The sequence below is a fragment of the Marivita cryptomonadis genome, from assembly GCF_002115725.1.
In the GTDB taxonomy this organism is placed as follows: Bacteria; Pseudomonadota; Alphaproteobacteria; order Rhodobacterales; family Rhodobacteraceae; genus Marivita; species Marivita cryptomonadis.
In genome coordinates, this window is the sequence record NZ_JFKD01000006.1 from 1 (window position 1) to 57,671 (window position 57,671).

Consider the following 57,671-nt stretch of genomic DNA (forward strand, 5'->3'; position numbering starts at 1 on the left):
CCAAGGGGCTGAAATATGTCTGACGGCATTCCCTGCCTATGGATGCGCGGTGGTACGTCCAAGGGGGCGTATTTCAACGCAAGCGACATTCCTCAGGACAAGGCCGCGCGTGATGCGCTGCTGTTGCGGATCATGGGCAGCCCAGATCTTCGCCAGATCGACGGGATCGGTGGTGCCGATCCGCTGTGTTCGAAAGTGGCGATCCTCAAAGCATCAGAGCGCGCGGAGGCAGATGTCGATTATCTTTTCCTTCAGGTGTTCGTTGATGAACCCGTTGTTTCGGATGCGCAGGCCTGCGGCAATATCCTTGCCGGTGTTGGGCCTGCAGCGATCGAGATGGGTCTGGTTCCGGCACAGATCGGTGAAACATCCGTGAGGATCTTCATGCAGAATACCGGTGAAGTGGCCGTCGCCACCGTGCAAACTCCGGAAGCCCGCGTGAGCTATGAGGGCGACACACGGATTGATGGCGTCCCGGGAACCCACGCGCCGGTGCAGTTTGTTTTCGAGAACCTTGCCGGGTCGATGTGTTCTGCGCTTTTGCCGACGGGGCATGTCGTTGACCTGATCGACGGGGTCGCCTGCACGTTGATCGACAACGGGATGCCGATTGTCGTGATGGATGCGGCCGCATTCGGGAAAACGGGGCAGGAATCGCGTGACGCTCTGGATGCGGACAGCCCGTTGAAGCAACGGCTCGAGTCGATCCGCCTCAAGGCTGGTCCGATGATGGGGCTTGGTGACGTGGCCGAGAAATCCGTGCCCAAGATGACCTTGGTCAGCGCCCCGCGCGATGGTGGTGTAATTTCGACCCGCAGCTTTATTCCACATCGCTGCCATTCCACCATCGGGGTGTTTGCAGCCGTGTCCGTCGCAACAGCCTGTTGTATCGCCGGAACCCCTGCAGAAGCTATGGCTGAGTTGCCCGAAGATCATGTCTTTGCGGTCGAGCATCCAAGCGGTGCTGCCAAGGTCATCCTGACCCGTGATGCGGCAGGTCATGTGACCAGTGCCGGCACGGTGCGCACGGCGCGCAAGCTGTTTCAAGGGCACGTCTTCTGACGTCTTTTGTCGATGCGTTCCGACACCAAGTGGACTCAGTGCGGTTGCGGGTGGGTCAGGTCGGATGACGGGGGCTGTTTGCGCGGGTCCGGGATCAGCAGATATGTTGCAAAGGCACAGCAGAGGCACAACAGCATCACGGCAAAGGACCACCACCCGCCAAAGGTCTGTGTCAGCCATGCAAAGGCAAAGGGTGCGGAAGCGTTGATTCCCATCTGCACAAACGAAATCCATCCCAGTCGCGTGCCGTAGCCTTTGGCCCCGAAGAGTGCGAGGGGCAGAGTGCCTCGGGCGATGGTCTTGATCCCGTCGCCCATCCCGTACAGAGCTGCGGCCAGCATCAGCCCAGGCAGGGTGAAGCCCACTGCCAGCAAGACCAGAAACCCCGAAAACATCAGGCCGAGGCTCAGCGCATAGGTCACACGTGGGTACATATTGCGACTGACCAGCATTTCGAAAAACCGGCCCACGGTCTTGAACGGGCCGATCACTGCACCCGCCAATGCGGCCAGCGCGGCGGAGTGTCCAAGGTCCTGCACATTGGTCACCCAAAGCGCCATCACCGCCCCCATGATGTAGCCTGAACAGACAAACGAAATCACCATCCACAGCATGCCCTGACGCCGCAGCGCTCCGGTCAGCTCGGGCCAGTTGGGACGCGGGCTTTTCGGCGGACTGCCGGGGATGGTTTCGGCTCCGCGCAGGGCGAAGAAATGGATTGGGGTGCAGGTGAGAAGCAGGATAATCCCCAGCACGAGCCATGTGGTTTGCCAGCCCAGCGCATTGTAAAGCGCCAGCGTCAGTGGCCAGAAAATGGTCGAGGCGACACCGCCGAACAACGTGATGATCGAGATCGATTTCTGCGGTGGGATTGCCAGATCCAGCCGCGCCACAGAGGCAAAGGCCACGTTGTAGAGCACGAACATGCCCGCGGCTTCGGCTACAAGGATGGTCAGGAACAGCCCTTGGGTGCCGTCAACAAGACTGAGCGCCATGACCGCAAAAGCAGCAACGACAGATCCCAGCGTCATCACCCAGCGGCCGCCATGACGGTCCACCAGTTTGCCTGCAAGAGGCGACACCAATCCGCCGAAAAAGAGCCCGAGCGACAGGATGCCGAACACGCCTGACAGGGTCAGTCCCAGATCGTCGGCCATATGTGGCAGAAGGATCGCGTAGGCATACATCAGCGTGCCGTAACCGATGATCTGGCTGACGCCGAGGCTCATGGCTGGAAGGTGGTCACGGGTGATCATCAATCCCCTGTCCCCGTCAGGTCGTGGTCACGCTCAGAAAGGCAAGCCGCCATTTTCAGCTTTCGGAAAAGGTGTGTTTCGACTGCTTGTCTGCCATGATGTTGCGCCGCGCAAGACCTTGGCGCGCAGTGCGGGGGCAGGTCTGTTGGTAGCGGCGTCAGGCCACGCGGCGTCCACGGCTCCAGACGCCCCGGATGAGCGGGGTCGATCCGACGGCGCGAACCCGGATCACATCGCCGCGCAGTCCCGGTTGCAGGCGACCGCGATCGGTCAGACCTGCGGATGCAGCCGGGGCGTTGGTGACGCAAGCAATGGCGGCGGGCAGGTTGTCCCAGATATCGGCCAGCAGAAAAGCTGACAGCAGAAGCGCCGACGGCACGTAGTCTGAGGAGATGATGTTGAGCATCTCGGCCTCGGCCAGTTCTCGTGCCGCAACATTGCCGGAATGCGATCCGCCGCGCACAAGGTTCGGCGCACCCATCATCACCGCGATGCCATGCGCGCGGCACGCCGCGGCCGCCTCGCGGGTGGTGGGGAATTCGGCAAATCCCACGCCATTGGCCGCAGATGTGTCTACCTGATCGGCGGTGGTGTCGTCATGGCTGGCCAGAACCGCGCCATACCGGCGGGCTTCGGCCACCGCGCCGGTTTCGTGGATGGCACCAAATTTCTCTTGCAACATCCTGAGGTTGGCGACGTGTTCGGCGAATTCGATATCGTTCAGGCCGCGCTTCTTGGTGACATAATTCTTAAGCGCGCTCAGATCGCGGAACTGCCGTTGCCCGGGGGTGTGGTCCATTAGGCTGACGATTCCAACGCGGTCTTCCGGACCGAATGCGGCCATCTCCTCGAGCAGGGTCTCCGAGCATATCTCGGCGCGCAGATGCAGGAAGTGGCTGATCTTGAACAACCCCAGCTTTCGCGCCTCAAGCAGTTCGTCGGCAAGTTTGCGGGCATATTCACCATATCCTGTTTTTGCGCTGTGGATCGACCCCACGCGCAGCGCGTCGAATACGGTTGTGATCCCGGTCGAGGCCAGTTCAGCGTCATGGGCCAGCAAGGCGGGCAGATGCGGCCAATCCACTTTGGGACGCGGTTCGATATGCCGCTCAAGATTGTCGGTGTGCAGTTCCACCAATCCCGGCATCACGTAGTCGCCTTGGCAATTGACTGCGCCGTTAGGCACGGTATCGCCTTCTTCGATGACGTCGATTTCGCCATCAATGATGATGATCCGGCCGGTGATGACACGATCTGTCAAAACAAGGCGGGCATTGGCAAGTTGCAGCACCTCTGACATGGAACCGTCATGTGGCTCTGCCAAACGGGACGAAAGAAAAGGAGAGTTCATGTCATACACTCGCTTTGCGGTCTATTATCTTCCGCCCGAAGGCGTGCTGGCCGATTTCGGGGCGGCGTGGTTGGGATGGGATTGCGTTACTGCCCGCACTCTTGTTCCCCCCCATGTGCCCGGTCTTCATGACGTGACAATGACACCGCGCAAATATGGGTTTCACGGAACGTTGAAACCGCCTTTTCGGCTTGCCGAAAGGACGGACTTGGCTGGTTTGCAAGAGGCAATGGTCCAGATGGCTGCGATCTGTGCGCCAGCGCAAAGCGACGGGCTGGCCCTGACCGCACTGGGCCGATTCCTCGCGTTGACCCCGGTAGGTGACTCCTCTGGCATCGCACGTGTTGCGGCCACTTATGTTGAGGCGCTGGACGCATTTCGCGCGCCGCCCGGTGAGGCCGAGTTGGCGCGACGTCGCAAGGCGCGCCTGTCGGAGCGGCAGGAAGCCTTGCTGCAGCGCTGGGGCTATCCCTATGTGATGGAGGAATTCCGCTTTCACCTGACCCTGACCGGGCGTCTTCCGGTCGACAAGATCACCCATTGGACCGACACCGCCCGCGCACATCTTCCGCCCTTGCCTGCGCCCTTTGTGATGGACACGGTGGCACTGGTCGGAGAGCGCGAGGATGGGCGGTTCGAACTGATCCAACGCTACACCCTTGCTGGTTGAAGCGCGGTAAGCGCCTTATTGATTGTATCCTCGAGCGCGCCGTCATTGGTGATGGTCACCGCGTCCAACCCGGCGGGCAGCGCCTTGTCAGCTTGTGCCAGACGGGCGGCGATTTCGGCCTCGGTTTCCCGCCCGCGCCCGGCAAGCCGTTTGGCCAGCGTGGCAGGTGAGGCGGTGATATTGAGAACGATCATCTTTGGGAAGGCCTCTGCCGCCTGAAGAAGCGCGCCGCGCGAAAAGTTGGCAAGGCAGTCTTTGCCGTCTTCCACATCCGTCAGGACATCCGCTGGGATGCCATAAGACAGGCCATGCGCCGTCCAATACACACAAAACACCCCTTGCTGTGCAGCGGCGTCAAAAGCGTCTTGCGTCACCGCGCTATAATCCTCACCGCCCAAACCCGGTGCACGGGTGATGGTGCGGCGGACAAGGCGCATCTCGGGGTTTGCGTCGATCATGCCCGCCATCACGCTGTCCTTGCCAACGCCAGAGGGGCCGACCACGGCGATGAGGCGACCGGGATTCATGCGGCTGACTCGTTGTATTGTCCTATCGCTTCGCTGCTTGAGGACATCCCCGGGGTAAAGCGGCTCACGTCGATTTCGCGGTCGCAGACGCGGGTGCGGGCGGCTTCGTCGTGGAATATGCCGATGATCGCGGCCCCGCGTGCTTTGGCCTCTTCGATCAGCGACAGGACAACCTCGCGGTTTGCGGCATCAAGACTGGCGGTTGGTTCATCGAGCAGCATTGCCGGGTAAGGATGGGCAAAGCCGCGCGCGATGTTCACCCGCTGTTGTTCGCCGCCCGAAAACGTGGTGGGCGACAGCGACCAAAGCCTTTCCGGGATGTTGAGTTGCGCCAACAGCTCTTTGGCCCGTGTCCGGGCCTCATCGCTGCCCACACCAACAGCACGGAGCGGCTCGGCCACCACGTCGAGCGTTGGCACGCGCGGCACAACGCGTAGGAACTGGCTGACATAGCCCAGAACCTCGCGCCGAATCTGGATGATCTCGCGCGGTTCGGATTGCACGAGGTCCACACCGCCGACCCGGATTGCCCCGGATTGTGCGCGGTAATTGCCGTAGATCATGCGCATCAGCGTGGATTTGCCAGCACCAGAGGCCCCGGTGAGCGCCACACATTCGCCGGAGGACACCGTCAGGCTGACATCGTTCAGCACTTCGATCACTGCGCTGCCCTGATTGTGCAGGGTGAAGGTTTTGGACACGTTGGAAAGGTCGATCATGGTCTCACACCTGCAAAACAGAACTGACAAGAAGTTGCGTATAGGCGTGCTGCGGGTCGTCGAGCACCTGATCGGTCAGGCCGTTTTCCACCACGTGCCCGTCCTTCATCACCATCAGCCGGTCAGCCAGAAGGCGCACCACGGCAAGGTCATGGGTGACGATGATCGCTGACAAACCCATGTCGCGCACTAGCCCGCGCAAGAGGTCAAGCAAGCGGGCCTGCACCGACACGTCAAGTCCACCCGTTGGTTCGTCCATGAAAACCAGCCGTGGTCCGGTGACAAGGTTGCGGGCGATCTGCAGTCGCTGCTGCATCCCACCTGAGAATGTCGTGGGGCGGTCATCGACGCGACCTGCGTCGATCTCGACCCGGTCGAGCCAATCCACCGCCTTGCTGCGAATTTCGCCATAGTGTCGCGCGCCCACGGCCATTAGCCGTTCGCCCACATTGCCACCTGCGCTGACGCCCATGCGCAGACCGTCGCGGGCGTGCTGGTGGACGAAGGCCCAATCGGTGCGGCTTAGCATGCGGCGTTCGGGTTCGCTCATCGTGACGGTATCGCGGGGACCGTGTCCGCGTGTGTCGAACACAACTGACCCTGCATCGGGGCGCAGATGCCCTGCCATGCAATTGAGTAGCGTGGATTTGCCGGACCCGGATTCCCCCACGATGCCCATGACTTCGCCGGGATAAAGGTCGAAGGACACGTCGGCGCAGCCGATATGCGCGCCATAGCGTTTGGTGATGTCGTGGACAGAGAGAAGGGGCGTCATGCTGCATCCTTTCCGCGATGACCGTCTGACTGCCGTCCTTCGCAATAATCGGTGTCGGAGCAGACGAACATCCGCCCGCCGGCATCATCCACGATCACTTCATCCAGATAGCTGTCGTTGGCCCCGCACAGACCACAGGGGTGATCGGCCTTGGTGGCCTCGAATGGGTGATCCTCGAAATCGAGGCTGACCACCTTGGTGTAGGGCGGCAGGGCATAGATGCGCTGTTCGCGGCCCGCGCCGAAAAGCTGGATCGCGGGGCAATCGCCCAGTTTGGGATTGTCGAATTTTGGGATGGGCGACGGGTCCATCACATAGCGCGCCTCGACCTTGACCGGGTAGGCATAGGAGGTGGCGATGTGGCCGTGGCGACTGATGTCCTCATACAGCTTCACATGCATGAGGCCGTATTCCTCGAGACTGTGCATCTTGCGGGTCTCGCTTTCGCGCGGTTCAAGAAAGCGCAGCGGTTCCGGGATCGGCACCTGATAGACAAGGATCTGGCCCTCGGTCAGAGGCACTTCGGGGATGCGATGGCGGGTCTGGATCACCGTGGCCTCGGGTGTGGCGGTGGTGGTCGCAACACCTGCGGTGCGTTCAAAGAAGGTGCGGATCGACACCGCGTTGGTGGTGTCGTCGGCCCCTTGGTCGATGACCTTGAAGCGGTCATCCGGTGTCAGCACGGCTGCCGAGACCTGTACGCCCCCGGTGCCCCAACCGTACGGCATCGGCATTTCGCGGCTAGCGAATGGTACCTGATAACCGGGGATCGCCAGACCTTTGAGGATCGCGCGGCGGATCATGCGTTTTGTCTGTTCGTCCAGATAGGCGAAATTGTATTCGGATGAGGGTGTCACAAGACTGTCTCACTGCTGTGGTTAATGCGACGCAACGAGTCGCTGTCCGAAAACCCGGGGGTCTTATGGTCGCGTTGATGATTACTGTGCTGTGGTGGGTGGGCATTGCCCTTGTCGTTTGGTTGGCCTTGGAGTCGGTGCTGTTCCGTCTTCTTCCTCGACTGGAAAGGCTGTTTCCCAGTGATCTGATTGGTCCGGATGGCTGGTTCAGCGACCCCGCCAACAAAAGCGGGATATTCGATCTGCCAATGAAGCGTCGGCGCGGCTGAGAATGACAGTGTGGGGGTCATAGAACCCCCAGGTCGGTCAAAGCGGCTTCCAACGCGTTGGGTGATGTAAAGTGGATACCGTCCATCCCAACCGCGCGGGCGCCTTCGACATTGTGCAGACCGTCGTCGATGAAGATGCAGGCCTCTGGTGAAACTTCGGCGCGGTCGCAGAGCAGGTGGAAGATGCGGGCATCGGGTTTGATGATGCCTTCTTGACCTGACACCACGAGCGTCTCGAACACCTCGCCCAGACGGGGATGCACCTTGAGTCCCTCGGGCCAGGTTTCCGCCGACCAGTTGGTGATCGCATGCACCGGGGTGCCCTGCGCCTTGAGCCGATCGAGGATGGCCCATGTGCCGTGGATCGGGTCGACCACGGTTTTTGTGTAGAGTGACACGTAATCGGCAAAATGCGCGCGGTCGTCTGGATCTGAGACCTCAAGCGCGAGATCGGCAAAGCGTTCGCCAGCGTCACCACGCGCATTGAGGGCGCGAAAATGAGTGCGCTCGACAAAGGCGTGCGCGGCCTCGGCTGATCCAAACCGGTCAGCCCATGCAAGATGCGGCTGCCAATCCACCAGTACACCACCGATGTCAAAGACGACGTGTTTGGTGGTCATTCTGCCGCCTCTTGATGCTGTCCTTGCGAGGCCTCGACCTCGCGGCGCAGTTTGCGCACCAGCTCCAGTTCGGACTGGAAATCGACGTAATGCGGCAGCTTGATATGTTCGAGGAAGCCCGTCGCCTGAATGTTGTCGGCGTGGTAGAGCACAAATTCTGCGTCCTGCGCCGGTGCGCCGACATTGTCTTCGCCCAATTCTTCCCACCGCAACGCTCGGTCGACCAGCGCCATTGAGATCGCCTTGCGTTCGGTTTGGCCGAAGACCAGACCATAGCCACGTGTGAATTGCGGTGGTTCGGTTTTCGAGCCTTTGAACTGGTTGACGGTTTCACACTCGGTCAGGGTGATTTCGCCGATTTCGATGGCGAAGCCGAGTTCGGGGATCTCCATTTCGACGGGCACTGTGCCGATGCGCAATTCCCCGACGAAGGCGTGGTTGCGGGCGTAGCCGCGCTGGGTGGAATAGGCCATCGACAGGGTAAAGCCTTCGTCCGCGCGGGTCAGCGCTTGCAGGCGCAGTGCACGGTCAGCAGGCATTTCCAGCGGTTCGCGCGTGAGATCGGGCGGCGTCGTGTCGTCGTGCGGGGCCTCTTCGATCAGGCCTTCGCGGTTCAAGAACCCGGTCACATGTGGAACCGGGGCGGGATCGGCCTCGCGCGTAGGGGCTTGGGGCACCTCGCCATCGGCGGCAAGTTTAAAATCGAGCAGGCGGTGCGTGTAATCGAAAGTGGGCCCAAGCACCTGCCCGCCGGGGAGATCCTTGAACGTCGCCGAGATGCGCCTGTCACAGGCCATGTTTGCCGTATCCACCGGGCCGGACGCGCCAAAGCGGGGCAGGGTGGTGCGATAGGCGCGGATGAGAAAGATCGCCTCGATCAGATCGCCGCGCGCCTGTTTGATCGCCAGTGCTGCCAGATCGGGATCGTAGAGCGAGCCTTCTGCCATCACGCGGTTGACGGCGAGGGCAAGCTGTTCGCGGATTTGCGCGACCGAGAGTTCTGTCACGGACGTGTCGCCGCGCCGTTCCTCGGCCAGCCACGCATGGGCGTTCTGGATCGCGCGTTCGCCACCTTTAACGGCTACATACATCAGGAATTTCCTTCTTGCGCTACCGCTTCGCTGCTTGATCGCGAGACCTTCGTGCTGCGCGGCAGCGCTGCGATGCGGTCGTCGCTTGTGAAGACAAAATCGAGCCCTAGCGGGAACAGCGCCGCGTTGTCCTGAAAAGCCTGTGTTTCGGGCAGGGACAGGCTGGCGGTGTTCCGGATGCCCGGGCCGGTCAGGGTTGCGCCGTCTGCCGCAAGGTCCGCACATTCCACGATCAGTGTCGCAGACCGATCCGGGTATTCGGATGTGCCGATGGGATAGGATGACAGCGGACCAAGTGCGTCCCACGTGCCAAGCGCGAACATGCAATGCGACGGACCAGTGATGGGCGCGCCGGTGTGGAAGGCCACCCATGTGCGGACTGCCTCGCAATCAGCGTCGCCCGCCATATAGAGCGGGGTTTCCGTATCGCAGAGTGTGAGCAGCGCGACACCTGCAGCGACAGAGAGCGGGGCGGGTGGGGTTGCACCTGAGAGCGTCTGGATCGTGCCGGGGCGGGCCATCGCCTCCATCACGGCGCGAAAAGCGTGGGCGGCGTCGGTAGCAGGATGGGCGAACCCGCCTTCGAGTGTCTGTGCCTGCATCAATCTTCCCCCCGCACCATTGTGAAAAAATCGACCTTGGTGGCCGCCGCCTTTTCGGCGCGTGTCGTACGTCGTGTGGTGGCCTCTTGTTCCAACGGCTCAAGAACCTTGGCGCGAAGGACAGTGACCGCGTCCGTCTGCATCAACGCATCGACCAGTGCTGCGGCTTCGGCATCCGGTTTGCGGCGGCCTTGCACATAGGCGTGTCCCACCTCGCCACTTGGCAAGGTCAGCGCACAGCGCGTGATCGTCATTTCGCCAAGGTTGAACGGCGCACCAGTGCCGCCTGCGCGACCGCGCACCATGACGCTGCCGATTTCGGGGGCGCGCAGCCATGTAAAGGCAGGGCGGGGCAGGGCGGCGTCCAGCAGGGCCACTACGCGGCCTTCGGGCGCTTTTGCCATCAGGCTCATCCATGCCTTGCGGTCCGGTGTCTGGTCGATCGTGTCTTTCATCTCGACAACTTTTCAAGTTTCTATACAACTAGACATATCATACCAGATTCCCCGATCCGAGACAGTGGAGTTTTGTGAATTTTGCGTAACACCCGGTCGTCGACCCCTGTCTGGAAAGCCATCGCTGCGGCGCTCAGGGCGGATATTTCCGAAGGGCGCTATCTGCCTGGTGACAAGCTCCCGACCGAGGTGCAGCTTTCGGCGCGGTTTGGGGTGAACCGGCACACGGTGCGCCATGCGCTGTCGCATTTGGTCGACGAAGGACTGGTACGAACGCGGCGCGGGGCGGGTGCGTTTGTAGCCTCAACCCCCACCGATTATCCAATTGGCGAACGAGTACGGTTTCACGAAAACCTGCTTGCCGCCGGGCGGAGGCCGGAAAAGCGTGTTCTTGACGTGGAATGCCGTGCGGCCACTGCGGGCGAGGCAAGGGCGCTAGAGATCGACGAAGGCGCCGCGGTCTGTGCTTATCGCGGGCTGTCGCTGGCAGATGGCGCGCCAATTGCGCTGTTCGAAAGCGTGTTCCCGGTGGACCGGACGCCCGGAATCGACCGACACCTGACCGAGACCAGCAGCGTGACCGAAGCATTGGCGCTTGCTGGTGTGGCCGACTATACCCGTGCGTCAACCCGTCTGACGGCAGTTCTTTCAGATGTCACACAAGCATTGCATCTACACCTGCGGGAGGGGGATCCGCTGTTGCGATCAACCAGCGTTAACGTAGAGGCCGAGGGACACCCGGTCGAATATGGACGCACGTGGTTCGCAGGCGACCGGGTTACATTGACGTTGGAAGCCTAGCCCCCAAACCGTTCCAGAAATTCCGCGGCGCTTAGCGACCGGAAATCATCCAGAGCCATACGCAGCGCATCATGGGGCCAATCCCACCATGCGAGGTCGATCAGCCGTTCTGCAATCGCAGTGGGTTGCCGTTCGCGCATCACCCGCGCAGGGGTGCCGGCGACGATGGTGTAGGGCGCGACATCTTTGGTCACGACAGAGCCACTGGCCACGACGGCGCCGTGGCCCAGAGTCACCTCGGGCTTGATCATCGTGCCGTGGCCGATCCATGTGTCATGGCCGATTACCGCACGACGGGTCTTGCGGTGATTCAGGAAATCCTCGTCCGGGCGGGCATCATCCCAATAATCCTGCGACCGGTATAGGAAGTGGTGACACGCCGCCGTATCAAGCGGATGGTCTGTCGCGCCGATCCGTACGAAGCTGGCGATATTGGCGAACTTTCCCACATCGGCATTGGCGATATCGCCATAGCGGTCGCAATAGCTGTAATCGCCAATATTGCTGTTGGTGACTCGGCTGCCCAATCCGATCTCGGTATAAGCGCCAAACGTGCTGTCGGTCAGGGTGCACCCCTCGTGAACGAAGTGTGCGTCATGCTTGAGGCGGGCCATATCAATCCTTGCGGCCGATCAGCTTGCCGCGCAGCCAGCCCGAGAAGCTGTCCATTGCCATCACCATCGCCACGATCAGGATGATGTAATAGGCGACTTCTTCCCAGTCCTTCTGGGTCTGGATGGCCTGCGTCAGCATCAGGCCGATGCCGCCGCCGGTGATCGCGCCGATTATGGTGGCCGAGCGGGTGTTGGATTCGAGGAAATAGAGGATCTGCGCCAGAAGGATCGGCACGATCTGCGGGATCACGCCAAAGCGATAGCGTTGCAACGGCTTGGCCCCGGTCGATGCGACGCCTTCGATCTGTTTCTGATCGACGTTCTCTAGCGCCTCTGAAAAGATTTTGCCGAAGGTGCCCGTATCGGTGATCAGGATCGCCAACGTCCCGGTCAGAGGGCCGGGGCCAAAGGCGCGGGCCAGAACAATGGTCCAGATCAAGGCATCGACGCCGCGCACAAAATCGAACAGACGACGTGTTGCGGCGCGCACGATCATGACCGGCGCAAACCGTTTGGCCGCCATGAAGGCAAGCGGCAGGGCAATGATCGCGGCCCCCATCGTGCCAAGGAATGCCATCAGGATGGTTTCGCCAATCGCCCAAGCCACGTCTTTGTGCCGCCACATGGCATTGTTCCACCAGTCCGACAGGGCACCTGTGATATTCGGACGGGTCGGGTCGATGCGGTCGCCCAACAGGATCTCGAACAACCCGTGGCCGTGATAGGGGCTGTCGAAGGTGAACCAGAACAGCTCCCAACCCGGGAAATAGTTGAAGACCTCGGTTTTCGATCCGGTGATGGTCACGCGGCCTTCGGGGGTTGTGATTGCCACACGTCGGTTCGAGGCATTGATCCAGTCGGGCGCGTCTTCGGGCAGGTTGGTTGTGATGGTGCGGCCTTCGGCTTGCGCTTCGATCAGGCCGAAGCCTGGGACTTCGATCTCGGTTCGCTGCTCGGGCAGCAGGCGAACGATGGTGTCGCCGCCAAGATCAATCGTGATGATGTCGTCCCCGCTGACCCAATCGGGGCGCTGGCCCTCGGGGTAGGCGCCTTTGCGTTCGCCTTCGACCGCGTAGGACATCTCTCCGCTGCGGTTGTCGCGGGTGACGTGGGTTTTGTACGACCAACTGTCAGACGCGAGCGTGACCGCGTTGTCCCAATTTGCGCGTTTCGTCAGGCCTGCGATGTCGAAGGCAAAGAAGATGTAGACGAAATAGGCAAGAACGATCGCAGGCAAAGCTACAGCAAAGATGCGTTTGCGGGCAAAAAGCGCGTCAGCTTCCGTTTTGACAAGGCTCAGGTCAGCGGCGGTCATGCGTTTTGTCCTTCGGTCAGACGGTTGCGGTAGCGGCTTGAAATTTGGTCGAAGAACACGATGGTTCCGAAGAGCAGGATAAAGATCGCGGCGGCCTCATCAAAACGGCCTGGTCCCCAAGCCATCGCGTTGCGCAGCTCGTAGCCAAGACCGCCAGCGCCGACAAAGCCAAGGATAGCCGAGGCGCGGATGTTGATTTCAAAGCGCAGAAGCGCATAGCTCAGATAGTTGGGCGCGACCTGCGGCAGCACACCCAGCCACATCCGCTGCGACCAGTTAGCCCCGGTTGATGCAAGCCCTTCGACGGGTTTGAGGTCGGCGTTTTCCGCCACCTCTGAAAACATCTTGCCCAAGGCACCCGCCGTGTGAATGGCAATGGCGATCATTGCGGGCACCGGGCCGCCAGCCAGAACAAAGATCAGCACCAGCGCGATCACGATTTCAGGCACGGCGCGCATGATGTCCATGCTGCGGCGGAACACCGGGATCAGGCGGGGCCAGCGGGCCAGACCGCGCGTCGACAAGAGCGACAGGATCAGACCGGCGGCGGCGCCGATCAGCGTTGAGACCGCCGCGATGTTGATGGTTTCCACCAGTGCGGGGAAGAATTCGACAATGAGTGCAGGCAGGTCGGCGCGTTTTTCCCAAGCTTCGGCCAGTACTTCTGCGGGGTAATCACCGATCTGGTGCAGCCCGTCCCAGAAGCCGCCAGCGTTGCGGTCGTCGGCCACGTTGAAGCCGGACACCATAAGCACAACAAAGATGAGCAATGTCAGCCCACCGTAAAGGCGGCGGCGCTGGACCTGGGCCATGTAGCTGTTCTGAATGCTGTCTACCGTCTGGCGTTGCTGCGCCGCGGCAAGTGTCGCGTCTGTCATCTGCTGCCCTCAAATGAAAATCGGCAGCCCGCGTGCTGGCTGCCGATGGAGTGGGGTTGGTCTTAGCCGCCGATTTTGGCTTGGCGTGCTGCGATCACCGACTCGTAGGTGCTGTGCTCGACCGACTGGAAGCCAAGCGTTTCGCCAGCGGCCACACCGTAGGCGCAGTCCTGATCGCGCTCGTGCAGCCCGTCGACCAAAGCAGTCATCTTTGCTTTGACTTCATCCGGCAGCGCTTTGCGCAGAACAACCGGGCCTTCCGGGATCACTTTGGATTTCCAGATTTCGACCAGTTCGTTCATGTCGACGAGACCAGCATCGACTGCCTTGCGCAATGCGCCCGAGTTGTAGCCGTCTTCCCAGTTGCCCTGACCGTCGGCCCATGTCACGCCAGCGTCGATGTCGCCGTTATAGACTGCAACGATGGTCTGCTCGTGGCCGCCGGTGAACTTGACCTCACCGAAATAGTCGCCGGATTCCATTGTCGATCCGGTGGCCTGCGGGATTTCAATGGAGGGGATCAGGTAACCCGATGTGGAGTTCGGATCGCCAAAGCCGAAGACTTTGCCCTGCATGTCTTCGAGCGAGGTCACACCGGCGTCCTTGCGGGCAAAACCGATGGAGTGGTAACCGATGGAACCGTCCATGTTGACCTTGACCAGAACCGGCTCGACCGCTTCGGGGTCCTGCAGAAAGGTTGCGGCATAGGCCGATGCGCCAAGCCATGCCATGTCGATGGTGCCACCCAGCAGGCCCTGGATCACGCCGTTGTAGTCGGCAGGGGCGAACAGCTTGACTTCGACGCCGAGCTCTTCAGCGGCATAGTCCTGCAGGCAGCTATAGCTGTTCATGCGGTCCTGAGCGTTTTCGCCACCAAGGATGCCGATGCGGAATTCGGTGATGTCCTGTGCGAAAGCAGCGGTGCTCAGAGCGGTTGTGGTCGCAAGCGCAAGTGCGATGGTCTTTTTCATCTGTCTCTCCATTGGGTGTGATGAAATGCAAAAGCCCGCCGCAGCGGGGTTTCAACTGGGTCAGGCCAACACAAGGTTTTCGTTGGACTGGTCCAGTGTTTCGATGGCGGTGGATGTGGCGGCTTCCGAGAAATCCGCCCCCGCGCCGTAGATGTCGCGGGCGACACCGGTCGTCAGTTGGTCAGGGCGTCCGTCAAAGACGATGCGCCCGTCGCGCATCCCGATCACCCGGTCGCAGTAGCGGCGCGCGGTGTCGAGGGTGTGCAGGTTGGCGATGACCATGCGCCCGTCTTCTTCGTGAATGCGGCGCAGCGCATCCATCACGATCTGGGCGTTCATAGGGTCAAGGCTGGCAATCGGTTCATCGGCAAGGATGATGCTGGGGTCTTGCATCAAAGCACGCGCGATCGCGACGCGCTGCTGCTGACCACCCGACAGCGCCTCGGCGCGTTTGGGAGCTTGCTCCGCAATGCCAAGTCGGTCGAGGATTTCAATGGCTTTATGAATGTCCTCTTGGGGGTAGAGGTTGAACATCGTCGCAAAGGTCGACCGGCGGTTCAGTGTGCCGTGCAGAACGTTCGAGACCACATCCATACGCGGAACAAGATTGAACTGCTGAAAGATCATCGCACAGCGTGATTGCCATTCACGCCGGGCCGCGCCCTTGAGCGAAGAAATCTCTCGGCCTTCAAACAGGATTTCGCCGTCGGAGGCATCGCTCAGACGGTTGAGCATCCGCAGCAGCGTAGATTTCCCGGCACCCGAGCGGCCGATGATGCCGATCATCATGGGCCGATCTACGGTGAAAGTGGCAGCATCCACGGCAGTCTTGTCGCCAAACCGCTTGGTCAGTGACTTGAGTTCGAGCATCGTATCCCCCTGTGTTGACGCGGCTGATAGGGGGGCGGTGCAAAGCTAATGCGACAGTTTTGAATCGGGTTTGCGAATTTCGCGAAACAGTTTTGTGACGCAAGGTGCAGCGGTCCACGCGATTGGATGCGACGGGGCGATCACATGTGTCGGAAAACTTATCCACAGGCCGTCATGAAACTGTTACACAGAACTGGGCGGTGCTATGAATGCCTCATGCGGTCCCTTCTTGCTCTTAGCCTATGTGCCCTAACCTTTGGCCCCCACGCCGAAGCTGGCACGATTTCAGACCTGTTCTGTGACGACAGCGCCCGACTTGAAAAGCAGCTTATGACGCGTCAAGGCGCTCAAAAGTTGGGCCGCGGGATGCGTGGGCCGGATGCGTTGATCGAAGTGTGGATTGACCAAAGCGGGGATTGGACGTTGGTCCAAAGCTACGCCAATGGCACGTCCTGCATCGTCGCAATGGGAGAGCACTGGCAAGAAATTGCCCGCACCCAAGATCCCGCCTGATCTTCTCTGGACCCACCGATTGTCTTTGCCTATGCCGCCGCCAACAGAGCGTCCGGTGCAAGTGACGCTGTTTTTCAACAGTGTTAGCACTACCTTTATAGACATATGTGCTGATCGTTCGCTGGAACTGATCGGCTTGGAAGGTTGGAAAGATGAAACGCGTCGGGCTCGATGCCGCGGATATTCGCATTCTCAGTGCTGTCCAGAAACATGGACAACTGAGCAAAAGCCGACTGGCCGAGATCGTGAACATCTCGGCCACGCCGTGCTGGGTCCGGCTGGATCGGTTAAAAGCGGCGGGGTTCATTCGTGCCTATTACGCCGACATCGCGCTGGACCGTGTCTGCGATTTCACACAGGTGGTGGTGACGGTTTCGCTCACCCATCACCGCAAGGCTGATTTTGACCGGTTCGAAGCCTTCATGAACGAACATGACGAAGTCATCGAGTGCATCGCGACGGGAGGCGGCATGGACTACGTGATGACCGTGATCTGTCCGACGCTCACGGCGTTTCAGGAGTTGATGCAAGCGATGCTGGACGCCGAATTGGGGGTGGATCGATACATGACCTACATCGTCACCCGGAAAGTCAAATCGACTCGGCCCAATATTCCGAAACTGGTCGCCGCATCGGGTCGATAAGCCCTTCGGACCAAACGGTCTGAGCCGGGCCGAAAAATCGGGCTGTTCGGTCTTTCGGCCAGATATTTTTTGGTCCGCTCCCCGATTATTTCTGCGTCTAGATAACCGCCAGCTTCCACCAGTTCCGGCGCAGGGCGTCGGTCTTTTTCAAGGGCGAACACCATGGATACAGAAGACTTCGGCTTTGGCACGCAAATCCGCAAATCCCCCTATTTCGACGCAACCGTGCGTTGGGGGGCCAAGGGGTTTTCGGTGTATAACCACATGTACATCCCGCGTGATTTCGGTGACCCCGAGCAGAACTTCTGGAACCTTGTGAACGACGCGATCCTGTGTGACGTGGCGGTCGAACGTCAGGTCGAAATCACCGGTCCGGATGCCGCGAAATTCGTTCAGATGCTGACACCGCGTGACCTGTCCAAAATGGCGGTCGGGCAGTGCAAATACATCCTCATCACTAATGCCGAGGGTGGCATCCTGAACGATCCGATCCTGCTGCGTCTGGCGGAAAACCACTTCTGGATTTCCCTCGCGGACAGCGACATCCTGCTTTGGGCGCAGGGCGTGGCGGTGCATTCCGGCATGGATGTGTCGATCTGTGAACCCGATGTGTCCCCGCTGCAGTTGCAGGGGCCAAAATCCGGCGAGATCATGCAAGCCCTGTTTGGCGACAGCATCATGGATCTCAAGTACTATTGGCTGCGTGAAGTCGATCTGGACGGTATCCCACTGATCGTGTCGCGGACCGGCTGGTCCAGCGAACTGGGTTACGAGCTTTATCTGCGCGATGGTTTGCAAGGCGATGTGCTCTGGGAACGGATCATGGCGACTGGCATGGCCTTCGGTCTGAAGCCCGGTCACACCTCGTCGATCCGGCGCATCGAAGGTGGGATGTTGTCGTACCATGCGGATGCCGACATCAAAACCAACCCGTTCGAATTGGGATTTGACCGTCTGGTAAATCTTGACATGGATGCGGACTTCATCGGCAAAGCCGCGCTGCGTCGCATCAAAGACGAAGGTGTGAGCCGTCAACAGGTGGGTCTCATCATCGACTGCGATCCGATGAAAGGGCCGAACACCACGTTCTGGGCGATCAATAAGGACGGCACCAATATCGGCAAGGTCACATCGGCGGTCTATTCCCCGCGGCTTGAGCGTAACATCGCGCTGGCGATGGTCACCGCGGACTGCGCCGTGATCGGGTCCGAGGTCGAGGTCATCACCCCGTCCGGACCAACCCGCGCGATGGTGGTCGAGCGTCCGTTCTACGACCCAAAGAAGTCCCTTGCCGCCGCTTGATCGCGCGTCTCTCAAGAAAGACCTGAACCATGTCCGACCTTTCGATCGAGCTGCACTGGCAGCGCGCTGAGCCTGTTTTGCTTGCAGGCAAGTACTCCAACGCACATCGTGTGCAGTTCAACGACGCGTTCGATGTTCAGGTGGACGCCGCCCCGGATTGGGGCGGTGATCCATCCAACACCAACCCAGAACAGGCTCTGGCTTCGGCGTTGTCGAGTTGCCACATGATGACCTTTCTCGCTTTGGCTGCCAAGGCAGGTTGGCCGGTGGCGGGCTATCAGGACCGGGCCGTCGCTCATCTGGGCAAGAACGCCAAGGGCCAGATGTCGGTCACCCGCATCGACCTGCACCCGGTGGTGCGGTTCGATGCGGGTTTCGCACCCGAAGCAGCCGAACTGGACAAGATGCAGCATCGCGCGCACCGCTATTGCTTTATCGCCAACACGCTGGCCGACAGCGTCGAGATCAACATCCTCTAACTGACCGGAGCACGCCTCGTGACCCAAAGCGACATCCTTCTGCGCGACCTTGATGACACTGGTATTCTGCGCCTCACTCTGAACGACGTGGGGCGGCGCAATGCCTTGTCCGAAGCGATGCTTGCAGCTTTGGGCGTGGCCTTTGCCGAAGCGGGTGCTGATCCGGCGGTGCGGGTGATTGTTCTTGCCGCCAATGGTCCGGCGTTCTGCGCCGGACACGACCTCAAGGAAATGACGGCAGGTCGTGCGGCCGAAGATGGCGGCCGGGCGTATTTTTCCCACGTCATGGCACAATGCTCGGGTGTGATGCAGGGTATCGTCAACTGTCCCAAGCCGGTGATCGCCGAAGTGACGGGCATCGCTACGGCGGCGGGGTGCCAGTTGGTGGCCAGTTGTGATCTGGCGATTGCCGCCGACACTGCCAAGTTCAGTACGCCGGGGGTACACATTGGGCTCTTCTGCTCGACGCCGATGGTGGCGCTGTCGCGCAACGTGGCGAACAAGCATGCGATGGAAATGTTGCTGACGGGCGACATGACGCCCGCCGCACGGGCCGCCGAAATCGGCTTGGTCAACCGCGCGGTTGTGGCAGACAGTTTGCGCGATGCGGTGATGGAGATGGCGGGCAAGATCGCGTCGAAATCCAGCATGACACTGGCGACGGGCAAGCGCGCGTATTACGCGCAGCGCGAGATGCCTTTGACCGACGCCTACGCCTATGCCAGCCAGGTGATGGTGGACAACATGCTGGCGCGTGACGCAGAAGAGGGCATCGGCGCGTTTATCGAAAAGCGCGCGCCCCAGTGGCAGGACGCCTGACCCCATGACGCAGAACCCCTACAATACCGGTCTGGATCGCAACCCTGCGAACCATCAGCCGCTGACGCCGCTTACCTTTCTCGAACGCGCAGCATCGGTTTTTCCCGATCACATTGCGATGGTGCATGGTGCGTTGCGACGCAGCTATGCCGACTTCTACAGCCGGTCCCGGCAGTTGGCGTCGGCCTTGGTTGCACGCGGGATCGGGCGAGGGGATACAGTGTCGGCGATGCTGGCGAACACGCCAGCCATGCTTGAATGTCACTACGGCGTGCCGATGTGCGGCGGCGTGCTGCATTCGATCAACACCCGTCTGGACGCCGCGATCATCGCCTTCCAGCTGGATCACGCGATGGCTAAGATCGTCATCGTGGACCGGGAATTCATGCCGCTTATGCAAGAGGCTTTGGCGCTGGCGTCGGTTACTCCTTTGTTGATCCAGTATGACGATCCGGAATTCACCGACCCGACCCCTGTGGTCCAGGCCATCGACTATGACGCCTTCGTTGCAAGCGGCGATCCCGCGTTTGCGTGGCTGATGCCCCAAGATGAATGGGACGCGATTTCCATTAACTACACGTCTGGCACGACGGGCGACCCCAAAGGTGTGGTGTCCCACCACCGGGGGGCTTACCTGCTGGCGCAGGGCAATGCGCTGACGGCGTCGATGCCGAAGCACGCGGTCTACCTGTGGACGCTGCCGATGTTCCATTGCAACGGTTGGTGTTTCCCGTGGACGCTTTCGGCAATCATCGGCACACATGTCTGCCTGCGGCAAGTGCGGGCAGAGCCGATCTGGGCGGCGTTGGCGGATGAAGGTGTGACCCATCTTTGCGGTGCGCCGATTGTCATGTCGCTGATGATTTCCGCACCCGCAGAGGTGAAACGGGAATTTGACCAAATGGTACAATTCTTCACTGCTGCTGCGCCGCCCCCGGAAAAGCTACTGGCGGAGATGAAAGAGGCGGGGTTTGAGGTCACGCATCTTTACGGTTTGACCGAGACCTATGGCCCTGCCGTGGTGAACGACTGGCACGCCGAATGGTCCGATCTGCCACGCGCGGAACAAGCGCGGCTGAAGTCCAGGCAGGGGGTGCGGTATCTGCCGCTTGAAGGACTTGAGGTGCTGGACCCGGAAACGATGCAGCCGGTGCCTCGCGACGGTGTCACGATGGGCGAGGTCATGTTCCGGGGCAACGTAGTGATGAAGGGATATTTCCGCAATCCCAAGGCCACCGAAGAGGCGTTTGCCGGGGGCTGGTTTCATTCCGGCGATCTGGGTGTGCGTCACCCCGACGGGTATATCCAACTCAAGGATCGGTCCAAGGATGTGATCATCTCGGGCGGTGAAAACATCTCGTCCATCGAGGTGGAAGAGGTGCTTTATCGGCACGATGCCGTAGCTGTGGTCGCGGTTGTCGCCATGCCACATGAGCGGTGGGGCGAGACACCCTGCGCTTTTGTCGAACTGGCGCAGGGTCGCCACGCGGATGCCGAGATGTTGCGCGGCTGGTGCCGCGAACATCTGGCGCATTACAAGGTGCCGGGGCGGTTCGTGTTCTCTGAGATCCCGCGCACTTCGACGGGCAAGATCCAGAAGTTCGCATTGCGGGAAAAAGCGCGGGAGCTGGCCTGAGGTTTCAGGCCAGCCGTCACGCGATCCGGTCGTAGACGCCCGCCTTGAGGTCTTCGAGGATCATGTCGGAAGCTTTCTCCCCGATCATGATGGCTGGGGCGTTGGTGTTGCCCGACACGATCTCGGGCATGATTGAACAATCCACGACGCGCAGCCCGGCAATGCCGTGCACCCGTAGTCGGGCATCAACCACGGCATCGCTGCCTTTGCCCATCTTGCAGGTGCCGGTGGGGTGATAGATCGTTGTCGAATTGTTGCGCGCCCAGCTCAGCGTGCCGTCGTAATCATCAAGATCGAGTGAGGCATCAGGGCGGAACTCTTCCGAGATCTTGTCGGTCAGCGGCGCATGTCGCGCGATGCGGCGGGCGATCCTGATGCCTTCGACAATCGTGCGACAGTCGGTGTCTGTAGACAGGTAATTAGGGTGTATCTTGGGATACACCGCCGCGTCGGCTGAGGCGAGCCGGATCATGCCACGGCTTTCGGGGCGCAATTGGCAGACCGACATGGTGAAGGCAGAAAACGGATGCACCCCTGCGCCGGGGCTGTCGGCGGACCAAGGTTGAACGTGGAACTGAATGTCGGGCGTGTCGACATGGTCGCCGGTGCGCATGAAACCAGTGGCAAGGCTGGCCGCCATCGCCATGGGACCATTGCGATGGAGTGCGTATTTCACTGCAATGCGGGCCTGGTCCAGAAGGCTGCGCACCTCGTCGTTCAGGGTCGGTTCTTTGCATTTGAACACAAGGCGCGCTTGCAGGTGGTCCTGCATGTTTTTGCCGACGGCTTTCAGGTCGTGCCGTACGGTGATGCCGTGATCGCGCAGGTGGTCCGCCTCTCCGATGCCTGAGACCATCAACAGTTGCGGCGACCCGATGGCCCCCGAGGACAGGATCACTTCGGCGCGCGCTGTCACGGTGTGTTCAATGCCGCCTGCGTCGCGATAGGCGACACCGGTCGCGCGTTTGCCGTCGAACAGGATGCGACTGGCGGCAGCGCGCGTGACGATGGTGAGGTTGGGGCGCGACCGTGCCGGATTGAGGAACGCCACGGCGCTGGAGCACCGGCGACCGTTGCGGGTGGTCAGTTGGAAATAGCCAACGCCTTCTTGCGTGGCACCGTTGTAGTCGGGATTGAACGGGTAGCCTGCCGCTTGGGCCGCTTCGACCCATGCGTCACAGATTGGACGCTTAAGGCGCATGTTGGACACGGAAAGTGGGCCGGTGTCGCCGTGAAACTCATCAGCCCCGCGTTCCTGATTTTCGGATCGTTTAAAAAGTGGCAGCACGTCGTCCCAGCCCCAGCCCGGATTGCCCATCTGCGCCCAACGATCATAGTCCTGCGGCTGCCCGCGCACGTAGAGCAGACCGTTGAGAGAGGATGATCCCCCAAGAACCTTGCCCCGCGGCCAGTCAAGTTGCCGCCCGTTCAAGCCGGGATCAGGTTCGGTGCGGTAGCACCAATCGACGGACCGGTTGTGCATCGTCTTGAAGTACCCGACGGGGATGTGAATCCAAGGGTTCAGGTCGCGCCCACCCGCCTCGAGGAGGACGACTTTGACATTCGGATTCGCGCTGAGGCGGTTGGCAAGAACGCAGCCGGCAGAGCCCGCGCCGACGATCACATAGTCTGCTTCCACTGACGATTTCCTCCTCGTGATGCAAAAAACTCTATGCAGATCGTAAAAGCCATTCTAGTCTTTTTTGAAAATATAAGTCTCAATAATTGCTAAAACGGGAGGAGAAGCAATGAAAATCGGAGATCGTATCAAGGGAGTCTCACGTCGGGATTTCTTCCGCATTGCGGGGACTTACGGGATGAGCTCGACGCTTTTGGCGGCGGGTACATTCGGTGGGGTCATGACCGCAGCAAATCTGGCGAAAGCTGCGGAATCAACGTATGACAAGCGGTTCGCCAAAGAAGCCAAGCACACGCTGAAGTTCGGTGCTGCCGGCTTTAACCCACAAAACCTGTTGATCGAGCGGGCGGGTTGTCTTGAGTTCGCCCGCGACCTGGAGGAACGCACGGACGGCGAAATTCGCATTGAATTCATTGGAAACAACCAGATCTGTGGTCAGCTGTCCTGCGTCGAGAAAGCCCAGCAGGGCATCATCGACATCTATGCGGCCTCCACCCAGAATTCGGCCGGTGGTGCGCCTTACCTGAACGTGCTGGATTACGCGTATATGTTCCGCAGTCGTGCGGACCAGTACTATTTTATGTACTCACCGGAATCGCAACGTATCCTGCGTGATCCGTTCGAAAAGCGTCATGGGCTGAAGTTTCTCTTCACCCATGCGGAACTGCGCGGCATCCAGATGGGCATGAGCTTTGCCGACAAACCGACGGTGACCAAAATCGAAGACATCATGGGCACCAAGAACCGTGTGACAGGCACGCAGCTTGGCCGGATCGCGATGGAAGCTCTGAACCTGAATCCGGTTCCAGTGGCATGGGAGGAAACGCTCGACGGTCTCAAGCAGGGTCTGATTGATGGTGCCGAAACATGGGCGTCGGCGGTGGCCTACGCGAACATGTCACCGGTGGTCAGCCAATGTGTGGACTTACGCTTCTTTTGCGGCACAGAGCACACCGCGATGCGCTCTGAGACTTTTGACGGGCTGTCCGGGGACTTGCAGGACGCTGTGATGGAATCGTCCTACCTGACGCAGGTCCATGTTCAGGCCGCAAACGAAGCCGCTCTGGTCAATACCGTCGGCTTTACCGATCCGCCGATGCCCGGCACGATCTTTGCGGAAAACAACGTGCGCGTTGCCAAGCTTTCGGATGCTGAAATTCGCAAGGCAGAAGAGATGTGTTCGCCCGAATTCCAACCGCAGCTGTGGGAGCAGTGGCGCGAGAGGATCAACGGCTGGGCCGATGGCATCGACACCTATCAGGACATCTACACCGAAGTGCGGAACAACCCGCACACGCTGGCCGAGAACGTCGAACCGCGCCGCTGGTGGAAGGGTTGATGCCTCTTTAGGACAAGACAAGACGCAGCCCCGCTTTGACGGGGCTGTTTCATCTAAAGACGCACAGACCGGATCAATCCGGCACAGTCTTCACATGGGAGGAGGGGGCCGATGGAGCTCTGGTCCGATTTCAGCGCATTGGTCAGTGCGCTTGCCAGCCGAGATTCGTGGACAATCCGACAGGCTTTGGCGCCGAATTCAGTGTATGTCTTCGGCGCTGTCTTTCTGGTTCTGGCTGGGTTGGCCCTGTCTTGGGTCTATCATCACGTTCCAATCATCGAGCGCTATTTCGAACGAACGGTGATGATCGTTTGCTATCTTGGAACAGCGGGCATCATCTTCTGGGGTGTCATCGACCGCTTTGTCTTTTCCAACCAACAGCCTTGGTCGACGACCATTCCGCCGTTCCTGTTCATGGTGATGGCATGGTTCGGGGCGGCCTATAATATTCGCGTGCGCACCCATCTGAGCTTTTCCGAATTCCGCAGTCGGATGTCGCGTGGTGGGCAAATCGTCTGCCTGTGGCTCGACTTTGTGTTGTGGTTCGGGTTTGCGTTGATTTTTCTTGTGACCACGATGCGGGTGGTCGCGTTGTCTGCATCGAACTTTCAGATCGTACTGGGGACGGACAACACCATGCAGTGGTGGTTCCTTCTTAGCGCGCCGGTCGCCGGAACGCTGATGGCAGCGCGAGCGGTCGAGAACATACAGGATGACATGAAAAACTACCGGACCGGCCAACCGCTGATCCTGCAGTCCGTAATCGGGGGAGATACGTGATGACGGACGGTACCTTTATTACGCTGATCTCGGTTGGCGTTACGTTTCTGTTCATGCTTGGTGTGCCGGTTCTTCTGGTGATCGCCTACTGGGTGGTCGGGTGCTCTTTCGTGTTGGGGTTGACGCTCGATAATATGGGGGCGGAACTGCTCAACGTGTTCAACAAGGGGTTTGCCCTGCTGGCGATGCCGCTGTTCATCCTGACAGGTGACCTGATCAACAAGTCCGGCATTGCCCGACGATTGTCGGATTTTGCCTATGCCTGTCTGGGTTGGTTGCGGGGTGGTCTGGCGATGGCATCGCTGGGCGCGTGCGGCTTGTTCGCCGCAATCTCCGGATCGAACTCGGCCACGACGGCGACAATCGGGTCGATGCTGCATCCCGAGATGGTCAAAGGCGGCTATGACGAACGCTTCTCGGCAGCGACGGCTGCGGCGGGTGGCACAGTTGGGATCATCATCCCGCCTTCAATCATCTTTATCGTCTATGGCTTTCTGATGAACCTGCCGATTTCGGACCTTTTCGTGGCTGGGATCATCCCCGGTGCGCTGATGGTGATCGGCATGCAGGTGGCCTGCTGGATCATCTGCCGCATCAACGGTTGGGGTTATCTGATCCCGTTGCAACTGAACCGTGTGCTGAAAACAGCCTTTGGCGCATGGCTTGGTTTTTTCGCCATCGGTCTTGTGCTGTGGGGTATCTACACGGGCAAGTTTTCCCCCACCGAGGCGGCCGGCGTTACCGTCGGATTCTGCATCATCGCGGGGCTGGTTTCTTGGGTGTTGAGCCGCGTGATGCGGCAAGATCCGGGCCGGAGCTGGGAAGACAAGAGCTATGCTGAAATGTTGGTGGTCGAGGGTTTCACCCTCAAGCAGATTCCCGGCATCACGATGCGTTCCGCCGAGATCACCGGCATTCTTGCGCCGCTGATCGCCATTTCAGTGGTCATGCAGCAGATCCTGTCTTTGTTGGGGGCGCAGCAAGTGATCGGAGATTTCGTGACGGCGATGGGGGGGTACTATGCCGTGCTCTTCACCGCGATGATCATCGTGTTTGTTTCCGGCATGGTGCTGGAATCATTGCCGGTCACCATCATCCTTGCGCCTATTCTTGCGCCGATTGCCGCAAGTGTGGGCGTCGACCCGATCCACTTCTCGGTGATCTTCCTTGTGGGGGCCTCAATCGGGTTCATCACGCCTCCCTATGGACTTAACCTTTATGTCGCGTCAGGGGTGACGGGTGTTCCGTATTTCAGGCTTCTCAAGTACACGGTGCCCTATCTTGTCGCGTTGATCAGTGTTTGGGTGCTTGTTGCTCTGACACCTGAACTGGCGCTGTTCTTGTTACCGGATAGGTGAGACCGATTGCATGCCCGACGCCTCTGCCTCTGAAACCAAAGGGCAGATCCCGACCAATCTGCGACTTCTTCTGATCTTGGAAGAAGTCGCGCGGGCAGGGGTGCCGGTTGCCCCGTCTACCTTGTCTGAAACGCTCGGCCTGCCAAAGCCGACCATTCACCGATTGCTGGCAACGGCAGAGGAAGAGGGGTTTTTGCAGCGCGACATTGACGGGCGGTCTTATGGACCGGGTCGGCGGTTGCGCAAGCTGTCGGGCAACACCCTGTCATCGCAACGATTGCGGACCGAACGATTGGTCATTATGCAAGCCTTGGCCAGCGAGGTGGGTGAGACCTGCAATCTGGCAGCGCCGGGGCGATACGGGATGGTGTATCTGGATCGGGTCGAAACCCATTGGCCGCTGCGCATCCAGCTGCCTGTCGGCACGCAGGTGCCGTTTCACTGTACGGCGAGCGGCAAGATGTACCTGTCTTCGCTGCGTTTGGACAAGTTGAAGCGGGTGTTGTCGTGGTTGCAGCTTGATCCATCCACCGACAAGTCGATCACTGATGTCGACGGTTTGATGGATGAATTGGCTGTTACACGGACGCGCGGCTTTTCGACCGACAACGAAGAGTTCATGGATGATATGGTGGCCATCGCCGTACCCATTCAAGACACCGAAGGCCGGTTGCTGACTACGCTGTCCATCCATGCGCCACGGCAACGATACAATCTGGACGCACTGATTGGGATGGTGCCGCATGTTCAGAAAGCGGCCAAGCGCCTTGAGACGCTTGGCCATCTTTAGGCATCAGAAGTCTAGGCTTACTCGCAGCCGCCGGTTGCCCATTGGCGCAGGTTCCGCTTGAGGATGCCACCGAACGGATGCGGCTTCTCCAGCGATTTCTGGCCGCTGAGCGTCAGGTACACATTGGCCTGATCGCAGAGCCGTTCCTGATTCCACTCGTGGCAATTCGAGCAGGACTGTTCTTTCCAGAACTCGTCCGGCAAGCCTTCGACCGGAGGGAACATCGGCGACATATTTGTGATTTCCGACAGAATGATTCCGTCGATCACCGATCCCGGAGCGGTAAGGGGCAGGTCGAACTTGACGACATTCGGCACAGTCGAGCGTTCCTGTTCAACGTTGGCCATCGCAACTTCGGTGTTTTCTGTAGCAGGGCTGACGCCTTCGCCGACCGGATCAGTGCTGGCCTGAGCTTCTAGGGCCGCAATTTCTCCACGGGCAAATTCCGAGAAGGTTCCACTTGGGAAAGCATCGAGATAGTTACGGTAGCCTTCGACAGTTGGATTGGCTTGCACGGCTTCAAACATGGATTGTTCGTCTGCCGGAGGTGCGGCAGGGGCGGGGCGTGCAACTGCCGCGGTGTCATTGGTCAGTTCGGATTCGATTGCAGCAGCCAGAAGCGCGCGGGCTTCTTCCGCATAGGCGCTGTCGGGATAGCCACGCAGGAACAACATGATCTGTACCGGGTCTTTTGTGGCTTGAACCGATTCCCACAATGACCGCGCTGCAAGGTCTTCCGGGTTTTGGATCGGCGCATTGACGAAGGTGAAATCATTGGTCAGCGACGACGTGTCCCACGGGGTCTGCATGCCATTGGTCTGTTCAAGAACCGACACGCGGACCTGTTTGAACATCTGTTCGACGGCCAAACCGGGGCGGGTCATCTCGCGGGCGAGGGCGGTGGTGAAGGGGCTGTTTTGCCCAAGCCCGTCTAAAGCGACGGCACCGGGGGATGTTGCGTAAGACAGGAAGGTGCCCGTTGGGGCCTTCATTTCGGCCAGACCCGGAGAATCAAATTCCGCCATGTCTTCGAACGGGTTGTTGCGACAGGCGTCAAGGATCACGAAATTCGTGCGATTGCGGGCCGAGGCCATCTGGCGCAGAACAGATTGCGCTTCGACGCCTTGGAGATCCAGATCAGCCGCATCGCTGAGCGCCACATCGACAGGCAGCAGGTAGTTGTTGCCAAAGCTCTGGACACCGTGGCCCGCGTAATAGAACAGGCCCGTGGTATCGGGGCCTCCGCTGCGCAGGTTGCGGCCGAAATCGGACAAAGCCTGCTTCATTTCGACCTGAGTTGCGTCGATCAGCAATGTGACCTGGAAGTCGATCTGTTCCAGCGTCGATGCGATCAGTTCCGCGTCACGGTTTGGATTGTCGAGCGCGGACACGGTTTCATAGGTTGAGTTGCCAATAACGAGAGCAATCCGCTCTTGTGCGGACGCAGGCAAGGCAACGACAGTCACCACCGTCGCGGCAATTGCTTTCACTAAAATAGACGTTCCGAGTCTTCGTAGCCAGTCGGTCAAAGCTTCCTCCTGCCGTAGCCGGTTGGTACACTTAAAAAAATGGTGTAATATTTTTCAATGTCCACATTGTATCGCGTGTCCTAGGCAAGCATGCAAGCTCTGTGCTAAAGTTCAGCATTACTAAACTTCTACGCCGTCACCTATTTGCGCAATTCATCTGCGAGGTCATTATGAAAACCATTCTCCACCGTTTCGTCTGTACCATTGCCCTCTTGCTCGTCCTGCCCGTGGGATTGGCGTCTGCCCAGAGCTCTGATCCGTTCGAGTATGGCTGGAATTTGGATGGTGAGGCGTCCGAATTGAGGTTTTTGTCAGTCAAGAAGTCAAAAATTGCTGAAACAAGTTCTTTCGCAACACTTTCGGGCCTGATCACCGAGGACGGTCAGGCACAGGTCAGGGTTCTTTTGGATTCGGTCGATACGAAGGTCGATCTGCGAAATGTACGGATGCGGTTTCTATTTTTTGAAACCTTCCGCTTTCCCGAGGCCGTGATCACCACACAGCTGTCGCCTGAATTGCTGACCGACCTGCATCTGACACGTCGCAAGGAAATCGAGCTTGATTATACCTTCACTCTGCGCGGCGTCACGCTCGAGCGGAGTACGGATGTCGCCGTGACTTTGATCGACAATGACCGTGTTGTTGTGTCGTCGATCACGCCCATCGCGTTCACGCTGGAAGAGCTTGATCTGGAAGAAGGACGCCGCAAGCTGGAAGAAGCGGCAAATGTCGATATCACGCCTATTGGGGTTGTGAGCTTTAACTTTGTCTTCGATCGTGCGCAGTCCGGCACGCCGCCAAACTTGCCCGAAGCGGTGTTTACACCCGCGGCAGTCGCACTTGAGGAAAAGGGTGACATGACGGAAGAAGCCTGTCTTGGTCGTTTCGAGATCCTGTCGAAGACCGGCAATATCTTCTTTGCGTCCGGCAGCACGCGGCTAGACGACAAGAGCATCCCGCTTTTGGAAAACCTTTTCGATATCGTGAACCGTTGTCCGACGTTCCGGTTGGAAATTGCTGGTCATACGGATTCCGTTGGCAGCGATCAGCAGAACCAATCCATCAGCGAACGTCGTGCATCCTCGGTGGTAAGTTGGCTGTCGGACAAGGGTATTCCGCGCGACCGTCTGACTGCTGTAGGATATGGCGAAGAACGTCCCATCGTGGACAATGACACGCCAGAGAACCGTGCGCGGAACCGTCGTATCGAGTTCACTGCGCTGGTTGAATAACGATCCAAGCGATCTGGAAATGAGAAAGGGCACCCGATTTGGGTGCCCTTTTTCGTGGCCGGTTGTTGTGTGACCCGTTTAGAACGGATCGTCCAGCACCCCGATCAAAGGCATCAGGAATTCGCCGGTATTGGCGTTCAGCGCTGCGTCGTGGAACGTGTCAATCCGGGCAACTGCGTTGGTGATGCTTCCCGCCGAGCCGTCGAAGAGCCCCATCGCTTCGGACGCATGATCTGGGTCGGACATGCCCTTGTGCACCGCGAAATACGCCCCGATATCGGTCTTGTTCGCCAAAAAGGCGCGGTCTGCCAGTTGCTGGTCGACGAAGTCTTGAGTCGCATCTGTGGGTGGGTCCGCCTTGGCCCCGCCCAAGATCCCGAGGATTGCAATATCTCGACCAATACCGCCGCTGTCCAAGGCGTTGACCCAGAATTCGAAGCCCGCCTGATCGGGAATACGCCCAAGCACGTTTTGGTAGATCGTTGCCACAAGGTCAGAATTGCTGAGATCGGTTGGGTATGCGGCCAGTGTTTCTACCTGATTGACAAACAATCCGGCGGATTCCGCAAGGCTCACGCCATTGGCAAAGGCTGTACCCCAGAAGTTGAGGCCAACCGCGTCGGGTGCGCGGTTGAAATAGGCGATGTAGAGTTCGATGAAGTTTTCGAAATCCGTCACAGACAGGCCGGTGGTTCCAGCGAATTGCTGCAGGTCGAAGGGGATGCCGTCAAAGAAATCTGTATCGAAATCCAGACGTTCGATGCCGATCAATGTGTCCTGACCATTGCCGTCGCCGCGACGGTCCTGAATGACCGTGGAGCCAGCACTCAACGTCAATGTATACGCGCTTTGCGCACCAGAGAAGGCAGCTGTATCGATGCCTGCTCCGCCATTCACAAGGTCATTTCCGCGCCCGCCCTCAAGCCGGTCATTGCCAGCTTCACCGACAAGCGAGTCGTTGCCGTTCTCGCCCTCAAGGGTGTCATTGTCAGCCCCGCCATTGATCAGTTCGGCAAGGTCTCCGCCTCGGACAAAATCGTCGCTGGCACCAGTGAAGATACGGTTGTCATTCGGACCACCGCCGTTTGGATTCACCCGGACAACGGCACCGGGCAGCGTATCGACAATGATGATGTTTTCTCCGTCGATCGCGTAGTTCGGCCATTGTGCCGCCACGTCGGCGACAGTCGTAGGTTCTTGCGTGTAATCAACGCTGAACAGCAACTGACCGTCCAATGACCGCACCTCCATCGAATCGACCGTGCCGGACAATTGGGAAATCTCGGCTGGGTTGTTCTTCGAGAAGGTGCCGGTAAGTTCGATGTTGAGGGTTTCGCCGGTGACCGCTTCGATGAGAACGACATTGGTGCCATTTGCCAAGACAAGTTCGCTATTGGCATCGTTCAGGGCGAAACTGCCCGGACTTTCAGACAGAACATTCGGGCGGGCGTAGATATAGGCGGCGCCGTTGGGGATAGCATCGGCATTGGGAAGGTCGGCCAGAAGGCGCTGTTGGGCCGTGCTTTGTGCCAGTGGTGTCGCAGGCGACGTGGCTTGGCCCTGTGACGTCTGTCGGCCCACTGCACCGGGATCAAGGCGAAAGAAATCGGCCTCGCCGTAGTCCACCGTGTAACCAAGATCCTCCATCGCCGCGATTGTAAGTGCGCTGATCGGGTTGTCGGGAATGCCGGGGTTGCCTGGGCCCGCATCGGGACGCCGGTTCTCTGTGCGAGAGGTCATCAGTTCCTCGTCGAACACCGCTTCGCTCCAATACTCGGCGGCTAGCCCTCCGTTGGCCCCGTCTTCAAGCGCGTTTACCCCGTTCAGGTCGTCGTTTAACTCGGCCATTTCGCGAAGGCCGTTCGAGCCAGTATAGGTCGGAACACCGTCAATTAGGCGAACGATGCCGAACTCTTCCCAAAGTGCGCCAAAGCCAAGGGCGCGGCCGATAGTGTTGGCGACAAACTCATCAAGGTTGAGCAATGTGCCGACTTCTTCCGCGTTGATGACGATCCGGGAATAGGTCGGAAGCGGGTCCTCGCCTGACAGGCCGTCGCGCTGGTCGAGAACGCTTGAAATTGCGAGAACGGTCTGACTGACACCTTCGAAGCTCAGTTCGATGTCTTCGACCGCGACTTCGATCAGAATGTCATCGACATAGCCATAGCCTTCGACAAACGCGTACGGCAGATCGCCGGTGATGATGTCTTCCCAACGCTCGACAGCGTCTTCGAAGGCCGAAATATAGTCATCGGATACATCACCGGATGCAAATTCAATGGTAATGTCGAACCGACCATCGTCCAACGGGCCAAGATCATTCAATTCAAGCCGATATTGGCCTGTGGTGTCGCCAAACCCACCCGCGGAGAGGTAGTAGGTTCCGCTTTGGTCCGCGACGAATTGCAGAGCGCTGCTTGTCCCTACACCGCCATCGTCGTTCGAGGTGTTCTGGATCAAGCGTCCGGAGCTGTCGTACACTCCATTGAAGAACGGATCGGCAAGAGCATTGCCGCCGCTCAGGGGGACAAGGCTGATTTCATACAGGCGATTGGCGGTAAGGTTCACTTCGAACCAGTCGTTGTCGCTGGTGAAATCAATCCGACCGGTCGCGGCACCACCCGGAGTGATAGTTCCCGTTGTCTCGATATCGGCAGAGAAATCATCGCGTACGCCGATGTCGATCACCTCGACGGTATAGGTCCCAAGACCATCGAACGCGTCCTGAACGGCGATGAAATACTCTCCGGCGCTTTGTGGAGTGAAATACGAGACGCTGTTATCTTCGATCAACTGTTGGTTCAGAGTCTGTACTGACCCTATCGGCGATCCGCTGATATCACTTGAGGAGAAGATACCGAGTAGTTCGGGATCAAGCAGAGTGCCGTTGTTCGATGCCTGACCCAATAAGTTGATCTCGTAGGTCGTGTTGGCCTGCAGGGATACGCGGAAGGCGTCGATGTCTCCCGTTGTTTCGATCTCGCCGGTAGCACGGCCTCCGACGGCGACAGAGCCTAAACCGCCAGAGATGCCAGGCAGGAAGTCATCGACAAACCCCGTGAAGTCGACTGTCAGCGTGTAATCACCTGTGGTGGTATCATTCTGTCCTGCGACTTCCACTTGGTAGACGCCATCAGTCGGCACAGTCAGGCCAGTGACCAGCGCGTTTGTGTCGACTCCGTTGTTGCTGTCACTACTGCCCGCAATGAAGGCACCGGTGCTTGAAAATAGCCCGACGATCTGCATGTTGGGGTTCGTTCCGCCGCCCGTCGGTAACCCTTCAAGCGAAATGTCGTACTCTGCACCGGCGATCAAAGAGATATCGAACCTGTCACGGTCTCCGATGCGTTCAATGTCACCCGAGACTGGCACGTCTACTTCCGCAAAGCCAAAAGACTCGGCAAAGGTGCCGGGCAGGTAGTCATCTGCGAAACCCAAGGACAGAATGGTCAGTTCATATCCACCAAGCCCGAAAGGCGTATGGCTGCCAACTTCGATTTCATACGAGCCGGTTGTCCCGACGACAAATGGTCCGGCCTGCGCGTTCAGACCCTGGCCATTGTCGTTGTCCGAGGAGTCCGGAACCAAGTTGTTCAGGCTGTCGAAGACGCCGAAGATTTCGGGATCCGCCAACGTGCGCGTTCCGTCGGACGCGGAGTTGAGTGTGATGGCGTAAAGCTGTCCCGCTTCGAGCGACACAACAAACCTGTCCCGATCGTCGAGTTGCTCGATGCTGCCCAGTTCTGAAGTGCCGACATCTATGCTGCCGAACTCAAGCGCATCTACGCCAGGCAGGTAATCGTCGAGCGTTCCGAATTCGACAATCTGCTCAGCTTCTGTGCGTGCGCCGCGTTCGTCGATTGCCGTGAAGCGGATGAGTAGGCTTTGGCCTGCCGTTCCCGAGGCGCTATTGATCAGCAGATCGCCATTGGCCAGCAATTCGCCCGTTGCAGTTGGCGACTCGAAGGTGAAGGGAATCGCGGTGAACAGTTCTTCGCTACCGTCGGCGAAATTGGTGAGGACGTTGCCGATGACCTCGGGCTCGGTGAAGCTGTAGTTCTGGATCGGATCGGGCACGCCGTAGGGCGCCGAGTTGATCGTGAAGCTGCGGGTTAAGTCGATTTCCGTAGTGGTGGTGCCGCCGAAGGCACCTGCACTCCAATCGACCGTTCCAAAGACTCTGACAGAAACACTTTCATCGTCTTCGACTAAATCGTCGGACAGCGCCGTGAAAGTGAGGGATTGAGGTGCACCGAAGGAGTAGGAGACGGTGAAATCCTCACCGTTGATGGCGGTATCGCTTGTTACAATTACTGAGATTTGCTGATCGACGATAAAATCGTCGAGGCTTCCGCTCCCTGGGAAAGGTATGTTTGATGGGATTTCGGTTGGTATCGAGAAGGTAATGTCGTCACCTTCATTGATGACCTCCGGAAGGGTCAGGTCGAAATATTCAAGCGTGTACGTGCCACCAAGACCTAAGTTCGAACTGCCGATGAAAGAGGCAGCATCTGCGGCAGAAAAGTAGTAGGTGCCCGAATACGGCGCCGTGAAAAGCACTTGGCTGTTCAAACCGCTTCCGTTGTCATTGTCAGTTGTGCCCTGGATGAGGTCACCCAAGTCATCGTACACACCAACGAAATAGGGGTCATTCAGAGTTCCGTCGTTCGTGGCAGCCCCTCGGAGCTGAATTTCATATTGATTTCCAGCAGTCAGGGCGACTTCGAACCAGTCCGCGAAGTCGTTGGGCCCCGATATGCCACCTAATGCGGGCACACCTGCGATGGCCGACCCAAAATTTTCGAGAGAATCTAACGAACTGTCAAAATCTGGAAATTCTTCCATAACGTCACTTCCGCTGGCAATGTCTGGGCTTCGTGAGAAGCCGGGTAATAGGGGCGCGATACGAATTTAAGAGAAATCGGTGAGAAGGCTTCTGACTGATTATTGGGCAGCTTCGCGGATTTCCACGAGGCAGTGACGATCGCGGCATAGGCGTGTTGATGAGACGGGCAAACGGACCTTGAGTCAAGTTGGGCGTGGTTGTTTGGGCATCAAATTCGGGCCGTTTGCATGGTGGGCGACTTTCTGGGCTTTGCTGCAAAACGAGGCAGGTCTGGCCCTCTGGTGGATTTCGCGAAGATTTGAGTGAATTTCGAACCGTCTCGGCCTATGCTGCGTCTGCGCGTTGCCAAACATGTGATAGGATCAAGTCATGAACCATTTTATCCGACTTTTCGTCCTTCCTGTCTTCCTTCTGACCTCTGCTGTCGGGTCGGCTTGGGCAGCGCCTGATCGCGTCGCGCTTGTGATCGGCATGGCCGATTACGACGCCGTCACGCCGTTGGCGAACACCCGAAACGATGCCGAGGCACTGGCCGATACGTTGACGGACATTGGGTTCGATGTGACCCGGGTGATTGATGCCAGTCTGGCGGAACTGCGTTCCGTGATGCGCGATTTCGCATTCCGGTCAGAAACGGCGGATCTTGCGCTTATATATTTTGCCGGGCACGGGATCGAAGTGCAGGGAGAGAACTTCCTGATGCCGATCGATGCGCGGCCCAGAACAAATGTCGACGTTCAAAACCAGTCGGTTTCACTCAAGGAAATGCTGGCCGTTGTGGAAAAGGCGCGGGTCATGCGGATCGTGATCCTCGACAGTTGCCGGGACAATCCTTTGGGCGGGTCTATCGACACCAATGCCGTCGTACAATCTGCGCTGCAATCCACCGATCAGGCGACCCGTGGCGTCGGAGGGCTTGCGCCTGCAAACCCGGATCGGGGCACATTGGTGGCGTTTGCCGCCAAGGACGGTCAGGTTGCGTTGGACGGCACGCAGGGTAACAGCCCCTATGCACGGGCGTTGATGGACAAGATGGCCAAGCCCGGATTAGAGATCAGCCTCATGTTCCGGCAAGTGCGCGATGCCGTTCTCTCCGAGACGCGGAACCTTCAGGAACCCTATACCTACGGTTCGTTGACTGGGCAGCCGTTCTACCTGTCAGGCGGCCCCGAAGACACGCCGGATGTCGCGGCGGCAGAACCCTCCAAATCGTGGTCCAAGCTGCGCCCGGATCAGGAATCCCAATTGCTGGCCCTCGCCAATCTGGGCGACACGCGCTCTATGCTGGGGCTGGCCTATATCCGTCTGAACCCCGACGACAACCGGTTCGATCCGGCTGAGGCGGTGCGGTTCCTTGAGCGGGCGGTCGAACGTGACTCTCCTGAGGCACAGATGGAACTTGCCAAGCTGTACGAGCAGGGTATCGGTGTCGAGGTGAACGAGGCCCGCGCGCTTGAGCTGTATCAGGCAGCCGCTGATCAGGGCTTTGCCGATGCTATCAACGATCTGGGTTTCCTGCATTATCAAGGCGGCCTTGGCCTGCGCCCGAACCCCGAGAAAGCACTCGAATTCTTTGAACGCGCTGCCGATCTGCGGCATCCCGAAGCACAATTCAATTTCGCCGCGCTGATCGACGATGGGCTGATCGCGAACAAGGGCCCCAAGGACGCCGCGCAATACCTTTACGCTGCGCTGCGCAGTGGCAGCCAGGATGTTCTCAACCTGCTTCTGGAGCGCCCAACCATGTTCGCCGAGGAAACGCGTCGTGAGTTGCAGGCGCAATTGCAGGCCTTCAACTTTTACGAAGGAAGCATCGACGGAGATATCGGGCCCGGAACCAAGCGTGGGATCCGGGCGGCCTATGGGCTGGAATAGGGCTTAGCTGGACCGCAGCAGAACCTTGTTCGACCCGACGGCAGCTGCGATGCGCTGATAGTGAATGGCGCGCGTCGCATCAGAGCTTGCTGAACGCAGGAGGATGGTTTCAGCTTCGGCAACGATGTTGCTGGCTTGGCGGTTCAACTCGGAAGCGCGATCCGCCTGTACCGCCCGCATCGGCGGGGTTGGAACGGATTGGCCGCTATCGGTTTGGATACGCGCCGACAGGGCAGGCTTGTTCCGATCAAGATTATTGCGCGTGAGCCTATCCAGTTTGCGAGCGGTGTCCAAGAGGACTTCGCGGGCCTCTTCATAGTCGCCATTTGCAGGAATGTCCTGCGCAAGTTCGCGATACGTCGTGGCGAAACAGGCGACTTTGTATTCGTCGCCCATGAATTCGCAAATCCGCTGGATCTGGTTGATCTGGTTGACGATCTGCGCCGTCCGCGCATTCGAGGCCGCGACGGATGGGCCGCTGGGGACTTGGACATTGTCGTTCCCGGACGAATCGTTGTTCGATCCTCCACCGATATCATCGCCACCCACCTGCGCGTATCGTGGGTAGACCAATTCAATGCTGACCGATGCTCCGCTGGACAGGTTGAGGTTGCCAAGGGCATCGGGGGTGGTCGCATAGAGCGGGGTCGACAACATTCCGATGATCACTGGAAGGCCGAAAATGCGGGCGGTGGGTGGCTTTGAAATCATGGATCGGGCTTTCCGTCTGAATGTGATTGGCACGGTGTAACCAAACAGGACCACCGTCATCGGGTAATCTGCAACTGTCGTGCGGCGGGTTCTTGACCCAACGGTAAGACGGGACCGTCCACAACGCAAGTTTGGTGTCAGGGACTGGGGGCAGAGTGGACTAGTCGGCAGCGGTGGTGACGAAGAAATACACCCACTCTCCCTTGAAATCAGGGTTCTCGTCGCGTGCCTCACTGACACGATCCCTCAGCCATTCGAGATACGGACCAGCCGGTTCAACGAGTGGACGTACGCCGTCATAGAGCGGAACCGACGCGGCAAAGGCGGCTGCGATCTCTTGGCCAAACGGTGGGCCGATCTCAATGTAAAGACCAGGCTCGCCGGCCGCGAGGACGGTGTCGGACCCGATCTGAAGCGCACCTTTTGCGGGTGTGAGGGTCAGCGGGCTGAACTGGTTGGGCATCAGGTGCAAAACGTTGCCATCTGCGTCGAAGTAATCGACATAGACATAGGCATCGTAATCTGCGCCCTGCAGGGACATGATCAGTGGGCTGCCAGCTGCATAACGAAACTCGCGAGCGTGGGTGCTCTTGCCGACAAGAAGCGGGTTGATGATCTGGTCGGTGGACTGGGGCAGACCGACGCTGGCGATGCCGGACAGGGCGCCGCACTGTGGGCGTGGCAGGATAAGCAGGTTGTCACGAACCGGAATATCTGCCCCCATCTGCGCTTGCATCGCGGTAACCACGCTTGCGCGCAGGTCAGGGGCGGGGACGTGACCAGCAACAACCAGTGTGTTGTCCGTAGGGTCGAACTCGACCTGCAGACGCGAACAGGGCACGGCGCTCAGGATACTGGTGATTCCGTCGCGGACTTCGGCGGCTGCTCCGCCCAGATCATTGGGCTCCATGAAGCTTTGAAAAGCAGAAAGGGACACCGGATCGACTGCACCATCACCCGAGCCCTGAAATGCAAGCGCGGCTCTGGCGCGATCAGATTTTGGTGCGACGGGCTGTGCCATGGCTGGATCAATCGGGCGCTGGGCGATGGCAACAAGATCGGGTTGGGATTCTTCTGCAATATTGTTCTTAGCGACAAGCGACTGTGCCGCAGGTGCCGCCAATTCCGTTTCAGCGGGGCGAAAGACAGCAGTCTGCACGGCACTAGCCGACTGTGACTGAACAGAAATCGCTGCCCGAGGGGCTGGTGTCGCAGGCACCGCCAAAGCAGGGGCGCGCGCCGCAGCGGGAATCGCATCTGCCACCATCACCGGCTCAACCGCGAGCGCCACAGATGCGGCGGCATTGGATGCCAAAGCGGAGACTGTGGCTCTGTTTGTTTCAAGTGCTGCCGACGGTGCGCTTGTCTGCGGGACGATCGCCGCGGCGAGGGATTGCGCAGGAGTGGCAACGGTTTCAGCTTGAGGCCCCGTTGGTGCCTCGGGCGCTATGCTGCTGCCTTGAGCGGCAAGTGCAGGGGCTTTAATGCTTTCGGCATCGATTGCGCTTGCGCGGGACGTCGCAACCTGACCCTGTCCCAAGGCAGTGCCGCTTGTATCACCGGCCCGGGCCTGATCCGAGTCAGGTGCCGTTTCGCGCGCCGTGCTGCGCTGAACCTGATACGCGGCGAGTTCGAGTTGCGTTTCCGGCATAGGTTGTTCGGGAATGTCGCCAGGTCGGGTTGCCAGATACAACGCAAATGCCCCGGCACCATGCGCGCCAAGCGAGGCGGCGACAGCAAGCGTCCAGATCAACCCGCCCCGGATCATTGAACCGGAGGCGTGGTTTCGGGGGTGACGACCAAGACAACCTCCTCTGCGCCAAGAGCTTCGATGCGACTTATCAGTGGAAGCACGTGGCGCAGTTCGGTTTCGCGATGCGCGTTGATGCGTACAAGCGTTTCTGATGTGTCACGCAGGCGGTTCGCCATCACTTCGTTCAGCGCGTCGTCAGCGACGGGCGCTCCATCTATTGCAAGCTCACCCAAGGCCGAAAGAGAGATGGTGGTCCCGCCCGAGGGCATATCCGCCCCGGTTTGTGCGGTCGGCGGGCTGACATCGAAGGGGGCAGTGGCGTCCATTCGACCAATCAACATGAAGAAGACCAGCATAAAGAACACCACGTCGATCAGGGCGACGATGGTCTCGGGTGGCTGCCGCTTGGCGGGGCGCGACAGTTTCATTCGGCAACCTCGAGCCTCACCACGCGCAGGTTGGTCACACCTGAACGGGTTGCGGCGTCCATCACCGAAACGAGCGATTGCATGTCTGCAGCGCCGGACGGAAGAATGAGCACACGCAACGCAGGGGTGTCTTGCAAACGGCTCAGGAACAAGGTTTCAAGCTCTGGCACGGCCAGCCCTTCCCCCCGCACTGTTGGTATGCCATCCGATCCGATGCGGATCATCATAGGCGCTCCAGCCGTTTCGGTAAGCTGAGGGTCTGCAATAGCGGGATCGTCTGCCCGTTGTACCGCCGGGATCATATCGAGATTGAGGTAGGTCGACGTTACCATGAAAAACACCAACAAGATCAGCAGCACGTCGATCATTGGCACGAGCGAAATCAAAGCTTTCGGAGGCTTCGGTCGTGTGAGAGCCAGAGTGCTGGGGTCCTGCATGATGCGCCCCTATTTGCTGGGCTGATCCGCGATCAGCATCAATTGGGCGACAGCGCCTTCGATCAATTGTGCCGCGCGTTCAGCGCGGCCCGACAAAAGTGAAGCGCCGACAGCGGCGGGGATCGCCACAAGTAGCCCGGCGGCGGTCGTGAGCAGTGCCTGCCAAATGCCTCCGGCCAGCACAGAGGCATTGGCCGCGCCTTCCGCCAGCTCAAGCTCTTGGAATGACTGGATCATCCCAAGGACCGTGCCCAGCAAGCCAAGCAAGGGCGAGATCATCGCAATGAGTTCCAACAGGCGGATATGCGAGTTCATCCGTGCAAGCTCTTCGTTCCCACGCCGCATGAGTTCGGTCATCAGGGCGGGCCCTGAACGGCCCTTGCCAAGTGCTTTAATTGCGAACGCGAGGACGCGGTCCGCTGGAGCAGGGCCGCTTTCGGCGCTGCGTTGTGCCTCGTCGATCCGTCCAGCCTCGAAACTGGCGAGTGCTGCATCTCGGATGGCGTTACCTTTCAGCACCGGCAATAGTTGGACGATTTTGTATGCGATGAGCGCAATCGAAAAGACCGACATGATCGCCAGCAACAGAATGATCGGTCCGCCTGTGCCGATATTGGCAAATGCGTTTAACACGTCACTTCACCAGCGCGGCGTCGGTCTTGCTGCCCAGTTCGAGGAATGCAAAACAGTCCGCGTTGTCTTCGTTCTGTGGCTTGCACACTGGCATGTCGTGCAAGACGATTTCGGAGATGTCCGTACATGCGATTTCTGGGATCGCAAACAGTTTGAGCGTCGTGCGCTGAACGGGAAGGGGGGCCGCGTCGATCGACAAAAGGCGGTCGATGACCCCATTGCCGTCAAGAATGGCGAGGCTCATTTCAAACCCTTCAAAGCTTTTGCCGGTTTCGTTGCGAAACAAGAAATAGGCTTGGCATCCATTAGGTTCACCGGGTTCGAACTTGTTCAACTCGACTGACAAGGCGCCCGATTGCGCAGAAGCGAATGTTGCCATGACGCCTAGCATCGTCGCCGACAGCCAAGTAAAGGTTTTGTTCACATCGACCTCCCGTGATGCGACCTGTGCTGAACAGGTCTTCTTATGCAGTTTGGTCACGTCAAAGGACGGACGCAAAACACTCAAACAAAATCGTTTAGCGTGGCTTTGCCCATCGTGCTGCTGCGCATGGGCCTGTTATCATATCTGCCCACAAGGAAACGCGAAGTCAGTGTTTCGGTCAAGCCTGCGGTCTGCTTAGGCGCTGCCATCTGCATCAGGTCCAAGCTGTGAGTTCGGCGTGAATTGTCGAAAAATGTTTGTCAGACTCGGTTTTAATCTGAATGATAGGATTGTGGCGCAGCTGATTGTTTGACGTCGGTTGGGCGGTTTTTTGTTGTTGAAGTGTTTGATCAGAATGTTTGTTTTTGCAGGGGTGCGGTATGCTTGACGCTGTCGAAGGTCCACAGGATGTGATTGCCGAACTGCAGGCGTTTCGCGAGTCAATGCGTACGCTCGTATCCCAAGTTGCTGCGCAAATGGCCTTGCGGAACAAGATGAACGACCAAAAAGTCGAAGCGCTTTGTGCCAAGATCGAAACAGCAGTGCGCGACTATTCCAATATGCTGATGCGCCAAAACGCGGTCCGAACTTCGCATGAAGCGAATGCTTCGGATCATGATGCTTTGATTGCGCTCCGACGCGAATGGGGCGTGGCCAGCACACGCAGCAGCTTGCTGCGCGTCGAGTTGAACCAATGGAGCCTGATGCGCGACATGATTCAGTTGCAGGTAGCAAGTCGGAAAAAGCGCGTGCCGCTGTACGAAAAGCAGCAAAGTCCGCTTGCCAAGGCCCAAAGCTCGGCAAGTGATCATGTGTTCGACTGGGTGCACGCCATCCTGAACCAGCATAAGCAATCAGGCGACGCGTATGAGAGTGGGTGTTTTCCCGACATCGCATTGCCCAACAGTGAGTTTCACAAACATCTTCACGCGGCATATCGAGTGCTGCTTGCTATGGAAAAAACAGACCGGATGCGCTTTCTCGACGTGGGCTGCGGTGGCGGTCTGAAAGTGCTGTCGGCCCGGCGATACTTCAAGGAATCGGACGGGCTGGATTATCAGCAGACATATGTCGACGCGGCGCGCGCGATCCTCGAGAAGGCTGATGCGGAAGACGCTACTGCGTTTCAAGCGGATGCACTGACCTTTGACGGGTATGATGGGTACGAGGTCATTTATTTCTACCGCCCTATCCGCGACCACGAAAAGATCATTGAGATGGAGAAGAGGATTGTCGACAGCGCCCAGCCTGGCGCACTTCTGATCGCCCCCTATTGCGGGTTCGCTCAGCGATACGCGGAGCTGGGCTGTGGGCGTGTGGACGGTGCGGTGTACATGGCGAAGACATCGCAGAACAAAGCAGACCAATGGCGCCGCAAGGCGGAACAGACAGGCGTCGCTGTCGTCCAAGCCGAAGAAGAGCGCATGTCGACGATTTGGACCCCGCTTCTCAAGGCGTCCCGCCACTCCGGTTACGACATTGCGCGCCATGTGCCGCTGATTTGAAACTGTACGTCGCATAACGTCAACGCCGTGGAGCTTCGCACATCGCGCCAAGGTTCAGGAACACCGATCGACAGGACGAATTCCAAGAAATTTACCCTAGGACACATTCTAATCTGGATTTTTCACAAAGACTTGATAACCTTCGTTTAGTTTTTTTGCCCAAAGCGGGGCGTTTTGATTTTTTTATTACGTGAAGCAAAGGCTGCCTACGTGTCGGATATGCTCAAATCTCACGGTGACGATGCGCCGAGCGGCGAAAATTTGGAGTATGATCCGGATTTCATCGCCATGGAGCTGGCTGGTCAGCCCGAAGAAGAACGGCAAGCTGGTTCAGAGATCGTTGAGGGTAGCGATCCAGACTACAAGGATCTGGCAAGCAAGGCCCGGGTCATCCTGGAACGTAGCCACGACATCCGTGCTGCTGTCTATCTTGCTGACAGCGAGGCACGACTGAACGGGCTTGTTGGGTTTGCAGAAATCACGGGGTATATCCGTGGGTGTCTCGAAGACTTCTGGGACACGTGTCATCCTCAATTGGACGAGGAAGACGACAATGATCCGATGATGCGGATCAACGCAGTCAGCGGGCTGGCTGGACGGACAACCATCCTGCGTGGTTTGCGCACCGCGGCGCAACTGACGAACAGCCGGGTCATGGGGCGCGTCACGCTTCGGGATTTCGAAATCCTCAACGGCGAGGCAGAGCCGAAAGATGATGAAACGCCGAAATCTTCGAGCGAGATCGAGGCTGCCTTTACCGACACTGCTGATGAAGAACTTGAGGCCTATTTCAACGCCGCCTCGACTGCGCTTGAAAATGTGAACGCGATTGATGCGGTGTTTCTCGAAAAGACGCCTGGATACGGCCCGTCATTGGACGAGCTGCAAAAGCTGTTGAACAAGATCGTGAAGTTGCTTTCGAAATACGTTCAAAGCGCTGATCCGATCGAAGAAGCTTCGGACGCGGCAGATGACGGGGCAACTGGCGCGCGGCCTGCGATGCGCGGCGGTGGCGTACCCGGCGTGATCGAGACTCGTGCGGATGTGACGGCGGCTCTTGACCGGCTCATGGATTACTACGCACGGCACGAGCCTTCTAGCCCGCTGCCCATCCTGCTCAAGCGTGCCAAGCGGCTGGTCGGTGCGGAATTCATGGAGATTATCAAGGAGCTCGCGCCCGAAGGGGCCGCGAATGTCCGACTTGTGGGGGGGTTAAGCGAGGAAGAAGAGGGCGAGCCGAGCGACAGCTCTTGGTGATGCCCATGCCATGCACTGTGTGGCGCTTTCGGAACGTGAATATCAAAAAACGCGAACAACAGATGGGGAAATATTATGTCCAGTTCACAGAAGTTTATTGCGCGAAATCGCGCGCCGAGGGTTCAGATCGAGTACGATGTCGAACTTTACGGCTCGCAAAAGAAGATCCAGTTGCCGTTCGTCATGGGGGTGATGTCCGACCTTGCCGGCAAGTCCGAGGTTGAACAGCCAAACATCGCCGACCGCAAGTTTCTTGAAATTGACGTCGACAATTTTGACGACCGGATGAAGTCGATGAAACCCCGCGTCGCGTTTTCGGTTCCGAACACATTGACCGGCGAAGGCAATCTTTCGGTGGATGTCACCTTCGAAAGCATGGATGATTTTTCTCCGGGCGCCATTGCCAAACAGGTCGAGCCGCTGCGCAAGCTGATGGAAGCGCGCAACGAGCTGTCCAATCTCATGACTTACATGGATGGCAAGCCCGGCGCTGAAGAACTGATCGCCAAGACAATGAATGATCCCGCGCTTCTCAAGTCGCTTGCTGCACAGGCGGCACCCAGCGACGGGGATGATGCTGCAAAGGACGAGGGTTAAGATATGGCCGAACAAGCAACAGAAGCACAGGTCGACGGTGGCGCAACCGAGACCTCTGAGTCCGACTTCGCGAGCCTGCTTCAAAAGGAATTCAAGCCGCGCACGGATTCTGCAAAATCTGCGGTCGAGACTGCGGTGCAGACGCTGGCCCAGCAGGCGCTTGCGAATGCAAGCCTGATTTCCGAGGATGTTTTGCTGTCGCTGGAGGCGATGGTCGCCGAAATCGACCGCAAGCTGTCCGAGCAGATCAACGAAATCATTCACCACGACGAATACCAGCAGTTGGAAAGCGCGTGGCGGGGTTTGCATTTCCTTGTGAACAACACAGAAACCGACGAGATGCTCAAGATCCGGGTTCTGAACATCTCGAAGAAGGACCTGCACAAGACAGTGCGCAAGTTCAAAGGTACAGCTTGGGATCAGTCGCCGATCTTCAAGAAGTTTTACGGCGAAGAATACGACCAGATCGGTGGCGAACCCTATGGCTGCCTCGTGGGCGATTATTACTTCGATCACACCCCGCCCGACGTCGAATTGCTGGGTGAGATGGCCAAAATCGGTGCTGCTGCACACGCGCCCTTCCTTGCGGCAGCTGCCCCGTCCCTTATGAACTTTGAAAGCTGGAGCGAATTGGCAAATCCACGCGATCTGACCAAGATCTTCCAGACACCGGAATATGCCGGTTGGCGCAGCCTGCGCGACAGTGAGGACAGCAAGTATATCGGCCTTGCCATGCCGAAATTTCTCGGCCGTCAGCCCTATGGCGCAAAGTCCAACCCGGTCGAAGAGTTTGCATTTGAGGAAGACACTGGTGACGGTGATTCCAGCAAGTTCGCATGGGTGAACGCGGCCTACGGGATGGCGTTCAACATCAACCGGTCGTTCAAGGAATATGGTTGGTGCAGCCGTATCCGTGGCGTGGAATCGGGTGGAACCATCGAAGGTCTGCCAACGCACACCTTCCCGACCGACGATGGTGGCGTGGACATGAAGTGTCCGACCGAAGTGACGATCGGCGATCGCCGCGAAGCGGAACTTGCAAAGGCGGGACTGATGCCACTTTTGCACCGCAAGAACACCGATCAGGCCTCGTTCATCGGCGCACAGTCGTTGCACAAGCCGGCAGTTTATGACGACCCCGATGCAACGGCCAACGCCAACCTTGGCGCACGCCTGCCGTATCTTTTCGCGACATGCCGCTTTGCCCACTACCTCAAGTGCATGGTGCGGGACAAAATCGGATCGTTCAAAGAGCGTGACGATATGGAGCAATGGCTGAACAACTGGATTGGCAACTATGTAGATGCGAATCCAGATCTTTCGTCAGAACGCACCAAGTCGGAAAAGCCCTTGGCGGCGGCTGAAGTGCAGGTTCAGGCTGATCCTGAAAATCCCGGCTATTACAAATCACAATTCTTCCTGCGTCCGCATTACCAGCTGGAAGGGCTTTCTGTCTCTCTTCGGTTGGTGTCAAAACTGCCGGCTGAGAAACAATAAAGAAGATGCGCTGCGGGACACCTGCCGCGCATGAAACCAATCAAACCAACGCGGATTTTTCCGCAAAAATTTCGAAAGGAGTATCGTTATGGCTATAGACCAGTTTCTAGACTTGAAAGGCGTTCCGGGAGAATCGCAGGACAAGACCCAAAAGGACAAGATCGACGTCCTTGCATGGTCTTTTGGTTGCAGTAACTCTGGTACCACACACATGGGCAGCGGCAGCGGCGCGGGCCGTGCCAGCTTTCAGGATATTTCGATCACCAAATGGATTGATAAATCCTCACCGGTTCTGATGCAGCATGTCGCCACCGGCAAGCACATCACGGAAGGCAAATTGATTTGCCGGAAAGCAGGTGGCAAGCAAATGGAGTATTACACAATCCATTTCAAGGACATCATTGTGACAAGTGTCTCCACAGGTGGTTCCGGTGGTGAAGACCGGTTGACGGAAAATGTGTCACTGAATTTCGGCTCTTTTCACATCAAATACATCGAGCAGACGCCGACAGGTGCCGAAGGAGCCAAGCCCGAGTTCAAGTACGATATCGCGGCTCAAGACGAGAAATTCTAATCCTGCAGCCCGATATCTTGAAATACTGAAGTCACTAAGAAAAGGAGCTCGCCTGTGCAGAATACCGCTACAGACCTGTTGAAAGCCGGGGACCTATCCGGTGCATTGGCGAGCTTGCAAGATGCCGTCCGGGCAAAACCGGACGACGCGAAACTCAGAACATTTCTGTTCCAGTTGCTCTGTGTGATGGGCGACTGGAAACGGGCGGTGGCCCAACTCAAGCTGTCTGCACAGCTTGATGCGGAGGCCCTGCCGATGGCACAAACCTACCGTGAGGCGATCATCTGCGAAGTGTTTCGCGAAAAGGTTTTCGCAGGCGACAAGGACCCATTGATTTTTGGCGAACCGCAGGATTGGGTCGCCCTTTTGGCCCAAGGGCTCAAAGCGCTGGCTCAAGGTAGTCCCGACCGGGCGGCCGATTTGCGCGCAGAGGCGTTCGACAAGGCGCCAACCACATCGGGAAGTCTGGACGAACAAGATTTCGAATGGATCGCAGATGCCGACATGCGGCTGGGTCCAGTTCTCGAAATCATTATCAATGGCAAATATTTCTGGATGCCGTTCAACGTGTTATCGAGCCTGCGGATCGACCCGCCACAGGATTTGCGCGACACGGTCTGGACGGCGGCCAACCTGACACTCAAAAACGGTGGCGAACTGGTGGGGCTGATCCCGACGCGCTATGCAGGCACCGCCGAGCGGGGCAATGACAGCATGAAGCTGTCCCGCGTTACCGAATGGGAAGACCTTGGCAGCGACACCTTTGCCGGTTTGGGACAACGTTTGCTGGCGACGGACACAAGCGAAGTGTCTTTGATGGACACGCGCAATTTCCAGTTTGCCCCGGTGTCGGCCGATACCGAAGGCGAGGTCGGGGTAGATGGCTGACAGAACTCTGACAGACCGGCTGCAGCCGTCCATCCTTGACCGCCTCACCGATGACAACCCGGAAAAGACAACGGAAAATCCATCGGATCGAGTAATTGACATTCGCAGGCTGCGCGAGATCATTCAAAGAGACCTTGCTTGGCTTTTGAACACGGGCAACCTTGATACCACACTCGATGCAGAGAGATACCCGAACGTGGTGCGCTCGGTGGTCAATTATGGCGTACCTGACTCAACCGGAGATTTCGCGAACACTCAGCGCGCACTTACCGTACGCGACGCGATCCGCCGGGCCGTCGAACTTTTCGAACCACGTCTGATCGACGGGTCGTTGAGCGTGGTCAGCCGGACAGAAGACGAAACGCGCGAGTCGCTGATCGTGTTCGACATCATCGCGGACATGTGGGCGGAACCAGTCCCAGCAGAGTTGTACCTGCGCAGTCAGTTCGACACCACGACCGGGCATATCTCGCTCGAGCACGGAGGGTGATCTGTCATGGATACCCGGCTGCTCAGACACTATGAAACCGAACTTGCCTTTCTGCGTGAGATGGGGGCCGAGTTTGCAAAAAGCTATCCCAAGATCGCCGCGCGCCTTGGCATGGATGGGCTTGAGATCCTTGACCCTTATGTAGAACGCTTGCTGGAAGGCACGGCGTTCCTGACAGCCCGTGTGCAGCTCGAACTGGAACTGCAGTACCCCGCCTTCACCAACCATCTTCTTGATGTGGTGTTCCCGCATTTCCTTGCCCCGACGCCGTCGATGATGATCGCGGAACTGACACCGGACATGGAAAACGCCGATGTCGCGTCAGGCTATACAGTGCCTCGGCAGACGGTCTTGCGCTCAAAGCTCGTACCCGGCGCGCAAAAAGCCTGCCAGTTCCGCACTGCAAACGATTTGGACCTATGGCCGCTCGTCGTGTCCGAGGCGGAGTATATCCATGGGAGGGGTGATCTGGTTGCTGCTGGCGTGGCGCTGGACCCGAAAGCGCGCGCTGCAATCCGTTTGCGGCTGACTCGTCACGGGGGATTGCCGATCCGCAAGCTGCCGCTTGACAAAATAACGCTGTTCCTCGGCGGGCAGGTCAGCACAAGCTGGACACTTTTAGAGATGCTCTGCGCCCGGCCTGCGATGGTTGTGGCGCGTTCTGTGGATCGGCGGGACGACTGGGTTGTGCCGTTAAAGGCGCCGGTTGCGTCGCGTGGGCTTGACCCTGAAGAGGCTCTTTTGCCAACGCCGCGCCCGTCCTTCGATGGCTATCGCCTTCTGCAGGAATACTTTGCGATGCCCGAGCGGAACCTCTTTATCGAGGTGGCCGGACTGTCTGAATCTCTGTCGCGGACAACCGCAGACAGCATGGATATTTATCTGTTACTGCGCGACAACAAGGCCGAAATCGCTCCGAACGTCACACCGGAAGCGTTCAAGTTGCATTGCGTTCCCGCTATCAATCTTTTCCCCAAGCGCTGTGACCGGGTGCCTGTGACACATCGCGTAACCGAGCATCATGTCGTGCCTGACCGCACGGCGCCCAAGGATTTCGAGGTTTTCGCAATCACCAAAGTGACGGGTATCCGCAAAGAGGGCAAAGATGATTTGCCGCTCAAAGCGTTCTATTCGTCCGATGAATTCACTGCAGCAGGTGGGGGTGGTTCAGCCTATTACACTCATGCCCGCCATCTGCGTCAGCGCAGCGAGAGCGAAGCGCTACGGGGCGTGCGCACCAACTACCTTGGATCGGAAAGCTATCTGTCCATCGTCGATTCCAATCAGGCCCCATATCCGGGCGATCTTGGGCAATTGGCCGTTGAGGCGATGGTGACGAACCGCGATCTCCCAATGCTGTTGCCTACGGGGATCGACAACGTCTTTCATCTTCCCGATGGCGGGCCCGTCGCGACGATCCGAACACTGATCGGTCCGACCAAGCCGCGCACCTGCATCGCGCAGGGCGACGCAGCATGGCGCGCGGTCAGCCATCTCAGCTTGAATTACCTGTCGATTTCGGACGAGAGCGACGCCCCGGGCGGCGGAGCTGCAGCGCTGCGCGAACTTGTCGGTCTGTATACTCCGATTGGCGATACGGCGATGGAACGCCAGCTTGAAGGCATCATCTCGGTGACCACACGCCCTATCGTGCGGCGCATTCATGACGGTGTGCTGTCGACGGCGGTTCGTGGGCTCGAAATCACGATGTTGATGGATGAGAGCCTCTTCGAAGGCAGCTCAATCTATACGATGGGAGCGGTGCTTGAACGGTTCTTCCGCAAGTATTCGACGATCAACAGTTTTACCGAAACGGTTCTGAAAACACAGCAAAGAGGAGAGATCGCGCGATGGTCACCAAAGATGGGGGCGAACCGCGTGATCTGACTCATTACGAGCGTCTGGTCCGCGATCCCAAATCCCACCACATCTTTTTTGCAATGCGTGTCCTCGAAGCGCATTATGCAGACGAACCGCGTCTTGGTACGGCGCGTCGTCCCCGGCAGGAGAAAGTGCGCTTTGGGCAAGAGCCTGAACTGGCGTTTCCAAAATCAACCATTTACGCTTTTGATCCGCAGTCCGCGACCGAACCGGCAAAGCTCAAGAACCTGTTTTTCGGGCTGTTCGGGTCACATGGGCCGCTGCCACTGCACCTCACTGAATATGCCCGTGGGCGTAAGGCCTTTCACAAAGATACGACGTTTATCGCCTTTGCCGATCTGCTGACACACCGGCTGATGGAATTGCTCTATCGCGCATGGGTCAGGGGGCAACCAGCGCCTGCGTTTGATCGCGGCGAAAACACGGAAACGGAAAACAAGATCGGGGCCTTGGCCGGTTTCATGGGCGACCACATGCGTGACCGTGACGCCATGCCGGATCTGGCCAAGCGGCATTATTCCGGTCTCTTGTCGGCCGCTCCGAAGAATGCCGAGGGTTTGGTTTCCATTCTGAACGGGTTTTTCCATGCGCCCGTCTCTTTGGAGGAATTCATCGGCGACTGGCTGATGCTGGAACCAGATGACCGCTGGCAGCTTGGTGCTCAAGGCGGATTGGGATTCACGACCTGCATAGGTGAGCGGGTCTGGTCACACTCTGCCAAGTTTCGTTTGCGGTTAGGGCCTCTGAGCCTTGATGAATACAAACGCTTTTTGCCCGGAACCCCTGCGCTTGCGCGGTTGCGGGCGATTGTACGCAATTATGTTGGTGATCAACTCGACTGGGATGTGAACCTAGTTCTCCATGGAAAAGAGGTTCCGCAAGCCCAGCTTGGTTCTAACACACAGCTTGGTTTGACCAGTTGGATCGGGTCCGAGGACCATCCTGACGAAGTCGCCGATTTGTTCATGACCCCTTTGACAGATGTTCCATTGCAAGAAGCCCTCGCGGCTTAGAAGAAACCATTTCGCGATCAAGCGAAGGAGATTGACTTATGACCGAGATCAGCCGCGTTGCCCTGTTCGGGAAACTCAATAAAGTCGGATATCAGGCCGTCGAAGGAGCCACGGTGTTCTGCAAGATGCGGGGCAATCCGTATGTCGAGGTCATTCACTGGCTTGCTCAGTTGGTGCAGGTCGACAATTCCGACGTGCAGAAGATCATCCAACACTATGACATCGATCCCGGCAAACTGTCGGCTGACATGACGCGTGCGCTGGATGCCTTGCCGCGCGGCGCAAGTTCGATCTCGGACCTGAGTTCGCATCTGCAGGATTCGATGGAGCGGGCTTGGGTCTATGGATCGCTGCTCTACAATTCCAATCAGGTTCGCACCGGGCACCTGATCCTTGGGATGCTCAAGACGCCAGAGTTACGGACGATCCTGATGAACATTTCCAAGGAGTTTTCAAAGATCGGTGCAGATGACCTGTCGGATAATTTCCACAAGGTCACGGATGGATCGGTTGAAGACAATCTGCGTCCTCAGGACGGGTCACAGACAGGTGGCGGTGCGGTACCGGGTGAAGCGTCCGGCGCGATGGCCCCCGGAGCTATGGGTAAGGAAGAAGCGCTTGCTCAATATTGCACCGACCTGACCGAACAGGCCCGCAACGGCGAGATTGATCCCATCGTGGGCCGCGACGAAGAAATCCGCCAGATCGTCGACGTGCTGATGCGCCGTCGTCAGAACAACCCGATCCTGACCGGCGAGGCCGGGGTCGGTAAAACTGCTGTGGTCGAAGGCTTTGCCCTGCGGATTGCACGCGGTGACGTGCCACCCGCGCTGCGCGAGGCGCGGTTGTTGGCGCTTGATGTGGGGCTTCTGCAGGCCGGCGCGTCGATGAAGGGCGAATTCGAGAACCGTCTGCGTCAGGTGATTGACGAGGTTCAGGCCTCAACTGTGCCGATCATCATGTTTGTGGACGAGACCCATACACTTGTAGGGGCAGGGGGCGCGGCTGGGACTGGCGATGCGGCCAACTTGCTGAAGCCCGCCTTGGCACGTGGCACCCTGCGCACCATCGGGGCGACGACATGGGCGGAATACAAAAAACACATCGAAAAAGACCCGGCCCTCACCCGCCGCTTTCAGGTGGTACAGGTCGAAGAGCCCAGCATCCCCAAGGCGATCATGATGATGCGCGGCATCGCGTCGATGCTTGAGAACCACCACAAGGTTCAGGTTTTGGATGAAGGTATCGAAGCGGCTGTGTCGCTCTCTGCTCGCTACATCCCAGCGCGACAATTGCCTGACAAATCGGTCAGCGTACTGGATACGGCCTGCGCCCGCGTCGCGGTCAGCCAGCACGCCGTTCCTGCCGAGGTGGACGACAGCCGCAAGCGCATTGATGCGCTGACGACCGAGCTTGAAATCATCGGTCGGGATGAAACCGCAGGCATGGATATCGGGGCTCGCCGCGAAACAATCCAAGCGCTCAAGGAAGAAGAAGAGGCTCGGCTGGCCGAACTGGACAAGCGTTGGGAGGCCGAAAAAACTGTTGTGACCGATATCCTCGACCTGCGCGCCAAGCTGCGCGAAGGCGGGGCTCCCGTCGACACACCTGATGCCGCTGGCGAAGAAGCCGCCGAGAAAAGCCCGATGACCGCCGAGGAACGTGCAGAACTGCTGACGCAGCTGCGGGCGAAGAACAGGGAACTGACCGACTTGCAGGGTGAAAACCCGTTGATCCTGCCCATCGTCGATGAACAGGCGGTGGCCAGTGTCGTGGGTGACTGGACCGGTATTCCCGTGGGCCGCATGGTCAGCGACGAATTGCAAACTGTCCTCAACCTCAAGGATCACCTCGCCAAGCGCGTGATCGGTCAGGACCATGCGATGGAAATGATCGCCAAGCGCATCCAGACCAGCCGCGCGGGTCTCGACAATCCCAGTAAACCGATCGGGGTGTTCCTGCTCGCGGGCACCAGCGGCGTTGGCAAGACCGAAACCGCGCTGGCATTGGCCGAGGTGCTGTATGGTGGCGAACAGAATGTCATCACGATCAACATGTCCGAATACCAGGAATCGCATACTGTCAGCAGCCTGAAAGGCGCGCCTCCGGGTTATGTAGGCTATGGCGAGGGTGGGGTGCTGACCGAGGCGGTGCGGCGCAAGCCCTATTCCGTGGTCCTTCTGGACGAGGTCGAAAAGGCGCACCCGGATGTGCACGAGGTGTTTTTTCAGGTCTTTGACAAGGGCGTCATGGAAGACGGCGAGGGCCGCGTGATCGACTTCAAGAACACGCTGATCCTGCTGACCTCCAACGCTGGTTCTGACCTGATCATGGACATGTGCTCGGACCCCGACCTGATGCCGGAACCCGAAGGCATCGCCAAAGCGCTGCGCGACCCACTTCTCAAGATTTTCCCGGCGGCGCTTTTGGGGCGTTTGGTGACGATCCCCTATTATCCGCTCAACCCGGACATGATCGGCAAGATCACCCGCCTTCAGTTGAACCGCATCCAGAAACGGGTGACAGAGTCGCACGGCGTGCCGTTCGAATACACCGATGGTGTGGTCGATACGATCGTGTCGCGGTGTCAGGAACTGGAATCCGGCGGACGCATGATCGATGCAATCGTGACCAACTCCATGTTGCCCGACATTTCCGGCGAATTCCTACGCCGCATGATGGAAGGCAAGTCTGTTTCCAAGGTGGCCATCGACGTGAAGGATGGCGAATTCACCTATGGCTTCGATTGAGGGCAGCAGGCGTAACACTTACTCAGGGCTCTTTGGTCGACCAGTTGGTCAACCAAAGAAAACTGCGCTAGGCTCTGCTTGAGCTGAAGGAGCGACCGAGATGTTTAAGAAGACCGATCCTTCGAAATTCCCCTTGCGCCTAGAAGGCGATTGCAAGGACAAGAAGCTCTTGCCGATCTCGGCAAAAGTGATCGAGCGCGTCAGCGACATCCCCGTCATTGAAGTGGATTTCTACTGCGAAAATGTAGAACTGGCGCTTGAGGATATCGTCGGCAAGAGCATGCACTTATTGGCCGAAAGCGCAGACGGGGCGTCACAAAGATGGTTCCGCGGCACATGTGTGTCCGCCGAGTTCGTGGCGTTTTTTGATGTGGGTGGGCATTTCAAGGCCGAAGTTCGCCCATGGCTGTGGTTGCTGACGCGGCGCACGGATTTGCGCATTTTCCAAGGCATGACCGTTGTCGACATCATCCAGGCGGTTCTCGATGAATATGGGTTCTCTGGACATATCGAGATCAAATTGTCTCACAGCTACGAAGCGCGGGACTATTGCGTGCAATACCGTGAGACGGATCTCGATTTCATCGACCGGCTCATGCAGGAAGAAGGCATCTATTACTATTTCGATCACAAGCCTTCGACTGAAAAGATGATCCTGATCGACGACATGACCAAACATGTCAGCATAGCCGAGCCTTCGGCTATCAAGTTCCGCCCATATACAATGCGTTCGACACTCGCGACCCAAGAACCCTTCGTCTATTCTTGGGGGGCCCAGCAACAGGTGCGCAGCGGCAAGGTGGTGCTTGAGGATTATAACTTCGCCACTTCCACAGCGACGCTGACCTCTGGCAACCAAACGATCCGCAATAAGACGTATCTCGACGCCAAGAACGAGCGTTATGATTACCCGGGTCATTTCCGGTCAGCAAATCTGGGCGAGCATCGCGCGCGTGTCCGAATGGAGTCGGAAGCGGTGGCACAACACGCGGTGACGGGTGTCTCAGATGCCATCAACATGTCAGCTGGTTACCTGTTCGAGATTGAAGACCTGCCAAGAACCAAGGGTGAGCCCAAAAGCGTTCTGCTCCTCGAGTGTGTCCATCATATCGTGCACCTCGAAATGTTCGCTGACATGGTCGAAGGGCAGGCCGAAGAGGTGATCTCGCGGCTTGGCATACCTCATGATCCCAACGAGCCCTACCGTCTCGAATTTGTGGGTATGGATGCGAACGACACACAATACCGCGCGCCGTTCCGCACACCTTGGCCCAAGGTTGGTGGCATTCATACCGCTATCGTTGTTGGTCCAAGTGGAGAGGAAATCCACACCGACAAATATGGCCGCATCCGCGTTCAATTCCACTGGGATAGGGACGGAAAGAAGGATGACTTCTCATCTTGCTGGGTGCGGGCAATGATGCCTTGGACGGGCAAGAACTGGGGCATGGTCGCAATTCCCCGGATTGGTCAGGAGGTCGTCATCAGTTTTGAAGAGGGTGACCCGGACAGACCGCTCTGCATCGGGATGCTCTATAACGACATGACGATGCCGCCTTACGCGCTGCCTGCCAACAAAACGCAATCGGGGGTCAAAACCAACAGCTCAAAAGGTGGGGGTGGCTTCAACGAGTTGATGTTCGAAGACAAGAAAGACGACGAACTGGTCCGGTTCCAATCCGAGAAGGACTATGAACAGATCGTCAAGAACGACTCCACCATTACAGTTGGCCTCGAAAAGAAAAAGCCTGGCAGCCTTAGTACCACGGTCCACAAGGATCTGTCAGAGACGGTCAACACGGGCGATCACAGCACCTTGGTTAAACAAGGCGACCTGAGCATCGACGTAAAGATGGGCAAGATCACGGTCACAGCGATGAAATCCATCGAGCTGAAATGTGGTGGATCCACGATCAAGATGGACCCGCAGTCGATCAAGATCAAAAGCCCAATGGTCACTGTTCAGGCGGATATGAAAGCCGATGTGAAAAGCCCAATGACCACGGTGAGTGGTGACATGATGCTGACGCTCAAAGGTGGCGTCGTGATGATCAACTAAGGGGAAACATCATGGCAGGCCGTTTCAGCAAATTGACGAAAATCCCCACCGATCCGGCGGCCAAACTCTTGGCGCAAGGAAACGTGCGGCTGGAAACCCCGTTGGACGCGCCTGCAAGCGCTTCGGTTGAAACTGTACTGACAGAGCTCGACCGCAAAGGCGCGAATGTCGATCTGCTGCGGCTCATGTCCATTGCATTGCCGCCGCGCGAACGGGTCTGGTGGGCGTGCCTTGCCGCGCGCGATATCGTTGGATCAGGTGTCGAGAACGAAACCCCGTCCTTGCAAGCTGCCGAGGCATGGGTGTTTCGCCCCAGTGACGAAGCGCGTGACAGCGCCATTGCCAGTACGGAACATGCGGACAAGGACGATGTGACCGTCCACTGCGCGATGGCAGTCATGTATTGCGATGGCACTCTGGGCACCGGCGATATGGCGCAAATCCCCGCACCGCCGGGCGGATCGTCCATTGCGGCCTTTGCCATGAATGTCGAGGCGATTTCGACGCGAACAGACGATTTCGATATTTATATTCAAGAGCTTATTGACCGCGCTGTCGATATCGGGCGAGGTGGCAACGGGAAGCGCAAGGAAAAAGGAGAGGGCGTTTAGATGCCGGGACCGCCGCAGGCCAGAATATTCGATTTGCACATGTGCTTTACGCCTGCTCCTCCGCCTGCGCCGCCGATTCCGGTGCCGGTGCCGATCCCCATTATTCCGCCGGGGTGTCCAACTGTCCTCGTTGGAAAACTTCCCGCAGCGCGGATGTTCGATATGTGCAACATTCCCTTTCCACACCCGATCATTAAAGGATCCATGTCAGTCATCATCGGTAAAATGCCCGCGGCCCGGATCGGAGACAGCGTGGCTTGTGGTGGCGCGATTGTGAAGGGTGAATTTACTGTGCTTGTGGGAGGCTGACCGCCAGTGATGACGGTGACACTGAAATTTCAATCCTCCGGCATGGTTCCGGGCGATGGCCGTCCGATTCAGATGAAGGGCGGCAGCCTGACCGTCGGGCGCGGTCCGGGCAATGACCTTGTCCTGCCTGATCCGGATCGCATGCTGTCAAAAAGCCATTTCGTGATCGAAGACCATAACGGCAAGATCGTGATCGTCGATTTCTCAACCAATGGGACCTTCCTGAACTACTCCAAGGCGCCCTTGGGGCGGACACCAACAACATTGAACAACGGCGATGTTCTGTCGGCGGGCGGATACGAACTGGTCATTGAGATCGGGCAGGAACTGGCGGATCTGGATGATCTGATCCCACGCAAGCCGGAACAGACCGGCTTGTCTCACGGCAATGCCGCCAACGCACCTGATCCGTTGGCGATGCTTGACGACTCAGATCCCGGTGGAGACTTCCTTGATGATCTGCTGGGTGCAGAAGGGGGCCCCACTGGTCCTAAGGGCATAAACGCAACCGATCCCATCGATGATCTCTTGCCGCCACTGGGCGAAGAAGAAGACCCATTCTTCCAGAAACCGAAAGATGGACGCGAGGGAGATGGGGCATCATTGCCGATGCACAACCCCTCAGTGAGCGACAGTTTCGCGCCGTCGGGGCGCAGTAGTCCGGGGATGATCCCCGACGATTGGGACGATTTTCTTGCGCCGACCGATGACGAGATCCCGGCCAAGGACGAGACACCAGCACCGCCAATTCCCGAACCCGAACCGGTCGAACCCGAGCCGACGCCAAGTCCTCCGCCCAGCAGCGTAGAGCCGCCGCCGCCCGTCGAACACCCGGTCACGCCTGCAGAAGAGACATTGCTGCCTGCCGCAGCTGTTGCACCCGCCGCCCCGGTCCCCGCACCGGTCGCCAGCGGTGACCAATCCGCAGCGCGCGCCTTTATCGCCGCGCTTGAGGTCGAAGACCTGACCATAGACGAGGCCGACCTTGAACGCGCAATGACGCGTATGGGCCGGGTCATGCGCACGATGATTGTGGGCCTGCGTGAGATCCTCATGACACGGACGTCGATCAAGTCCGAGTTCCGCATCGACCAGACCATGATCGCCTCCGGCGGAAACAATCCGCTCAAGTTTTCACTCAGCGAAGACGATGCAGTGACCGCCTTGGTGAAACCCAAGGCCAAGGGCTATCTCAGCTCTGAAACGGCAACCGAACAGGCGCTTGACGACATTAAGGCCCATGAGATCGCAATGGTCACCGGCATGGAGGCGGCGATCAAAGGGGTGCTCGCCAAGCTTGATCCTGACGTGCTCGCAGGTCAGATTGAGACATCCACTGCGATTGGCAGTATGTTTAAGGGTAAGAAGGC

Annotated in this window: 54 protein-coding genes (1 of these 54 running past the window's edge); 30 read left to right on the forward strand and 24 right to left on the reverse strand. The window is 58.4% G+C overall.

Annotation, left to right across the window (positions count from 1 at the left end):
• The first annotated feature begins 15 nt into the window (after positions 1-15).
• Complete coding sequence (locus MCRY_RS07980; RefSeq protein ID WP_085628977.1) at positions 16-1,062, forward strand: 4-oxalomesaconate tautomerase; 1,047 nt, start codon at positions 16-18, stop codon at positions 1,060-1,062.
• A 35-nt stretch (positions 1,063-1,097) separates the two neighbouring features.
• Here the strand turns inward: MCRY_RS07980 and MCRY_RS07985 are convergent, their stop codons facing one another.
• Together MCRY_RS07985 and MCRY_RS07990 are read right to left on the reverse strand one after the other, a co-directional pair.
• Entirely contained in the window at positions 1,098-2,318 is a 1,221-nt protein-coding gene (locus MCRY_RS07985; protein WP_085628978.1) for an MFS transporter, read from the reverse strand.
• Between the two features lie 157 nt (positions 2,319-2,475).
• The gene (locus MCRY_RS07990) at positions 2,476-3,669 is read right to left on the reverse strand and encodes an alpha-D-ribose 1-methylphosphonate 5-triphosphate diphosphatase (RefSeq protein ID WP_085628979.1); all 1,194 of its coding nucleotides are present in this window, start codon (positions 3,667-3,669) and stop codon (positions 2,476-2,478) included.
• On the opposite strand from MCRY_RS07990, the gene MCRY_RS07995 reads away from it, so the two are divergent.
• Complete coding sequence (locus MCRY_RS07995; RefSeq protein WP_085628980.1) at positions 3,668-4,339, forward strand: DUF1045 domain-containing protein; 672 nt, start codon at positions 3,668-3,670, stop codon at positions 4,337-4,339. The genes MCRY_RS07990 and MCRY_RS07995 overlap by 2 nt on opposite strands.
• Here MCRY_RS07995 and phnN read toward each other — a convergent pair.
• The 4 genes from phnN to MCRY_RS08015 are packed head-to-tail and all read right to left on the reverse strand — an operon-like array spanning position 4,321 to position 7,217.
• Positions 4,321-4,866 (reverse strand): phosphonate metabolism protein/1,5-bisphosphokinase (PRPP-forming) PhnN, encoded by a 546-nt coding sequence (gene phnN, locus MCRY_RS08000; RefSeq protein ID WP_085628981.1) that lies wholly within the window; start codon positions 4,864-4,866, stop codon positions 4,321-4,323. The two genes, MCRY_RS07995 and phnN, sit on opposite strands and share 19 nt — an antisense overlap.
• Positions 4,863-5,585 carry a phosphonate C-P lyase system protein PhnL gene (gene phnL / locus MCRY_RS08005; RefSeq protein ID WP_085628982.1) on the reverse strand — a complete coding sequence of 241 codons (723 nt, stop codon included), beginning with the start codon at positions 5,583-5,585 and terminating at the stop codon, positions 4,863-4,865. The genes phnN and phnL overlap by 4 nt, the downstream gene beginning before the upstream one ends.
• Before the next feature lie 4 nt (positions 5,586-5,589).
• Complete coding sequence (gene phnK / locus MCRY_RS08010; protein WP_085628983.1) at positions 5,590-6,360, reverse strand: phosphonate C-P lyase system protein PhnK; 771 nt, start codon at positions 6,358-6,360, stop codon at positions 5,590-5,592.
• On the reverse strand, positions 6,357-7,217 hold the full coding sequence (locus MCRY_RS08015) for an alpha-D-ribose 1-methylphosphonate 5-phosphate C-P-lyase PhnJ (RefSeq protein ID WP_085628984.1): 861 nt from the start codon (positions 7,215-7,217) through the stop codon (positions 6,357-6,359). Before MCRY_RS08015 ends, phnK begins: the two co-directional genes overlap by 4 nt.
• 65 nt (positions 7,218-7,282) lie before the next feature.
• Between MCRY_RS08015 and MCRY_RS08020 the strand changes: the two genes are divergently transcribed.
• Complete coding sequence (locus tag MCRY_RS08020; RefSeq protein ID WP_085628985.1) at positions 7,283-7,486, forward strand: hypothetical protein; 204 nt, start codon at positions 7,283-7,285, stop codon at positions 7,484-7,486.
• A gap of 17 nt (positions 7,487-7,503) precedes the next feature.
• Here the strand turns inward: MCRY_RS08020 and MCRY_RS08025 are convergent, their stop codons facing one another.
• The 4 genes from MCRY_RS08025 to phnG are packed head-to-tail and all read right to left on the reverse strand — an operon-like array spanning position 7,504 to position 10,254.
• Positions 7,504-8,106 (reverse strand): HAD family hydrolase, encoded by a 603-nt coding sequence (locus MCRY_RS08025; protein ID WP_085628986.1) that lies wholly within the window; start codon positions 8,104-8,106, stop codon positions 7,504-7,506.
• Positions 8,103-9,197 carry a carbon-phosphorus lyase complex subunit gene (locus MCRY_RS08030; RefSeq protein WP_085628987.1) on the reverse strand — a complete coding sequence of 365 codons (1,095 nt, stop codon included), beginning with the start codon at positions 9,195-9,197 and terminating at the stop codon, positions 8,103-8,105. The genes MCRY_RS08025 and MCRY_RS08030 overlap by 4 nt, the downstream gene beginning before the upstream one ends.
• On the reverse strand, positions 9,197-9,799 hold the full coding sequence (gene phnH / locus MCRY_RS08035; RefSeq protein WP_085628988.1) for a phosphonate C-P lyase system protein PhnH: 603 nt from the start codon (positions 9,797-9,799) through the stop codon (positions 9,197-9,199). Before phnH ends, MCRY_RS08030 begins: the two co-directional genes overlap by 1 nt.
• Positions 9,799-10,254, reverse strand: a complete 456-nt coding sequence (gene phnG / locus MCRY_RS08040; RefSeq protein WP_085628989.1) for a phosphonate C-P lyase system protein PhnG — start codon at positions 10,252-10,254, stop codon at positions 9,799-9,801. The genes phnH and phnG overlap by 1 nt, the downstream gene beginning before the upstream one ends.
• Positions 10,255-10,335: 81 nt before the next feature.
• On the opposite strand from phnG, the gene phnF reads away from it, so the two are divergent.
• Positions 10,336-11,055: a phosphonate metabolism transcriptional regulator PhnF gene (phnF, locus tag MCRY_RS08045; protein ID WP_085628990.1), complete on the forward strand. Its 720-nt coding sequence runs from the start codon at positions 10,336-10,338 to the stop codon at positions 11,053-11,055.
• Here phnF and MCRY_RS08050 read toward each other — a convergent pair.
• The 5 genes from MCRY_RS08050 to phnC form a co-directional block, all read right to left on the reverse strand.
• Complete coding sequence (locus MCRY_RS08050) at positions 11,052-11,669, reverse strand: LbetaH domain-containing protein (RefSeq protein ID WP_085628991.1); 618 nt, start codon at positions 11,667-11,669, stop codon at positions 11,052-11,054. The two genes, phnF and MCRY_RS08050, sit on opposite strands and share 4 nt — an antisense overlap.
• A gap of 1 nt (position 11,670) precedes the next feature.
• Positions 11,671-12,984, reverse strand: coding sequence for a phosphonate ABC transporter, permease protein PhnE (gene phnE / locus MCRY_RS08055; RefSeq protein ID WP_085628992.1), 1,314 nt, complete (start codon positions 12,982-12,984; stop codon positions 11,671-11,673).
• Positions 12,981-13,862, reverse strand: a complete 882-nt coding sequence (gene phnE, locus MCRY_RS08060; RefSeq protein ID WP_085628993.1) for a phosphonate ABC transporter, permease protein PhnE — start codon at positions 13,860-13,862, stop codon at positions 12,981-12,983. Before phnE (MCRY_RS08060) ends, phnE (MCRY_RS08055) begins: the two co-directional genes overlap by 4 nt.
• A 62-nt stretch (positions 13,863-13,924) precedes the next feature.
• A complete protein-coding gene (phnD, locus tag MCRY_RS08065; protein WP_085628994.1) occupies positions 13,925-14,833 on the reverse strand; it encodes a phosphonate ABC transporter substrate-binding protein in 909 nt (302 codons plus the stop codon).
• Between the two features lie 60 nt (positions 14,834-14,893).
• Positions 14,894-15,703, reverse strand: a complete 810-nt coding sequence (phnC, locus tag MCRY_RS08070) for a phosphonate ABC transporter ATP-binding protein (RefSeq protein ID WP_085628995.1) — start codon at positions 15,701-15,703, stop codon at positions 14,894-14,896.
• Between the two features lie 216 nt (positions 15,704-15,919).
• Between phnC and MCRY_RS08075 the strand changes: the two genes are divergently transcribed.
• The 6 genes from MCRY_RS08075 (at position 15,920) to MCRY_RS08100 (ending at position 21,096) form a co-directional block, all read left to right on the forward strand.
• Positions 15,920-16,216 carry a hypothetical protein gene (locus MCRY_RS08075; RefSeq protein ID WP_085628996.1) on the forward strand — a complete coding sequence of 99 codons (297 nt, stop codon included), beginning with the start codon at positions 15,920-15,922 and terminating at the stop codon, positions 16,214-16,216.
• 152 nt (positions 16,217-16,368) lie between these two features.
• Positions 16,369-16,860 (forward strand): Lrp/AsnC family transcriptional regulator, encoded by a 492-nt coding sequence (locus MCRY_RS08080; protein WP_085628997.1) that lies wholly within the window; start codon positions 16,369-16,371, stop codon positions 16,858-16,860.
• Between the two features lie 162 nt (positions 16,861-17,022).
• A complete protein-coding gene (locus MCRY_RS08085; RefSeq protein WP_085628998.1) occupies positions 17,023-18,162 on the forward strand; it encodes a glycine cleavage T C-terminal barrel domain-containing protein in 1,140 nt (379 codons plus the stop codon).
• Positions 18,163-18,191: 29 nt separating this feature from the next.
• Positions 18,192-18,641: an OsmC family protein gene (locus MCRY_RS08090; protein WP_085628999.1), complete on the forward strand. Its 450-nt coding sequence runs from the start codon at positions 18,192-18,194 to the stop codon at positions 18,639-18,641.
• Positions 18,642-18,659: 18 nt separating this feature from the next.
• A complete protein-coding gene (locus tag MCRY_RS08095; protein WP_085629000.1) occupies positions 18,660-19,460 on the forward strand; it encodes an enoyl-CoA hydratase in 801 nt (266 codons plus the stop codon).
• Positions 19,461-19,464: 4 nt separating this feature from the next.
• Entirely contained in the window at positions 19,465-21,096 is a 1,632-nt protein-coding gene (locus tag MCRY_RS08100) for an acyl-CoA synthetase (protein ID WP_085629001.1), read from the forward strand.
• A 16-nt stretch (positions 21,097-21,112) separates the two neighbouring features.
• Here the strand turns inward: MCRY_RS08100 and MCRY_RS08105 are convergent, their stop codons facing one another.
• The gene (locus tag MCRY_RS08105; RefSeq protein WP_085629002.1) at positions 21,113-22,735 is read right to left on the reverse strand and encodes a GMC family oxidoreductase; all 1,623 of its coding nucleotides are present in this window, start codon (positions 22,733-22,735) and stop codon (positions 21,113-21,115) included.
• Positions 22,736-22,844: 109 nt separating this feature from the next.
• Between MCRY_RS08105 and MCRY_RS08110 the strand changes: the two genes are divergently transcribed.
• The 4 genes from MCRY_RS08110 (at position 22,845) to MCRY_RS08125 (ending at position 27,002) form a co-directional block, all read left to right on the forward strand.
• Positions 22,845-24,074 (forward strand): TRAP transporter substrate-binding protein, encoded by a 1,230-nt coding sequence (locus tag MCRY_RS08110; RefSeq protein WP_085629003.1) that lies wholly within the window; start codon positions 22,845-22,847, stop codon positions 24,072-24,074.
• A gap of 111 nt (positions 24,075-24,185) precedes the next feature.
• Positions 24,186-24,854, forward strand: coding sequence for a TRAP transporter small permease (locus tag MCRY_RS08115; protein WP_085629004.1), 669 nt, complete (start codon positions 24,186-24,188; stop codon positions 24,852-24,854).
• Positions 24,854-26,212, forward strand: coding sequence for a TRAP transporter large permease (locus tag MCRY_RS08120; protein ID WP_085629005.1), 1,359 nt, complete (start codon positions 24,854-24,856; stop codon positions 26,210-26,212). Before MCRY_RS08115 ends, MCRY_RS08120 begins: the two co-directional genes overlap by 1 nt.
• A 10-nt stretch (positions 26,213-26,222) precedes the next feature.
• Positions 26,223-27,002: an IclR family transcriptional regulator gene (locus tag MCRY_RS08125; RefSeq protein WP_085629006.1), complete on the forward strand. Its 780-nt coding sequence runs from the start codon at positions 26,223-26,225 to the stop codon at positions 27,000-27,002.
• A 17-nt stretch (positions 27,003-27,019) separates the two neighbouring features.
• On the opposite strand, the gene MCRY_RS08130 is transcribed toward MCRY_RS08125, so the two are convergent.
• Positions 27,020-28,492, reverse strand: a complete 1,473-nt coding sequence (locus MCRY_RS08130; RefSeq protein WP_138488197.1) for a caspase family protein — start codon at positions 28,490-28,492, stop codon at positions 27,020-27,022.
• A gap of 209 nt (positions 28,493-28,701) precedes the next feature.
• Between MCRY_RS08130 and MCRY_RS08135 the strand changes: the two genes are divergently transcribed.
• On the forward strand, positions 28,702-29,763 hold the full coding sequence (locus MCRY_RS08135; RefSeq protein WP_085629007.1) for an OmpA family protein: 1,062 nt from the start codon (positions 28,702-28,704) through the stop codon (positions 29,761-29,763).
• A 78-nt stretch (positions 29,764-29,841) separates the two neighbouring features.
• Here the strand turns inward: MCRY_RS08135 and MCRY_RS08140 are convergent, their stop codons facing one another.
• Positions 29,842-34,608 (reverse strand): DUF4214 domain-containing protein, encoded by a 4,767-nt coding sequence (locus tag MCRY_RS08140; protein WP_085629008.1) that lies wholly within the window; start codon positions 34,606-34,608, stop codon positions 29,842-29,844.
• A gap of 370 nt (positions 34,609-34,978) precedes the next feature.
• Here MCRY_RS08140 and MCRY_RS08145 point away from each other — a divergent pair, with 370 nt between their 5' ends.
• Positions 34,979-36,484, forward strand: a complete 1,506-nt coding sequence (locus tag MCRY_RS08145) for a caspase family protein (RefSeq protein WP_085629009.1) — start codon at positions 34,979-34,981, stop codon at positions 36,482-36,484.
• A gap of 3 nt (positions 36,485-36,487) precedes the next feature.
• Here the strand turns inward: MCRY_RS08145 and MCRY_RS08150 are convergent, their stop codons facing one another.
• From MCRY_RS08150 to MCRY_RS08175, 6 genes are all read right to left on the reverse strand, one after another.
• The gene (locus tag MCRY_RS08150) at positions 36,488-37,195 is read right to left on the reverse strand and encodes a hypothetical protein (RefSeq protein WP_138488196.1); all 708 of its coding nucleotides are present in this window, start codon (positions 37,193-37,195) and stop codon (positions 36,488-36,490) included.
• Between the two features lie 160 nt (positions 37,196-37,355).
• The gene (locus MCRY_RS08155; protein WP_085629011.1) at positions 37,356-38,963 is read right to left on the reverse strand and encodes a DUF4384 domain-containing protein; all 1,608 of its coding nucleotides are present in this window, start codon (positions 38,961-38,963) and stop codon (positions 37,356-37,358) included.
• Entirely contained in the window at positions 38,960-39,376 is a 417-nt protein-coding gene (locus tag MCRY_RS08160) for an ExbD/TolR family protein (RefSeq protein WP_085629012.1), read from the reverse strand. Before MCRY_RS08160 ends, MCRY_RS08155 begins: the two co-directional genes overlap by 4 nt.
• Positions 39,373-39,813 (reverse strand): ExbD/TolR family protein, encoded by a 441-nt coding sequence (locus MCRY_RS08165; RefSeq protein WP_238939521.1) that lies wholly within the window; start codon positions 39,811-39,813, stop codon positions 39,373-39,375. Before MCRY_RS08165 ends, MCRY_RS08160 begins: the two co-directional genes overlap by 4 nt.
• Before the next feature lie 9 nt (positions 39,814-39,822).
• Entirely contained in the window at positions 39,823-40,446 is a 624-nt protein-coding gene (locus MCRY_RS08170) for a MotA/TolQ/ExbB proton channel family protein (RefSeq protein WP_244897893.1), read from the reverse strand.
• A gap of 1 nt (position 40,447) precedes the next feature.
• On the reverse strand, positions 40,448-40,837 hold the full coding sequence (locus MCRY_RS08175) for a hypothetical protein (RefSeq protein WP_085629180.1): 390 nt from the start codon (positions 40,835-40,837) through the stop codon (positions 40,448-40,450).
• Positions 40,838-41,250: 413 nt separating this feature from the next.
• On the opposite strand from MCRY_RS08175, the gene MCRY_RS08180 reads away from it, so the two are divergent.
• The 14 genes from MCRY_RS08180 to tagH form a co-directional block, all read left to right on the forward strand.
• A complete protein-coding gene (locus tag MCRY_RS08180; protein ID WP_085629013.1) occupies positions 41,251-42,375 on the forward strand; it encodes a class I SAM-dependent methyltransferase in 1,125 nt (374 codons plus the stop codon).
• A gap of 219 nt (positions 42,376-42,594) precedes the next feature.
• Positions 42,595-43,632 (forward strand): type VI secretion system protein TssA, encoded by a 1,038-nt coding sequence (gene tssA, locus MCRY_RS08185; RefSeq protein WP_085629014.1) that lies wholly within the window; start codon positions 42,595-42,597, stop codon positions 43,630-43,632.
• 72 nt (positions 43,633-43,704) lie between these two features.
• Positions 43,705-44,229 (forward strand): type VI secretion system contractile sheath small subunit, encoded by a 525-nt coding sequence (tssB, locus tag MCRY_RS08190; protein ID WP_138488195.1) that lies wholly within the window; start codon positions 43,705-43,707, stop codon positions 44,227-44,229.
• A gap of 3 nt (positions 44,230-44,232) precedes the next feature.
• Positions 44,233-45,726 (forward strand): type VI secretion system contractile sheath large subunit, encoded by a 1,494-nt coding sequence (tssC, locus tag MCRY_RS08195; protein WP_085629016.1) that lies wholly within the window; start codon positions 44,233-44,235, stop codon positions 45,724-45,726.
• Positions 45,727-45,838: 112 nt separating this feature from the next.
• A complete protein-coding gene (locus MCRY_RS08200; protein WP_275296621.1) occupies positions 45,839-46,300 on the forward strand; it encodes an Hcp family type VI secretion system effector in 462 nt (153 codons plus the stop codon).
• A gap of 54 nt (positions 46,301-46,354) precedes the next feature.
• Positions 46,355-47,188: a type VI secretion system accessory protein TagJ gene (locus MCRY_RS08205; RefSeq protein ID WP_085629018.1), complete on the forward strand. Its 834-nt coding sequence runs from the start codon at positions 46,355-46,357 to the stop codon at positions 47,186-47,188.
• Entirely contained in the window at positions 47,181-47,678 is a 498-nt protein-coding gene (gene tssE / locus MCRY_RS08210; RefSeq protein ID WP_085629019.1) for a type VI secretion system baseplate subunit TssE, read from the forward strand. The genes MCRY_RS08205 and tssE overlap by 8 nt, the downstream gene beginning before the upstream one ends.
• Positions 47,679-47,684: 6 nt before the next feature.
• On the forward strand, positions 47,685-49,565 hold the full coding sequence (tssF, locus tag MCRY_RS08215) for a type VI secretion system baseplate subunit TssF (RefSeq protein WP_085629020.1): 1,881 nt from the start codon (positions 47,685-47,687) through the stop codon (positions 49,563-49,565).
• Complete coding sequence (gene tssG, locus MCRY_RS08220; protein WP_085629021.1) at positions 49,529-50,572, forward strand: type VI secretion system baseplate subunit TssG; 1,044 nt, start codon at positions 49,529-49,531, stop codon at positions 50,570-50,572. Before tssF ends, tssG begins: the two co-directional genes overlap by 37 nt.
• A 38-nt stretch (positions 50,573-50,610) precedes the next feature.
• Positions 50,611-53,322: a type VI secretion system ATPase TssH gene (gene tssH / locus MCRY_RS08225; RefSeq protein ID WP_085629022.1), complete on the forward strand. Its 2,712-nt coding sequence runs from the start codon at positions 50,611-50,613 to the stop codon at positions 53,320-53,322.
• A gap of 100 nt (positions 53,323-53,422) precedes the next feature.
• Positions 53,423-55,381 carry a type VI secretion system Vgr family protein gene (locus tag MCRY_RS08230; protein WP_085629023.1) on the forward strand — a complete coding sequence of 653 codons (1,959 nt, stop codon included), beginning with the start codon at positions 53,423-53,425 and terminating at the stop codon, positions 55,379-55,381.
• Between the two features lie 11 nt (positions 55,382-55,392).
• Positions 55,393-55,992 (forward strand): DUF6931 family protein, encoded by a 600-nt coding sequence (locus tag MCRY_RS08235; protein WP_085629024.1) that lies wholly within the window; start codon positions 55,393-55,395, stop codon positions 55,990-55,992.
• A complete protein-coding gene (locus MCRY_RS08240; RefSeq protein ID WP_085629025.1) occupies positions 55,993-56,301 on the forward strand; it encodes a PAAR domain-containing protein in 309 nt (102 codons plus the stop codon).
• 9 nt (positions 56,302-56,310) lie between these two features.
• Positions 56,311-57,671, forward strand: partial view of a type VI secretion system-associated FHA domain protein TagH gene (gene tagH, locus MCRY_RS08245; RefSeq protein WP_085629026.1) — the 5' portion only. It continues 127 nt past the right edge of the window; the window shows 1,361 of its 1,488 coding nt (coding positions 1-1,361); its start codon is at positions 56,311-56,313; its stop codon lies beyond the right edge, outside the window.

Bases quoted from the DNA above. Each gene is read 5' to 3' on its own strand.
- MCRY_RS08120 (WP_085629005.1), top strand. From the start codon at position 24,854: ATGACGGACGGTACCTTTATTACGCTGATCTCGGTTGGCGTTACGTTT.
- phnD (WP_085628994.1), bottom strand. From the start codon at position 14,833: ATGAAAAAGACCATCGCACTTGCGCTTGCGACCACAACCGCTCTGAGC.
- phnK (WP_085628983.1), bottom strand. From the start codon at position 6,360: ATGACGCCCCTTCTCTCTGTCCACGACATCACCAAACGCTATGGCGCG.
- MCRY_RS08150 (WP_138488196.1), bottom strand. From the start codon at position 37,195: ATGATTTCAAAGCCACCCACCGCCCGCATTTTCGGCCTTCCAGTGATC.
- MCRY_RS08140 (WP_085629008.1), bottom strand. From the start codon at position 34,608: ATGGAAGAATTTCCAGATTTTGACAGTTCGTTAGATTCTCTCGAAAAT.
- MCRY_RS08230 (WP_085629023.1), top strand. From the start codon at position 53,423: ATGTTTAAGAAGACCGATCCTTCGAAATTCCCCTTGCGCCTAGAAGGC.
- MCRY_RS07985 (WP_085628978.1), bottom strand. From the start codon at position 2,318: ATGATCACCCGTGACCACCTTCCAGCCATGAGCCTCGGCGTCAGCCAG.
- phnL (WP_085628982.1), bottom strand. From the start codon at position 5,585: ATGATCGACCTTTCCAACGTGTCCAAAACCTTCACCCTGCACAATCAG.
- MCRY_RS08145 (WP_085629009.1), top strand. From the start codon at position 34,979: ATGAACCATTTTATCCGACTTTTCGTCCTTCCTGTCTTCCTTCTGACC.
- MCRY_RS08160 (WP_085629012.1), bottom strand. From the start codon at position 39,376: ATGAAACTGTCGCGCCCCGCCAAGCGGCAGCCACCCGAGACCATCGTC.
- tssA (WP_085629014.1), top strand. From the start codon at position 42,595: ATGCTCAAATCTCACGGTGACGATGCGCCGAGCGGCGAAAATTTGGAG.
- phnG (WP_085628989.1), bottom strand. From the start codon at position 10,254: ATGAAAGACACGATCGACCAGACACCGGACCGCAAGGCATGGATGAGC.
- MCRY_RS08180 (WP_085629013.1), top strand. From the start codon at position 41,251: ATGCTTGACGCTGTCGAAGGTCCACAGGATGTGATTGCCGAACTGCAG.
- MCRY_RS08175 (WP_085629180.1), bottom strand. From the start codon at position 40,837: ATGCTAGGCGTCATGGCAACATTCGCTTCTGCGCAATCGGGCGCCTTG.
- MCRY_RS08110 (WP_085629003.1), top strand. From the start codon at position 22,845: ATGAAAATCGGAGATCGTATCAAGGGAGTCTCACGTCGGGATTTCTTC.
- phnE (WP_085628993.1), bottom strand. From the start codon at position 13,862: ATGACAGACGCGACACTTGCCGCGGCGCAGCAACGCCAGACGGTAGAC.
- MCRY_RS08100 (WP_085629001.1), top strand. From the start codon at position 19,465: ATGACGCAGAACCCCTACAATACCGGTCTGGATCGCAACCCTGCGAAC.
- phnH (WP_085628988.1), bottom strand. From the start codon at position 9,799: ATGCAGGCACAGACACTCGAAGGCGGGTTCGCCCATCCTGCTACCGAC.
- MCRY_RS07990 (WP_085628979.1), bottom strand. From the start codon at position 3,669: ATGAACTCTCCTTTTCTTTCGTCCCGTTTGGCAGAGCCACATGACGGT.
- tssH (WP_085629022.1), top strand. From the start codon at position 50,611: ATGACCGAGATCAGCCGCGTTGCCCTGTTCGGGAAACTCAATAAAGTC.
- phnC (WP_085628995.1), bottom strand. From the start codon at position 15,703: ATGCTCGAACTCAAGTCACTGACCAAGCGGTTTGGCGACAAGACTGCC.
- tssF (WP_085629020.1), top strand. From the start codon at position 47,685: ATGGATACCCGGCTGCTCAGACACTATGAAACCGAACTTGCCTTTCTG.
- tssC (WP_085629016.1), top strand. From the start codon at position 44,233: ATGGCCGAACAAGCAACAGAAGCACAGGTCGACGGTGGCGCAACCGAG.
- MCRY_RS08050 (WP_085628991.1), bottom strand. From the start codon at position 11,669: ATGGCCCGCCTCAAGCATGACGCACACTTCGTTCACGAGGGGTGCACC.
- MCRY_RS08115 (WP_085629004.1), top strand. From the start codon at position 24,186: ATGGAGCTCTGGTCCGATTTCAGCGCATTGGTCAGTGCGCTTGCCAGC.
- tssE (WP_085629019.1), top strand. From the start codon at position 47,181: ATGGCTGACAGAACTCTGACAGACCGGCTGCAGCCGTCCATCCTTGAC.
- MCRY_RS08090 (WP_085628999.1), top strand. From the start codon at position 18,192: ATGTCCGACCTTTCGATCGAGCTGCACTGGCAGCGCGCTGAGCCTGTT.
- MCRY_RS08165 (WP_238939521.1), bottom strand. From the start codon at position 39,813: ATGCAGGACCCCAGCACTCTGGCTCTCACACGACCGAAGCCTCCGAAA.
- MCRY_RS08075 (WP_085628996.1), top strand. From the start codon at position 15,920: ATGCGGTCCCTTCTTGCTCTTAGCCTATGTGCCCTAACCTTTGGCCCC.
- MCRY_RS07995 (WP_085628980.1), top strand. From the start codon at position 3,668: ATGTCATACACTCGCTTTGCGGTCTATTATCTTCCGCCCGAAGGCGTG.
- phnE (WP_085628992.1), bottom strand. From the start codon at position 12,984: ATGACCGCCGCTGACCTGAGCCTTGTCAAAACGGAAGCTGACGCGCTT.
- MCRY_RS08235 (WP_085629024.1), top strand. From the start codon at position 55,393: ATGGCAGGCCGTTTCAGCAAATTGACGAAAATCCCCACCGATCCGGCG.
- MCRY_RS08025 (WP_085628986.1), bottom strand. From the start codon at position 8,106: ATGACCACCAAACACGTCGTCTTTGACATCGGTGGTGTACTGGTGGAT.
- phnN (WP_085628981.1), bottom strand. From the start codon at position 4,866: ATGAATCCCGGTCGCCTCATCGCCGTGGTCGGCCCCTCTGGCGTTGGC.
- MCRY_RS08125 (WP_085629006.1), top strand. From the start codon at position 26,223: ATGCCCGACGCCTCTGCCTCTGAAACCAAAGGGCAGATCCCGACCAAT.
- MCRY_RS08020 (WP_085628985.1), top strand. From the start codon at position 7,283: ATGGTCGCGTTGATGATTACTGTGCTGTGGTGGGTGGGCATTGCCCTT.
- MCRY_RS08030 (WP_085628987.1), bottom strand. From the start codon at position 9,197: ATGTATGTAGCCGTTAAAGGTGGCGAACGCGCGATCCAGAACGCCCAT.
- MCRY_RS08085 (WP_085628998.1), top strand. From the start codon at position 17,023: ATGGATACAGAAGACTTCGGCTTTGGCACGCAAATCCGCAAATCCCCC.
- MCRY_RS07980 (WP_085628977.1), top strand. From the start codon at position 16: ATGTCTGACGGCATTCCCTGCCTATGGATGCGCGGTGGTACGTCCAAG.
- MCRY_RS08155 (WP_085629011.1), bottom strand. From the start codon at position 38,963: ATGATCCGGGGCGGGTTGATCTGGACGCTTGCTGTCGCCGCCTCGCTT.
- MCRY_RS08080 (WP_085628997.1), top strand. From the start codon at position 16,369: ATGAAACGCGTCGGGCTCGATGCCGCGGATATTCGCATTCTCAGTGCT.
- tssG (WP_085629021.1), top strand. From the start codon at position 49,529: ATGGTCACCAAAGATGGGGGCGAACCGCGTGATCTGACTCATTACGAG.
- MCRY_RS08135 (WP_085629007.1), top strand. From the start codon at position 28,702: ATGAAAACCATTCTCCACCGTTTCGTCTGTACCATTGCCCTCTTGCTC.
- MCRY_RS08240 (WP_085629025.1), top strand. From the start codon at position 55,993: ATGCCGGGACCGCCGCAGGCCAGAATATTCGATTTGCACATGTGCTTT.